The 57671-nt window shown below is 24.6% G+C and carries 53 protein-coding genes, 6 tRNA genes and 1 pseudogene (2 of these 60 cut by a window edge); 36 read left to right on the top strand and 24 right to left on the bottom strand.

The window, feature by feature from the left end; all coding sequences use genetic code 11:
* The 8 genes from ilvD to G4A98_02965 all read left to right on the top strand — a co-directional run.
* On the top strand, window positions 1-1166 hold the 3' portion of the coding sequence (gene ilvD, locus G4A98_03000; protein ID QIQ42148.1) for a dihydroxy-acid dehydratase. The gene continues 688 nt to the left of window position 1, outside the view; only the last 1166 of its 1854 coding nucleotides appear in the window; its start codon lies beyond the left edge, outside the window; the stop codon is at window positions 1164-1166.
* A 53-nt stretch (window positions 1167-1219) separates the two neighbouring features.
* Window positions 1220-2692, top strand: coding sequence for a ketol-acid reductoisomerase (gene ilvC / locus G4A98_02995; GenBank protein ID QIQ42147.1), 1473 nt, complete (start codon window positions 1220-1222; stop codon window positions 2690-2692).
* Between the two features lie 67 nt (window positions 2693-2759).
* On the top strand, window positions 2760-4787 hold the full coding sequence (gene rep / locus G4A98_02990; GenBank protein QIQ42146.1) for a DNA helicase Rep: 2028 nt from the start codon (window positions 2760-2762) through the stop codon (window positions 4785-4787).
* Window positions 4788-4911: 124 nt separating this feature from the next.
* Window positions 4912-5241, top strand: coding sequence for a thioredoxin TrxA (trxA, locus tag G4A98_02985; GenBank protein ID QIQ42145.1), 330 nt, complete (start codon window positions 4912-4914; stop codon window positions 5239-5241).
* Between the two features lie 127 nt (window positions 5242-5368).
* Window positions 5369-6628 carry a transcription termination factor Rho gene (gene rho / locus G4A98_02980; protein QIQ42144.1) on the top strand — a complete coding sequence of 420 codons (1260 nt, stop codon included), beginning with the start codon at window positions 5369-5371 and terminating at the stop codon, window positions 6626-6628.
* Between the two features lie 193 nt (window positions 6629-6821).
* A tRNA-Arg gene (locus G4A98_02975) sits at window positions 6822-6895 on the top strand.
* A 34-nt stretch (window positions 6896-6929) separates the two neighbouring features.
* Window positions 6930-7005: transfer RNA gene (locus G4A98_02970), tRNA-His, on the top strand.
* 36 nt (window positions 7006-7041) lie between these two features.
* Window positions 7042-7118: transfer RNA gene (locus G4A98_02965), tRNA-Pro, on the top strand.
* Window positions 7119-8197: 1079 nt separating this feature from the next.
* Here the strand turns inward: G4A98_02965 and G4A98_02960 are convergent.
* Together G4A98_02960 and cyaY are read right to left on the bottom strand one after the other, a co-directional pair.
* Complete coding sequence (locus G4A98_02960; GenBank protein ID QIQ42143.1) at window positions 8198-8365, bottom strand: hypothetical protein; 168 nt, start codon at window positions 8363-8365, stop codon at window positions 8198-8200.
* Window positions 8366-8558: 193 nt separating this feature from the next.
* Entirely contained in the window at window positions 8559-8909 is a 351-nt protein-coding gene (gene cyaY, locus G4A98_02955; protein QIQ42142.1) for an iron donor protein CyaY, read from the bottom strand.
* Between the two features lie 163 nt (window positions 8910-9072).
* Between cyaY and dapF the strand changes: the two genes are divergently transcribed.
* The 3 genes from dapF (at window position 9073) to G4A98_02940 (ending at window position 12817) form a co-directional block, all read left to right on the top strand.
* Window positions 9073-9927, top strand: coding sequence for a diaminopimelate epimerase (gene dapF / locus G4A98_02950; GenBank protein ID QIQ42141.1), 855 nt, complete (start codon window positions 9073-9075; stop codon window positions 9925-9927).
* Between the two features lie 32 nt (window positions 9928-9959).
* Window positions 9960-11177, top strand: a complete 1218-nt coding sequence (locus G4A98_02945) for an MFS transporter (GenBank protein ID QIQ42140.1) — start codon at window positions 9960-9962, stop codon at window positions 11175-11177.
* A gap of 167 nt (window positions 11178-11344) precedes the next feature.
* Window positions 11345-12817 (top strand): inorganic phosphate transporter, encoded by a 1473-nt coding sequence (locus tag G4A98_02940; protein ID QIQ42139.1) that lies wholly within the window; start codon window positions 11345-11347, stop codon window positions 12815-12817.
* 78 nt (window positions 12818-12895) lie between these two features.
* Here the strand turns inward: G4A98_02940 and G4A98_02935 are convergent, their stop codons facing one another.
* Window positions 12896-13636, bottom strand: a complete 741-nt coding sequence (locus G4A98_02935; protein QIQ42138.1) for a class I SAM-dependent methyltransferase — start codon at window positions 13634-13636, stop codon at window positions 12896-12898.
* A gap of 152 nt (window positions 13637-13788) precedes the next feature.
* Between G4A98_02935 and G4A98_02930 the strand changes: the two genes are divergently transcribed.
* Together G4A98_02930 and G4A98_02925 are read left to right on the top strand one after the other, a co-directional pair.
* Complete coding sequence (locus G4A98_02930; GenBank protein QIQ42137.1) at window positions 13789-14193, top strand: hypothetical protein; 405 nt, start codon at window positions 13789-13791, stop codon at window positions 14191-14193.
* Window positions 14151-15263: a hypothetical protein gene (locus G4A98_02925; GenBank protein QIQ42183.1), complete on the top strand. Its 1113-nt coding sequence runs from the start codon at window positions 14151-14153 to the stop codon at window positions 15261-15263. Before G4A98_02930 ends, G4A98_02925 begins: the two co-directional genes overlap by 43 nt.
* Window positions 15264-15331: 68 nt before the next feature.
* Here the strand turns inward: G4A98_02925 and coaD are convergent, their stop codons facing one another.
* Window positions 15332-15829 (bottom strand): pantetheine-phosphate adenylyltransferase, encoded by a 498-nt coding sequence (gene coaD, locus G4A98_02920; GenBank protein ID QIQ42136.1) that lies wholly within the window; start codon window positions 15827-15829, stop codon window positions 15332-15334.
* 71 nt (window positions 15830-15900) lie between these two features.
* Here coaD and epmA point away from each other — a divergent pair, with 71 nt between their 5' ends.
* Window positions 15901-16875, top strand: a complete 975-nt coding sequence (gene epmA / locus G4A98_02915) for an elongation factor P--(R)-beta-lysine ligase (GenBank protein ID QIQ42135.1) — start codon at window positions 15901-15903, stop codon at window positions 16873-16875.
* A gap of 19 nt (window positions 16876-16894) precedes the next feature.
* On the opposite strand, the gene G4A98_02910 is transcribed toward epmA, so the two are convergent.
* From G4A98_02910 to hslV, 4 genes are all read right to left on the bottom strand, one after another.
* Window positions 16895-17653 (bottom strand): ferredoxin--NADP(+) reductase, encoded by a 759-nt coding sequence (locus tag G4A98_02910; GenBank protein ID QIQ42134.1) that lies wholly within the window; start codon window positions 17651-17653, stop codon window positions 16895-16897.
* Between the two features lie 80 nt (window positions 17654-17733).
* Window positions 17734-18216 carry an Hsp20 family protein gene (locus G4A98_02905; protein QIQ42133.1) on the bottom strand — a complete coding sequence of 161 codons (483 nt, stop codon included), beginning with the start codon at window positions 18214-18216 and terminating at the stop codon, window positions 17734-17736.
* Between the two features lie 175 nt (window positions 18217-18391).
* On the bottom strand, window positions 18392-19723 hold the full coding sequence (hslU, locus tag G4A98_02900; protein ID QIQ42132.1) for an HslU--HslV peptidase ATPase subunit: 1332 nt from the start codon (window positions 19721-19723) through the stop codon (window positions 18392-18394).
* Between the two features lie 11 nt (window positions 19724-19734).
* Window positions 19735-20265: an ATP-dependent protease subunit HslV gene (gene hslV, locus G4A98_02895; GenBank protein ID QIQ42131.1), complete on the bottom strand. Its 531-nt coding sequence runs from the start codon at window positions 20263-20265 to the stop codon at window positions 19735-19737.
* Window positions 20266-20843: 578 nt separating this feature from the next.
* Here hslV and rpmE point away from each other — a divergent pair.
* A complete protein-coding gene (gene rpmE, locus G4A98_02890) occupies window positions 20844-21056 on the top strand; it encodes a 50S ribosomal protein L31 (protein QIQ42130.1) in 213 nt (70 codons plus the stop codon).
* 110 nt (window positions 21057-21166) lie between these two features.
* On the opposite strand, the gene G4A98_02885 is transcribed toward rpmE, so the two are convergent.
* The 3 genes from G4A98_02885 to orn form a co-directional block, all read right to left on the bottom strand.
* Window positions 21167-21859, bottom strand: coding sequence for an N-acetylmuramoyl-L-alanine amidase (locus tag G4A98_02885; GenBank protein QIQ42182.1), 693 nt, complete (start codon window positions 21857-21859; stop codon window positions 21167-21169).
* A gap of 333 nt (window positions 21860-22192) precedes the next feature.
* Window positions 22193-22268: transfer RNA gene (locus tag G4A98_02880), tRNA-Gly, on the bottom strand.
* 114 nt (window positions 22269-22382) lie between these two features.
* The gene (gene orn, locus G4A98_02875; protein QIQ42181.1) at window positions 22383-22931 is read right to left on the bottom strand and encodes an oligoribonuclease; all 549 of its coding nucleotides are present in this window, start codon (window positions 22929-22931) and stop codon (window positions 22383-22385) included.
* A 263-nt stretch (window positions 22932-23194) separates the two neighbouring features.
* Here orn and pgi point away from each other — a divergent pair, with 263 nt between their 5' ends.
* The 13 genes from pgi to dut all read left to right on the top strand — a co-directional run bounded on the left by pgi (window position 23195) and on the right by dut (window position 39513).
* A complete protein-coding gene (gene pgi, locus G4A98_02870; GenBank protein QIQ42129.1) occupies window positions 23195-24844 on the top strand; it encodes a glucose-6-phosphate isomerase in 1650 nt (549 codons plus the stop codon).
* A 179-nt stretch (window positions 24845-25023) separates the two neighbouring features.
* Complete coding sequence (locus G4A98_02865; protein ID QIQ42128.1) at window positions 25024-26934, top strand: PTS mannitol transporter subunit IICBA; 1911 nt, start codon at window positions 25024-25026, stop codon at window positions 26932-26934.
* 43 nt (window positions 26935-26977) lie between these two features.
* Window positions 26978-28135, top strand: coding sequence for a mannitol-1-phosphate 5-dehydrogenase (locus G4A98_02860; protein ID QIQ42127.1), 1158 nt, complete (start codon window positions 26978-26980; stop codon window positions 28133-28135).
* A gap of 103 nt (window positions 28136-28238) precedes the next feature.
* Window positions 28239-29987 (top strand): DNA mismatch repair endonuclease MutL, encoded by a 1749-nt coding sequence (gene mutL / locus G4A98_02855; GenBank protein ID QIQ42126.1) that lies wholly within the window; start codon window positions 28239-28241, stop codon window positions 29985-29987.
* A 37-nt stretch (window positions 29988-30024) separates the two neighbouring features.
* Window positions 30025-30936, top strand: coding sequence for a tRNA (adenosine(37)-N6)-dimethylallyltransferase MiaA (gene miaA, locus G4A98_02850; GenBank protein ID QIQ42125.1), 912 nt, complete (start codon window positions 30025-30027; stop codon window positions 30934-30936).
* A gap of 156 nt (window positions 30937-31092) precedes the next feature.
* On the top strand, window positions 31093-32313 hold the full coding sequence (gene hflK / locus G4A98_02845) for an FtsH protease activity modulator HflK (GenBank protein QIQ42124.1): 1221 nt from the start codon (window positions 31093-31095) through the stop codon (window positions 32311-32313).
* Between the two features lie 2 nt (window positions 32314-32315).
* Window positions 32316-33248 carry a protease modulator HflC gene (gene hflC, locus G4A98_02840; protein QIQ42123.1) on the top strand — a complete coding sequence of 311 codons (933 nt, stop codon included), beginning with the start codon at window positions 32316-32318 and terminating at the stop codon, window positions 33246-33248.
* A gap of 37 nt (window positions 33249-33285) precedes the next feature.
* Window positions 33286-34578 (top strand): adenylosuccinate synthase, encoded by a 1293-nt coding sequence (locus G4A98_02835; GenBank protein ID QIQ42122.1) that lies wholly within the window; start codon window positions 33286-33288, stop codon window positions 34576-34578.
* Window positions 34579-34704: 126 nt separating this feature from the next.
* Entirely contained in the window at window positions 34705-36903 is a 2199-nt protein-coding gene (gene rnr / locus G4A98_02830) for a ribonuclease R (protein QIQ42121.1), read from the top strand.
* A gap of 161 nt (window positions 36904-37064) precedes the next feature.
* Window positions 37065-37406 (top strand): 30S ribosomal protein S6, encoded by a 342-nt coding sequence (gene rpsF, locus G4A98_02825; GenBank protein ID QIQ42120.1) that lies wholly within the window; start codon window positions 37065-37067, stop codon window positions 37404-37406.
* Between the two features lie 115 nt (window positions 37407-37521).
* The gene (rpsR, locus tag G4A98_02820) at window positions 37522-37749 is read left to right on the top strand and encodes a 30S ribosomal protein S18 (protein ID QIQ42119.1); all 228 of its coding nucleotides are present in this window, start codon (window positions 37522-37524) and stop codon (window positions 37747-37749) included.
* Window positions 37750-37794: 45 nt separating this feature from the next.
* Window positions 37795-38247, top strand: a complete 453-nt coding sequence (rplI, locus tag G4A98_02815; GenBank protein QIQ42118.1) for a 50S ribosomal protein L9 — start codon at window positions 37795-37797, stop codon at window positions 38245-38247.
* 810 nt (window positions 38248-39057) lie between these two features.
* Window positions 39058-39513 (top strand): dUTP diphosphatase, encoded by a 456-nt coding sequence (gene dut, locus G4A98_02810; protein QIQ42117.1) that lies wholly within the window; start codon window positions 39058-39060, stop codon window positions 39511-39513.
* 10 nt (window positions 39514-39523) lie between these two features.
* On the opposite strand, the gene pyrE is transcribed toward dut, so the two are convergent.
* Both pyrE and G4A98_02800 read right to left on the bottom strand, forming a co-directional pair.
* A complete protein-coding gene (gene pyrE, locus G4A98_02805) occupies window positions 39524-40165 on the bottom strand; it encodes an orotate phosphoribosyltransferase (GenBank protein ID QIQ42116.1) in 642 nt (213 codons plus the stop codon).
* A 129-nt stretch (window positions 40166-40294) separates the two neighbouring features.
* A tRNA-Ile gene (locus G4A98_02800) sits at window positions 40295-40367 on the bottom strand.
* A 140-nt stretch (window positions 40368-40507) separates the two neighbouring features.
* Here G4A98_02800 and G4A98_02795 point away from each other — a divergent pair.
* A tRNA-Asn gene (locus G4A98_02795) sits at window positions 40508-40580 on the top strand.
* Between the two features lie 10 nt (window positions 40581-40590).
* On the opposite strand, the gene G4A98_02790 is transcribed toward G4A98_02795, so the two are convergent.
* Window positions 40591-40899: a DUF496 family protein gene (locus tag G4A98_02790; GenBank protein QIQ42115.1), complete on the bottom strand. Its 309-nt coding sequence runs from the start codon at window positions 40897-40899 to the stop codon at window positions 40591-40593.
* 101 nt (window positions 40900-41000) lie between these two features.
* Here G4A98_02790 and sbcB point away from each other — a divergent pair, with 101 nt between their 5' ends.
* A complete protein-coding gene (gene sbcB, locus G4A98_02785; protein ID QIQ42114.1) occupies window positions 41001-42443 on the top strand; it encodes an exodeoxyribonuclease I in 1443 nt (480 codons plus the stop codon).
* Here sbcB and murI read toward each other — a convergent pair.
* The 3 genes from murI to mutY form a co-directional block, all read right to left on the bottom strand.
* A complete protein-coding gene (gene murI / locus G4A98_02780; GenBank protein QIQ42113.1) occupies window positions 42430-43218 on the bottom strand; it encodes a glutamate racemase in 789 nt (262 codons plus the stop codon). The genes sbcB and murI overlap by 14 nt on opposite strands.
* Before the next feature lie 98 nt (window positions 43219-43316).
* Window positions 43317-43550: an oxidative damage protection protein gene (locus tag G4A98_02775; GenBank protein ID QIQ42112.1), complete on the bottom strand. Its 234-nt coding sequence runs from the start codon at window positions 43548-43550 to the stop codon at window positions 43317-43319.
* Complete coding sequence (gene mutY / locus G4A98_02770; protein QIQ42180.1) at window positions 43550-44623, bottom strand: A/G-specific adenine glycosylase; 1074 nt, start codon at window positions 44621-44623, stop codon at window positions 43550-43552. The genes G4A98_02775 and mutY overlap by 1 nt, the downstream gene beginning before the upstream one ends.
* Before the next feature lie 119 nt (window positions 44624-44742).
* Here mutY and trmB point away from each other — a divergent pair, with 119 nt between their 5' ends.
* On the top strand, window positions 44743-45462 hold the full coding sequence (gene trmB, locus G4A98_02765; GenBank protein ID QIQ42111.1) for a tRNA (guanosine(46)-N7)-methyltransferase TrmB: 720 nt from the start codon (window positions 44743-44745) through the stop codon (window positions 45460-45462).
* A gap of 10 nt (window positions 45463-45472) precedes the next feature.
* Here the strand turns inward: trmB and hemW are convergent, their stop codons facing one another.
* The 5 genes and pseudogenes from hemW to dnaB form a co-directional block, all read right to left on the bottom strand.
* Window positions 45473-46603 carry a radical SAM family heme chaperone HemW gene (gene hemW / locus G4A98_02760; protein QIQ42110.1) on the bottom strand — a complete coding sequence of 377 codons (1131 nt, stop codon included), beginning with the start codon at window positions 46601-46603 and terminating at the stop codon, window positions 45473-45475.
* Between the two features lie 44 nt (window positions 46604-46647).
* Window positions 46648-47276, bottom strand: a pseudogene (locus tag G4A98_02755) (YggS family pyridoxal phosphate-dependent enzyme).
* A 58-nt stretch (window positions 47277-47334) separates the two neighbouring features.
* Window positions 47335-47772, bottom strand: a complete 438-nt coding sequence (gene ruvX, locus G4A98_02750; protein ID QIQ42109.1) for a Holliday junction resolvase RuvX — start codon at window positions 47770-47772, stop codon at window positions 47335-47337.
* Between the two features lie 13 nt (window positions 47773-47785).
* Window positions 47786-48745, bottom strand: coding sequence for a glutathione synthase (gshB, locus tag G4A98_02745; GenBank protein ID QIQ42108.1), 960 nt, complete (start codon window positions 48743-48745; stop codon window positions 47786-47788).
* 281 nt (window positions 48746-49026) lie between these two features.
* A complete protein-coding gene (gene dnaB, locus G4A98_02740) occupies window positions 49027-50424 on the bottom strand; it encodes a replicative DNA helicase (GenBank protein ID QIQ42107.1) in 1398 nt (465 codons plus the stop codon).
* 615 nt (window positions 50425-51039) lie between these two features.
* Between dnaB and ssb the strand changes: the two genes are divergently transcribed.
* The gene (gene ssb, locus G4A98_02735) at window positions 51040-51555 is read left to right on the top strand and encodes a single-stranded DNA-binding protein (protein QIQ42106.1); all 516 of its coding nucleotides are present in this window, start codon (window positions 51040-51042) and stop codon (window positions 51553-51555) included.
* 169 nt (window positions 51556-51724) lie between these two features.
* Here ssb and G4A98_02730 read toward each other — a convergent pair whose 3' ends face one another.
* Window positions 51725-51946: a hypothetical protein gene (locus tag G4A98_02730; GenBank protein ID QIQ42105.1), complete on the bottom strand. Its 222-nt coding sequence runs from the start codon at window positions 51944-51946 to the stop codon at window positions 51725-51727.
* Between the two features lie 566 nt (window positions 51947-52512).
* Between G4A98_02730 and G4A98_02725 the strand changes: the two genes are divergently transcribed.
* Entirely contained in the window at window positions 52513-53091 is a 579-nt protein-coding gene (locus G4A98_02725; protein QIQ42104.1) for an NfuA family Fe-S biogenesis protein, read from the top strand.
* A gap of 30 nt (window positions 53092-53121) precedes the next feature.
* Here the strand turns inward: G4A98_02725 and ansA are convergent, their stop codons facing one another.
* Entirely contained in the window at window positions 53122-54147 is a 1026-nt protein-coding gene (gene ansA / locus G4A98_02720; GenBank protein QIQ42103.1) for an asparaginase, read from the bottom strand.
* A 294-nt stretch (window positions 54148-54441) separates the two neighbouring features.
* On the opposite strand from ansA, the gene G4A98_02715 reads away from it, so the two are divergent.
* The 3 genes in view from G4A98_02715 to deoD are tightly spaced (at most 48 nt apart) and all read left to right on the top strand, a layout consistent with a single transcriptional unit that may run on beyond the window.
* Window positions 54442-56034 carry a peptide chain release factor 3 gene (locus G4A98_02715; GenBank protein ID QIQ42102.1) on the top strand — a complete coding sequence of 531 codons (1593 nt, stop codon included), beginning with the start codon at window positions 54442-54444 and terminating at the stop codon, window positions 56032-56034.
* Between the two features lie 48 nt (window positions 56035-56082).
* Window positions 56083-57306 (top strand): phosphopentomutase, encoded by a 1224-nt coding sequence (locus tag G4A98_02710; GenBank protein ID QIQ42101.1) that lies wholly within the window; start codon window positions 56083-56085, stop codon window positions 57304-57306.
* 44 nt (window positions 57307-57350) lie between these two features.
* On the top strand, window positions 57351-57671 hold the beginning of the coding sequence (deoD, locus tag G4A98_02705; GenBank protein QIQ42100.1) for a purine-nucleoside phosphorylase. 384 nt of this gene lie beyond the right edge of the window; only the first 321 of its 705 coding nucleotides appear in the window; it begins with the start codon at window positions 57351-57353; the stop codon falls past the right edge of the window.

Genomic DNA, 57671 nt, shown 5'->3' with positions numbered 1-57671 from the left:
ATTTATTTATTAAATCAGCTCAAACTATTGTTAAAATCACTGAAGAATATTATAAAAAAAATAATATAACTATATTACCAAGAAGTATTGCTAATAAAGAATCTTTTGAAAACGCAATGATATTAGATATTGCAATGGGAGGATCGACGAATACTATTTTACATTTATTAGCGGCAGCTCAAGAAGCAAACGTTGATTTTAAAATGTCTAATATTAATACATTATCTAAAAAAATACCTCATATTTGTAAAGTTTCACCCAGCACTCCGCTATATCATGTAGAAGATGTCCATCGCGCAGGTGGTGTAATGGGTATTTTAGGGGAATTAAATCGTTCTAATTTATTACATAAAAACACAAGAAATATATTACAACTGAATTTAGAAGAAACATTAAATCAATATGACATTTTGTCAACAAACAACTCCGATGTAATTAATATGTTTCAAGCAGGTCCTGGTGGGACGCGTACAACAAAAGCATATTCTCAAAATTTTAGATGGGAAACATTAGATTACGATCGTAAAAAAGGTTGTATTCGTTCTTGTAAATATGCTTATAGTAAAGATGGAGGATTAGCTATTTTATATGGAAATTTAGCAAAAAATGGTTGTATAATAAAAACTGCTGGAATAGATAAAAAAAACTATATTTTTTCTGGAACTGCTAGGGTATATGACAGTCAAGAAGAAGCAGTCAATGCTATTCTAAATAAAAAAATAAATTCAGGTGATATTATTGTTATTCGTTATGAAGGTCCTAAAGGAGGACCAGGAATGCAAGAAATGTTATATCCAACTACATATTTAAAATCCATGAATTTAGATAAGGAATGTGCATTAATTACTGATGGTAGATTTTCAGGAGGTACATCAGGGATTTCTATAGGACACATTTCACCTGAAGCTGCAAACAAAGGTATAATCGCTTTAGTAAAAAATGGTGATATTATTGATATTAATATTCCTAAAAGAAATATTCATTTAAAAATCACAGAAAAAGAACTATCTGATCGTATTCTTTCCGAAGAATCAAAAGGCTCTTTAGCTTATAAACCCTACAATCGTACAAGATATATTTCTTCTGCTTTAAAAGCATATGCTTTTTTTTGTACTAGCGCTGATAAAGGAGCAGTGAGAGATTATAATAAAATACATAATATTTAAATCATAGAACTAAATTCAATAATAAATTTTTACAATATAGGAACTGTCATTATATGAATTATTTTAACACATTAAATTTTAGTCAAAAAATTAATCAAATAAATAAATGTCGTTTTATGAAAAAAAAGGAATTTAATAAAAAAAATGATATTTTGAAAGATAAAAAAATAGTGATTGTAGGCTGTGGTTCTCAAGGTTTAAACCAAGGATTGAATATGAGAGATGCAGGATTGAATATTTCCTATGCACTACAAAAAAATAGCATTTTAAAAAAAAATCAATCTTGGATTAATGCTGTTCAAAATAATTTTAAAGTAGATGATTACGAATCACTAATACCACATGCTGATTTAGTAATTAACTTAACTCCTGATAAACAACATAATAATGTCATAAATAAATTACAAAAATTAATGAAAAAAAATTCTTTTTTAGGATATTCACATGGTTTTAATATTGTAGAATTTGGAGAAAAAATAAGAAAAGATATTACTGTTATTATGGTTGCTCCAAAATGTCCTGGAACAGAAGTACGAGAAGAATATAAACGAGGATTTGGAGTACCTACATTAATTGCTGTTCATTATGAAAATGACTTTAATAAAATAGGATTAGAAATCGCAAAAGCGTGGGCTTTTTCTATCGGGGGACATCGTGCTGGTGTTCTTGAATCGTCATTTGTAGCTGAAGTAAAATCAGATTTAATGGGTGAACAAACAATTTTATGTGGAATGCTTCAAACTGCTTCACTTTTATGTTATGAAAAATTAATAACAGAAGAATATAATCCAGAATACTCTGCGAAATTAATACAATATGGATGGGAAACTATTACAGAATCTCTTAAACATGGTGGTATTACTTTGATGATGGATCGATTATCTAATTCGTCAAAAATAAGAGCTTATAAACTTTCTGAAAAAATTAAAAAAATACTATCACCATTATTTCAAAAACATATGAATGATATTATTTCAGGAAAGTTTTCTAACGAAATGATAAAGGATTGGGAAAACAACGATAAAAAATTATTAACTTGGCGAAACAATACAAAAAATACATCTTTTGAAAACGCTTCTTGTTATAATAAAAAAATACAAGAACAAGAATATTACGATCATGGAATATTAATGATTGCAATACTAAAAGCTGGAATTGAATTATCTTTTGAAAAAATGATTCAAACAGGTATTGCAGAAGAATCCGCTTATTATGAATCATTGCACGAATTACCATTAATTGCTAATACTATTGCAAGAAAAAAACTATATGAAATGAATAAAGTGATTTCAGATACTGCTGAATATGGTAGTTATCTTTTTTCTGAAGCTGCATATCCTATTTTACAAAAGTTTATATTAACTCTTAACAAAAGTGATCTTGGTTGTTCACTTCCTCACCAACCAATAGATAATATTGAATTGTATAAAATAAATGAAATGATACAGAATCATTCAATAGAAATTATTGGACGAAAATTAAGAAGTTACATGATAAAAATGAAAGCTATTACAGTTGCAAAATAAAAATTTATATAAAATTTTTTATTTGTAAATTCAACAATATAATTCATCAATTAAATATTAATATTCTATGTCTTTAAATCTTGCTCAAAAAAACGCTATCGAATTTATTAATGGTCCCTGTTTAATATTAGCAGGGGCTGGTTCTGGAAAAACAAAAGTTATTATTAAAAAAATTATTTATTTAATTATTAAGTGTCAATATAAACCTGATAATATTGCCGCATTAACTTTTACTAATAAAGCTGCTTATGAAATGAGAATTCGTTTATCAAAATATTTAAATATTTCAGAAATAAAAAGAATTACTCTTTCTACTTTTCATTCATTAGGATTAAACATTATCACAAAAGAAATTAATGCGTTAGAATTTAACAATAATTTTACTTTATTAGATGAAACAGACCAAGTAATTTTATTTAAGAAAATATGTAAAAAAGAAATAAAAAATAATATTCAATTATTAAAGAAATTAAGTTTTATGATTTCTTATTGGAAAAATAAGTTTCTTACTCCCTTACAAGTTCAATCATTAGCTAAATCTAGTGAAGAGAAAGATTTTGCATATATTTATCAAGAATATAATAATTATCTTTATCAAGCTAATATATTAGATTTTGATGATTTAATTTGTATCCCGACATTATTATTAAAAAATAATAAAAAAATAAAAACACGTTGGCAAAAAAAATTATCTTATCTGTTAGTAGATGAATATCAAGATACAAATAATAGTCAATACGAACTTATTAAAACGCTTACTAACAGTAATTCTAATTTTACATTAGTTGGAGATGATGACCAGTCTATTTATTCATGGAGAGGAGCAAACCCTCAAAATATTTTTTTGTTAAAAAAAGATTTTCCTAATTTAAAGATTATGAAAATGGAACATAATTATCGATCTTCAGGAAGAATATTAAAAGCTGCTAATACTCTTATTTCTAATAATATACATTATTTAGAAAAAAAATTATTTTCTAAACTCAAATATGGAAATCTTATAAAAGTTTTAATAGGTAAAAATGAAGAAAATGAAGCTGAAAAAATAGTTAAAAAGATTATTTCCGAACATATTCAAAAAAAAATAAAATATCAAGATTGTGCTATTTTATACCGTGGTAATTATCAATCTCGAATTCTTGAAAAAGCTCTAATAAAAGAGAATATACCATATAATATTTCTGAAAAATTATCATTTTTTTCTCGACCTGAAGTAAAAGATTTATTAAATTATCTTCGAATTATTATTAATCGAGATGATAATCATGCATTTATGAGAACTATCAATATTCCTTCTCGTAAAATAGGGAAAATAACATTAAAAAAATTAGAAGAATGGGCCAATAAAAACAATAAAAGTTTTTTTCAAGCTAGTAATGATATTGAAATAAAAAAATTTTTAAAAGAAAAAACTATAAATAGAATTAAAGAATTTACTAATAAAATAGAAAAATTTTCTGATTGGTCTTATGTACAACCATGTAATATTATAGATGATGTTATTTGTGATATTGAATATGAAAAATGGATAAAAAAAAATTTAAAAGACTCTAATAAAATTAAAAATAGCATAAATAATCTTCACACTTTATCAAATTGGTTTAAAAGTATGCTTAAAGGAAATGATTTTGAACAACCAATGACTCTATCACAAATTGTTACACGAATGACAATTCGTGATATTTCAGAAAACAATGTTAAAGCAGAACAACAAGATCAAGTGCAATTAATGACTTTACATGCTTCTAAAGGATTGGAATTTTCTTCAGTTTTTATAATTGGCATGTGTGAAGGAATTCTACCTAATCAGAAAAGCATTATTAATAATAATATAGAAGAAGAACGAAGATTAACTTATGTTGGGATAACTCGAGCAAAAAAACAATTATTTTTTACTTATTCTTATAAACGTATTCAATATGGACAAACATTAGATATGCTACCTAGTAGATTTTTATTTGAATTGCCTCAAGAAGATTTACAATGGGATAAAAGTATTTTTTTAGAAACATCGATTAGAAAAATAGAACACATTAAATTCAAAATACAAAATTTCAGAAAAACATTAAAAAAAAACAAAAATGATTTTAAATAAAATATTTTAAATTTAGTTTTAAAACATTCTTAAAAAATGATATAATATATATTATACATTTTTAAATTATAAAAATTTCAATTTTATTTATTTAAAATTTCTTACTCCGAGTAAATATATCAAAATGAATAAAATAGTTAAACTAACTGATCAGAACTTTGAAGAAAAAGTTTTATTAAACAAAAAAAGTTTTATTTTAGTTGATTTTTGGGCTCAATGGTGCAATCCTTGTAAAATTTTAGCGCCTATTTTAGAAGAAATATTACAAGAATATTCTGATAAAATGATTATTGGAAAATTAAATATTGAAGAAAATCCAAATACTGCTCCGATATATTCTATTAGAAGTATTCCGACACTATTATTATTTCATGATAGCAAAGTTCTTGCTACTAAAGTCGGAGCAATTTCTAAACTACAACTTAAAGAATTTTTAGATGAACATATTAACTAAGATTATAAAAATAGTTAATTAAACACATTGAAAATTTAATTCTATTTAAAATTTATTAGTAAATTTTAAAATTATGTCATAATTTTTATTTCGAGATATACCCCGATTTTACTAAGAACCCACCATTATGAACCTTACCGCACTTAAAAATACGCCAGTTTCTGAATTAATTACTCTTGGTGAAAAAATGGGGTTGGAAAATTTAGCGCGTATGCGTAAACAAGATATTATTTTTGCCATCCTTAAACAACATGCAAAAAGTGGAGAAGATATATTTGGAGACGGTGTTTTAGAAATATTACAAGATGGATTTGGTTTTCTGCGTTCTGCAGATAGTTCTTATTTAGCTGGTCCTGATGATATTTATGTTTCACCAAGTCAAATTCGTAGATTTAATTTACGTACAGGTGATACTATCGCTGGAAAAATACGACCTCCTAAAGAAGGTGAAAGATATTTTGCTTTACTTAAAGTTAATGAAGTAAATTATGATAAACCTGAAAACGCAAGAAGTAAAATATTATTTGAAAATTTAACACCATTGCATGCTAACTCTAGACTTCGAATGGAACGTGGTAACGGATCAACTGAAGATTTGACAGCAAGAGTATTAGATTTAGCATCACCTATCGGTCGGGGGCAACGAGGATTAATTGTAGCTCCTCCAAAAGCTGGGAAAACAATATTACTTCAAAATATAGCACAAAGTATTGCTTATAATCATCCAGATTGTGTTTTAATGGTATTATTAATTGATGAAAGACCAGAAGAAGTGACTGAGATGCAAAGATTAGTCAAGGGAGAAGTAGTTGCATCTACTTTCGATGAACCTGCATCAAGACATGTTCAAGTTGCTGAGATGGTTATTGAAAAAGCAAAAAGATTAGTTGAACATAAAAAAGATGTAATTATTTTACTTGATTCTATTACTCGTTTGGCTCGAGCTTATAATACAGTAGTACCAGCATCTGGAAAAGTGTTAACAGGAGGAGTTGATGCTAATGCTTTACATAGACCAAAACGGTTTTTTGGTGCTGCACGAAATGTAGAGGAAGGAGGCAGTTTAACAATTATTGCAACTGCATTAGTAGATACTGGTTCTAAAATGGATGAAGTAATTTACGAAGAGTTTAAAGGAACGGGAAACATGGAACTTCCATTATCTAGAAAAATTGCAGAAAAACGTGTTTTTCCAGCTATTGATTACAATCGATCAGGAACTAGAAAAGAAGAATTATTAACTTTGCCAGATGAACTTCAAAAAATGTGGATTCTCAGAAAAATTATTCACCCTATGAGTGAAATAGATGCAATGGAATTTTTACTTAATAAGCTTTCTATGACTAAAACAAATGACGAATTTTTTGATATGATGAAACGTTCGTAAATATTCAATTCTTTTAATTTTTTATATACTATATTAGTAATGTACAGTATAAACTGTATTAAAGGATATTTTATTTTAAAAAATAAAACGTGTACAATAAAATTATAAATAATATTTATTATATATGAATTTTAAAAAAAAAGCTGGACAATCAAGATTATTAATTTTAAAATCTAATTTGTTTCGTATTAACGCGCTCGTAGCTCAGTGGGATAGAGCGCTACCCTCCGAAGGTAGAGGTGTCAGGTTCAAATCCTGTCGAGCGCACGGTTGATTTTGATAAAAAATTTTTTTTAAAGTGGTGGCTATAGCTCAGTTGGTAGAGCTCTGGATTGTGATTCCAGTGGTCATGGGTTCAAATCCCATTAGCCACCCCAAAAATAATAGAAACATTAAAGTTTTTTTATTAAAAACGGCGAATAGCGCAGCTTGGTAGCGCAACTGGTTTGGGACCAGTAGGTCAGAGGTTCAAATCCTCTTTCGCCGACCAAAAAAATGAAAATCATACAATTTATTTTTCTACATATTGTAAGAAAATATTAATTACCAGATTAGTTTAAAATAATAACATTTTTCTTAATTCTAATTTTTTCTACTATTCGTGATAATCGTTTTCCAACAACAAGAATTTTATATTTAAGTAACTATTTCATCTGATTAATACCAAAAGTAATATTTTTTAATTAATATACAGTTTTACTATTTGTTGTTACTAAAGTATCTATTTCATATAAACCAAATTTTTTTATCTCTATTTTAGCATCCAAATTTTTAAAAACTATTTTTTAATATTTTATTAAAGAAATTTTTAAAACCTTCTTTTTTCTATTAATTTTCGTCTATTTTCTCCTTATAGAAAAACTACTCTATCATTTTTATTTTATCTTTATATAATAAGTAAGTTTTTTAAAAAAACAGAATGACTTTGATTTATATAATGTATAAATCTTTTCTGATAAATTTATTAAGCTAAAAATTAGATAAAAAAATACGCTAAAAAGATATACTAACTTATTGTTTCTATTTTTAATATTATTGTACTATTCAGTAAACTTACCAATTCTTTTAATCAAATTTTATTTTTTTAAAATAGCATAACTACTAATTAGAATTTGATATCCTGATGTCAATTTTCTACAAAAATCTTTTTCTGCGTTTATTTCAATAAAAATGTGTATATCATTTAGATGAGATAAAAAAAAAGTAGAACCTATTTATTATCTAATCTAAGTTGAATGCTAATAGTATCTTACTCAGAATAAGAAAGAAATAATTTTATAAGTGTAATTTGAGTAATACTATTTTCAAACTTAATCTATTTGACTCTTCAGAAACAAGAATAATTACATTGTATTGAACTTGATTTAATTTGGCCATCCTGATTGCTATATTATTTTTTAAAAGAGAAATAATTAAATTTACTCAATAAGTAATTAATTGACACTGTCTTCTTAAACTAGAGGTGTCAATGATAGCATTTTTAGGTAATTGATTTATCGATTAGCAATGATTTAGATGCTAGTGAATCTAAGTATTTCTTTTTTTACATAGATTGACCAAACATAATTTTTATGTAACATTTACTGAAAGATCTTTCATTAAATGAGTTGTAATATTTGTTTTATGCTCAAGTAGAACATTTTCTAATTTTTTGATAGACAATCCTTTTCCTTTAATTTTGGAAAGGGATTGATTTAATATATTATCTCTATAAGTAACAATAAGAACTGATTTCATATTTAAATCTGGTCATATTTTGTTTCCTGAAAAACTAGTAGACTTTTTTTACTCACAATTCTTAATGTTTTATTGTCTCTATCAAAATTTATATTAATGTAAATACATTTTTTATAATTTTGCAAATACATATTTTTCTTTAATAAAAATAAATTTTTTTATATTTATATATAATATTTTTACATTCAATATATTATTTTTTATAAAAAATTAAATTTTTATTTGATTGCATAGAACATGCTTTTTCAAATATATCCCAAAAATTTTTATTACTACGATTACAGATCCATTGATTTTTTTTGTAATTAAAATGATATCCATTCGTTGTTGTAGCTAACCAAATTTGTTTTAATAATTCTTGTTTATTAATTACAATTAAACTTTTATTCTCAAAAGTAATAGTTATAACATAATCTTGAATCTCATAATCAATATCAATTTCATCATTATATAAATTTAAATTATCTTCTATTTTTAAAAACAAATCATTTACTAATATATAAAAATTGTTATTCTCTGTTTTAGAAGTTATTTTTTTTTTCATAAAGAATCCTTAATTAAATTTTTAATTATAACAAATTATAAAGATAAAAATAATTACATTATATAATATATCTTCTTATATTTTGATTAAATCATAATATAATATTAATATTATGACGAAATAATGGCATATAAAATATTAAAAATCGTTATTAGAGGAAAAAATGGACTTATACTATAAGAATAAAAAAAAAATAAACTTTTCTAAGATGCATGGATTAGGTAATGATTTTATGGTTATTAATTGTATTAAAGAAAATTTTATTTTATCATCATTTATAATAAAACAATTATCCAATCGATATACCGGAATTGGTTTTGATCAATTATTACTTGTAGAAAAATCAAATAGTTCTTTGTTTGATTTTAATTACCGAATTTTTAATTCTAATGGAAATGAAGTCGAACAATGTGGAAACGGTGCGCGATGTTTTGGTCTTTTTTTATTGTTAAAAGGTTTAACTAATAAAAATAAAATTTCAGTAAGTACTAAAAAAAGACGTTTAATTATCGAATTTCTTTCTAAAGATATGATTAAAGTTAATATGGATCAACCTGATTTTGAATTTCATGATTTGTCTTTATTAAAAAACGTTTCTCATAAAAACTTTTCAACTAAACTTATTGAAGAAAATTTAATCTGTAGCTTAGTATCTATTGGCAATCCTCATTGCATTATTAAAGTGCAATGTATTAAATATGCTCCTGTAAATATTCTTGGTAAACAGATAGGGAACAATCCGATATTTTCACAAGGAATAAATGTAAGTTTTATAGAGATTGTAAATAAAAAGAATATCAAGTTAAGAGTCTATGAACGTGATGTAGGTGAAACAAAAGCTTGCGGAAGTGCTGCTTGTGCTGCAGTTGCAACGGGTATAGCACAAAAATTACTTTCTAATGTAGTGGAAGTTGAATTATTAGGTGGAAAACTAATTATAATGTGGAAAGGTTTTGGAACTTCTCTTTATATGATAGGACCTGCAAAACATGTTTATGATGGTTGTATATACATATAAAAACTATTTTTTACCAACAAAGAGGCTTTATTTTGATTTTATTAAAAGATAAACAAGAATTTGTAAAGAAACAGTATATAAAAAAAAATACAAAAAAATTTAATCAAGTTATTTTAGCTCTTTTTTCCGGTGGTGTTGCTACTTTTTCTATTTTATATTGCGTACAATCAATTTTACCAATATTTTCTAAACAATTTTATTTAACTCCCGCAGAAAGTAGTTTATCTCTTTCTGCAGCAACTATAACCATGGCTTTAGGTATGCTTTTTACTGGACCGTTATCTGATGTTATTGGTAGAAAATCAATCATGTCTGCTTCTTTATTTATAGCATCAATATTAACTGTTATATGTTCAATGATGACTAGCTGGACAAGTATTGTTTTGTTACGCTCATTAACTGGTCTAGCCCTTAGTGGTGTTGTTGCTGTTGCAATGACATATATTAGTGAAGAAATACATCCTAATTCTTTGTCTTTTTGTATGGGTTTATATATTAGTGGCAATACTATCGGTGGTTTTTCAGGTAGATTTTTAAGTAGTATTTTAGCAGAAAAATTTTCTTGGAATTTTGCTCTAATGATTATTGGTTTGTTTTCTTTTATATCATCTTGTTTTTTTTTATATTTTTTGCCCCCCTCAAAAAATTTTTCATCGATTTCTATTAATATTTATAAATTTTTAAATCGTTTTTATTCGCAATTAAAAAATCCAGCATTATTTATTCTCTTTGTTATAGGTTTTATATTAATGGGTAGTTTTGTTACCGTTTTTAATTATATTGGTTATCGTTTAATGTTAGAACCATTTTTTCTTTGTCAATCTAGTATAGGATTAATATCGATTATTTATTTAACTGGAGTATATAGTTCTCCTAAAGCTGGTATTTTAATTAATAAATATCATCGAAATAATATCCTTATTGCATCATTGGTATTAATGATAATAGGTGTTTTTATTACACAATATAATCAATTATTCATGATAATTTTAGGTTTAATAATATTTTCTGGTGGTTTTTTTGCATCTCATTCTACCGCTAGCAGTTGGGTTGGTTCATATACTAATATTGCTAAAATTCAAGCAACATCTTTATATTTATTTTTTTATTATTTAGGTTCTAGTGTATTTGGTACATTTGGTGGTTTTTTTTGGTTTCATATGAAATGGCCTGGAATTTCTATTTTGATTATAATAACATTATTTTTTGGTGTTTTTTTATCTTTTACATTAAAGAAAAAAAATTTTTAGCATAAAAATGCTAATGTATTTATAAAAATTATTATTTTTATAACCAATATATTTTCTTTATATTATATAAAATATTTTATAAAATAAAAATAATATTTTACTTTCCTCAGACATAGTTTCTCATAGATAACAAACTTAGTTCAATTCATCAAAATGGCTTAAAGATTATGCTATATTTACTTTCTTGTTCTGATTTGAATCATAGTGTATTGATTTTTTTAGCTTTATTTTTTGTATTATTTTATGAAGCTATTAATGGTTTTCATGATACAGCAAATGCAGTATCAACTGTAATATATACTAGAGCAATGTCTGCACATATTGCAGTTATGATTTCCGGTGTATTTAATTTTCTAGGTGTGTTGCTAGGAGGTTTAACTGTTGCTTATGCAATTGTGCATTTATTACCAAATGACTTATTGTTAAATGCTACTTCAAAAAATGCTCTTGCTATGGTTTTTTCAATGCTTTTAGCTGCTATAATTTGGAATTTATCTACATGGTATTTTTGTTTGCCTGCATCTAGTTCACATTCTTTAATTGGAGCAATTATTGGAATAGGTTTAACAAATGCAATAGTTACAAATTCATCTTTAGTAGATGCACTGAATCTTTCTAAAATGACTAGTGTTTTTTTATCTCTGATTTTTTCTCCTATTATTGGATTGATAGTAGCTGGTATCTTAATTTTTTTATTGCGATATTATTTAGATAACAATAAAAGATTTTATCGTATTCACATGACGCCATTAGAACGTGAAAAAATAGATAGTAAAAAAACACCACCATTTTTAATCAGAGTAGCATTAATTCTATCATCTATTGGAGTAAGTTATGCGCATGGTGCAAACGATGGACAAAAAGGTATTGGATTAATAATGCTTGTGCTGATAGGGATTGTACCTGCTTCTTTTTTAGTAAATTTAAATGCTAATAAATATGAAATAAACTATACAAGAAATACATTAAATAATTTAGAAACATACTATTTAGAAAATACTACTAATGTATCGAACGCGATCAAAAATAAAAATATAGTAAATAATTCCGTTGTAAACTCACAATTATATGACGCGATAAAAAATATTAAAAATGCTAAATTATTGTTAGAAAATGTATCTGATTATAATTTATTAAATATTAAAAAAAGATTTCAATTGCGACATTTTTTATTGTGTATTTCTGACTTAATCGATAAAACATTGAATTCTTCTAACATTAGTGCTCAAAATAAATATTTTTTAATCAAAAGCAAAAAAAATATACTTAAAACAATTGAATATGCACCGATGTGGATTATATTAATTGTTGCTTTATCTTTATCAATAGGGACAATGATAGGTTGGAAACGTATAGTTGTTACTATTGGTGAAAAAATAGGAAAAAAAAGAATGACATATGCACAAGCGATGTCAGCACAAATAACAGCTTTTTTTTCTATTGGAATAGCAAGTTATACAGGAATACCAGTTTCTACCACACATATTCTTTCATCCTCTGTGGCAGGTGCCATGTTAATTGATGGTGGTGGAATTCAAATTAAAACTATTAAAAATATTGCTTTAGCATGGATACTAACTTTGCCGGTTTCAATTTTATTATCTGGATTTTTATATTGGATCACATTACTTATAATTTAAAATATTAATGATCCATATCTTGGATAATACTATCAACGAATCAGGAGTACGTGTGAAATATATGTACTCCTGTTGTTTTTAAAAAGGTTTATATATATCAAAACGATGATTCTTTGTAGCAATAATAAAATCTGCTTTATCTTTAGATAAAGGATTTGCATAACAAGGACGTTTTACAACAATTCTATTTTTTGCTAATTTTCTAGAAGCATTTAATAATACTTCAGAATCATGATCATGTCCTATTAATTTTCTAAAAAATTGCATATCTTTCTTAGGTAAAGATTTTTTATCATGCAACGGATACATAGGATCCAAATAAATTACATCTGGTTTTAAAATAGGTATTTTTAACATATTCGAACTATCATTTATCATTAAATGTAATCTTTTCTTTAACCAATGACCTATTTTTTTATCTTTATATCCTCTTTGTAAACCGTCTTTTAATAAAGCAGCAGCTATTGGATGACGTTCTATCATCATTACTTGACATCCTAAAAAAGAAAATATAAAAGCATCACTACCTAAACCTGCAGTTGCATCTAGTATAAAAGGAAAATAAGAAGTTTTTATTCCTGCAACTTTATATAAAACTTCATTTTTTTTTCTAAAATGAAAACATCGATAATTATTTTTTTTTGAAGTAAAATCAACTTTTATAGATTTTTGCTTTATATTTTCACGATTGTACAACTCTAATGAATCATAATTTACTACTAAACCCATAGAACAATTTTCATCGTGCTCCAATTTAAGTGAATTGATTAATCTATATATTCTTTTATTATAAAATTTAAATTTTAAATATATTTTCATTTTTTCTATCTTTTTTCTTTTCTAAAATTAATAATTGACTTTTAAAAAAAACTAATTAAAATATGTATTAATAATTTTTTTATGTATTTTAAGTATTAAAAAAATATTTTTAAAATATATTAAAAAACAATTCATAAAAGGACAAAAATATTATGTCATCTAACTTTTTATTTAACTTAGATGTAGTAAATAAAAAATACCCAAGTAAAATAGATATCTATAAAGATGTTATAAAAACAGTGTCAAAAATAAAAGAAGATATCAATAAATTTAAAACAATTAATGCTCATAATCAAAATTCTAAACAATTAAATAATTTTGAAGATAGAACAAAATTAATAAATTTAGAAAATTCATATAATAATTCTTTAATTTTATTAAATATAATGAAAAAAAATATAGAAAAAAATATTCTTAAAAAATATAATAATACAGAAGAAGAAAGTCAAATAGAACAAAATATTATTAGAAAGAATAATGATAAAACAGCACAAAATACATTTATGAAAAAAAAATTTCTGAACAATTCCTATCAAATATTTTCGATAATAAAATAGAATTATCTAATAAAAAATTTTTAGATTTTGATATTTTAGAAATAGCCGAAAACATTCTAGAAACTATACAAAACACAATTATAACAACCTATGAAACTGTCAAAATAGAGACTAAAAATCTATTTAATGGAACAACATTTAAAAAATTTTTTTTTGTATCAGATAATGATAACAACCTAAAATCAAATGCACGTTCTGAACCTATTATTTCTTTATCTGAACGCATCGAACAATTACATAGAGTTATTGAATCTTCAAAAGTTTATATTAGATCTATTATCGAAAAAATTAGATACCAAGGTAAAATAAAAATTATTAATAAATTAAATAATAATCCACTGCATCCTGAGTATCAAAGTTCATTTCCTGATCTTCTTACTGCAACACCTAAACCTAAAAATGAAAATGATTTTTATCCTTTTAAAAGATTAGATGAAAATTTTGATTTAGAAGGAAGAAAAGATATATTAAAAACAGATGAAAGTTTTAGAAAAAGAATGGAAAAAAATATTCAAGAATCTTATTATCATGATTTTAATAATAATAATAATAATCTATGGACAGTTTCAGATCAATTAAATTCATTTCATAATATTAGATTTACAATTAAAAATTTTCAACAAAACTATGAATCTTTAAAATCATCGAATCATTTAAATAGAAATTTTATGAATGATTCTAATCCATTTCTTTTTATTATAAATGATAATTTAATTCCTATTAATACGCGAAATCAAATGTTACAAGATTTCAAAAAAATAATACCAAATATTGACTCTCAAAAATTAATTTCAACATATGCAAATCAAATGTTTTTGCGTCAATCTTATCTTCAATTAATTTCTGAACATCCAGAAATTAATCAATATCAAATAAAACATTCACGGAATCTCTACAAAATAGATTTTTTAAACGATGGTTCGATTAAATTAGTTGCTACTAATTTATCTGATTTAGATACAAATAATGATAATTATATTCAGAAATATAAATCTTTTGGCATACGTGCAACTGTAATTCTTCCTCCAGATAATTTTCCAATAATAAAATATTCACATTTTGTACAATAAATATTATATATTTTCATTAATAAAATAGTAGGGTACTATATACCCTGCTATTTTGAATAAAAATATTTCTATTTTATAGAGTTGCCATTCAGTTTTTTTAACAATGCAGAATGAACTTCCTGAGGAAGATATGGTTTTATATCGCCTTTATATTTAGCTATTTCTTTAACGAAAGATGACGATATAAAAGACACTTCTTTAGAAGACAGTAGAAATACACTATCTAAATCTGGATAAATTTGTTTGTTTATAGCAGCTAGTTTTATTTCATAATCAAAATCAAATATTGTTCTAACTCCTCTAATTAAAATGTTAGCTCTCTCTTTTTTTGCTAAATTAGCAAGCAAATCATTAAATCCAAGTATTTTTTTTACATTTTTTAAATGAAGCGTAACTATCTGAGTTAACTCTATTCGTTCTTTTAAATTAAAGATCGGTTTTTTTTTTAAATTATTAGAAATTGCAATAGTTATATTATCAAATATTTTTGTTGCACGTGTTATAATATCTAAATGTCCGTATGTAATCGGATCAAAAGTACCTGGATATATTACAGTTTTATTCATATTTTTTATTTTTTTATTCTGTTTATAAGTAATTTTTTTAAAATTCAATACATTTTTTAAAGAACATTAAAATGAAAAAAATAATTTGGAAACCTAGTGCTTCTATTAATAATTTAATGAAAAGATCAAAAATTATTTCTAATATTCGTCTATTTTTTTCTAAAAAAAATATTCTTGAAGTAGAAACACCAATATTATCTCGTTCAACAGTTACAGATGTAAATTTAGTATCATTTGAAACTAATTATTCTGGATTGAGTAATGTAGATACATTAAAATTATGGTTAACAACTAGTCCAGAATATCACATGAAACGTTTATTAGCATCAGAAAGTGGACCTATATATCAAATTTGTCATAGTTTTAGAAATGAAGAATCAGGTCGATATCATAATCCAGAATTTACTATGTTAGAATGGTATCAACCTTTGTGTTCCATGAAGAAGTTTATCAAAGAAATAGATATATTTCTTCAAACTATATTAAAATGCAATAAATCTGATAGAATTTCTTATCAAGATCTATTCATAGAGTTTTTAGGAATAGATCCTTTATGTACTAATTTATTAGAATTACATCAAATCTCTAAACAATTAAAATTAGAACATTTAACATATCGTGAAAATAATTTAAATAAATTAATACAATTATTGTTTACGTTAGAAATAGAACCTAATATAGGAAAAGATAAACCTGTATTTGTTTATTATTTCCCTGCAGAACAAGCAGCTCTTGCTGCTATTAATACAAAAGATTCTCGTATATCAGAAAGATTTGAAATTTTTTTTAAGGGAATAGAACTAGGAAATGGTTTTTATGAACTTATAGATCCAAATGAACAAAAAAAACGTTTTATTAAAGATAATCAAGAACGTTTTTCTATGAATCTTCCAATGCAAAAAATAGATAATTTATTTCTAGATGCTTTGTATTATGGTTTACCTCCTTGTGCAGGAGTTGCAATAGGTTTAGATCGATTAGTTATGTTGATTTTAAATAAAAAAAGCATTAATGAAGTAATTTCTTTTCCACTAGATCGTTGTTAAAATGATAGAAAAAAATACTTTACCAGTAATTTTCCATTGTAATATTACCTTTTTTCCGACGCAAATGTTTTTCCATGTTCCTATTATTTTTTAAAAATAAAAATGTATCTTTTACCATAAAAGGATTTCCGCATAACATGACGTGTGAAGTTTGTGGATTAATTGAGAGCCCGATATGTTCTTCTAATATTTTGTGTTTTAATAAAAATGGTATTCTTCCAGTTAAGGAATGTTTATTCTTATCTCTGCTAGTAACAGTTTGAATTATTAATTTTCCATTATATTTTTTATGTAGTTCTTTCATTAGAGGTAAATAAGTTAATTCATATTGATATCGTACTGCATGTATTAAAACAATATGATTGAATCTGTCAATGTTTTTAGCTTCTTTTAAAATTGAACAATAAGGACCTATTCCAGTTCCTGTAGCAAACATCCATAATACTTTACAGTCTGGTATTTCATTTATAATAAAAAAACCACATGATTTTTTTTTAATATAAATTATATCACCACTTTTAAGATTGTATAGCAGATTGCTCAATTGTCCATTTATTACACGAACAATATAAATTTCTAAATTTTTTTCACTAGGCGCATTAACATATGAGTATGCTCTTTGAATTTTATTCTCATTTGAAGTATTACTTTTATGTACAGCTAACTTAGTAAACTGTCCTGCATAAAAAGGTTCTATAGCAGCATGTAAAATAAGACTGAATAAATTTTTAGTCCATTTTTTTACCATTAAAACATCTGCATTAATCCATGGATTCATTATTTGTTCTCAATAATTTTTAGTTTAATCACTGTACTTATTTTATAAGCACAGTAATTTTTATTATTTTTTTTACAGTTTTATTTTGTATTAAGTTTTTTAGTATGATCTGGAATATTAATCAAAATTTTCTTAGGCTTTTCTTCTTCTGGAATATTACATTCAAAATCTAATTTTAGTAAACCTAAAGATAATTCTGCTTTTTTTACCTTGATTTTATGATCTAAATTAAAATTTAAAGAAAAATTATTAAATGCTATACCTCTATGCAACCATTTACTACATTCTTGATTATCATCTTTTCTTGTATCTTCTTTTTTTCCTTGAATAGATAATTGATTGTTATGTACAGATATGTCTAATTCTTCTTCCTTATATCCAGGAATACTCAATGTTAATTGGTATTGGATTTCATTTATTTGACACAGATTATATGTTGGTGTATCAGATATTGGTTTTTCTCCAGTTAAAGTACTAAACATTTTATCGATTTGATTGAATCTATTTGAAAAAATATTATGATCATTGAAATTTGGAATAAATGAAAGAGAGCGATAAGACATAGAAAACTCCTCTTAAATATTTATTTATAAAAAATCAATAAATTTCTTATTTTATAGTAAGGTCTTATTTTATTTTTTCAATAGTAATTTTAAAATTAATTTAAATTTATTTTGTATAATATAAAAAATATTTATTTATTTGATAAAAACAATATATAAATATTCTAAATAAAAATTATAAAATAAAACGGCTAAGATCTTCGTTAGATATTAATTGATCTAAATGTTCTCCTACGTAATTTGAATTAATTTCAACTGTATTTCCTTTATTGTCACTAGCATTAAATGATATATCTTCCATTAATTTTTCTAATACAGTATGTAATCGGCGAGCTCCAATATTTTCCATAGATTCATTAACTTTCCAAGCAGCTTCTGCAATATTTCGTATTCCTTCTTTTGTAAAATTAATACAAACACCTTCTGTTTCCATAAGTGCTTTATATTGTGCAGTAATAGATGCTTTAGGTTCAGTTAAAATTTTTTCAAAATCATCAATAGTTAATGCTTGTAGTTCTACTTTAATCGGAAGACGTCCTTGTAGTTCGGGAATTAAATCAGAAGGTGTAGATGTTTGAAATGCTCCTGATGCAATGAATAAAATATGATCTGTCTTAACCATTCCATGTTTAGTAGATACAGTACATCCTTCAACTAATGGAAGTAAATCTCTTTGCACACCTTCTCGAGAGATATCTGGACCAGAAGAATCACCTCGTTTACATATTTTATCAATTTCATCAATAAAAACTATGCCGTTTTGTTCAACTGCATTAATAGCTTCTTTTTTAATCTCTTCTTGATTGATTAATTTAGCTGCTTCTTCTTCTGTTAATAATTTAATAGCATCTTTAATTTTAAGACGCCTATTATTTTTTTTATGTCCTCCTAGATTTTGAAATAAAGATTGTAATTGGCTAGTTAACTCTTCCATTCCTGGAGGTGCCATTATTTCAACCCCCATGGTAGTTGCTAATACATTTATTTCTATTTCTTTTTCGTCTAAAATACCTTCTCGTAATTTTTTTCGAAATATTTGAATTGTTTTTAAAAGACTTTCATTTTTTTCATTTTCTGTCCAATTTTTTTTAGGTCTGGGAACAAGAACATCTAAAATTTTTTCTTCTACTATTTCTTCTACTCGAATTTTATTTTTTGCAATGTTTTTAATTCGAATTATTTTCATTGCAGCATCAGTCAAATCACGAATAATTGAATCTACTTCTTTTCCAACATATCCTACTTCAGTAAATTTAGTAGCTTCTACTTTAATAAAAGGAGAATTTGCTAATTTAGCCAAGCGTCTTGCAATTTCTGTTTTTCCTACTCCTGTAGGACCAATCATTAAAATATTTTTAGGTGTTATTTCATGACGTAACTCATTATTTAACTGCATACGACGCCAACGATTTCTTAATGCAATAGATACAGCTCTTTTTGCTTTTTCTTGACCAATAATAAATTTATCAAGTTCAGAAACAATTTGAGGAGGAGTCATTTCGGACATAGAGATAATCCTTATTTTTCTGAAAATAGTTCTTTCATGGTAAAAGTATGATTTGTATATATACAAATATTAGCAGCAATATTTAATGATTTTTTTACAATTTGATTTGCATCTAAATCGGTGTTATCTATTAGTGCTCGAGCAGAAGATTGAGCATAAGAACCGCCCGATCCTATAGCTATTAAGTCATCTTCAGGTTGTATTACATCTCCATTTCCTGTAATTATCAATGAATTTTCTTTATCAGCAACTGCTAATAAAGCTTCAAGCTTTCGTAACATTCTATCAGATCGCCAATCTTTTGCTAATTCAATAGCGGCACGTTGTAATTGTCCTTGATACATAGCTAGTTTTTTTTCAAACATTTCGAATAGAGTAAACGCGTCTGCAGTTCCTCCTGCAAAACCAGCAATTACTTTTTCATGATATAAAGACCTGATTTTTTTTACGTTGCTTTTCATAATTGTATTGCCTAAAGTTGCTTGTCCATCACCTCCAATTACTACTTTATTTTTTAATCTTACGCTCAATATTGTGGTCACAAGAAAAGCCTCTTCAAAATAAGATTTGTATTTCTTATATATTTTTTTATTGATATAAGAATATTTTATATAAGATGTAATTAACTATTTTTTAAATAGCAATAATTTCTATTTATATTATTTTTTAAAATATTTTTCTAGAATATTTTTTAAATAATTTGTTTCATTATATGAAAGCTTAATAATTGATTCTTATAAATTTTAACAGAATATGCATTTTATAGATTTTCTAGTTTGTGAATGTATTTCCATTTTTCTTTTGGTTTAGGAGGTAATGCATCATTATTCTTTTTACTTTGTATAAAATTTTGACTTTTTGTTTCGGAAAATTTCTTAAAATTCATATTCAAAAAAATAAAAAAAAATAATATAGATATTAAAGTTAAATATATAAATAAAGTTGATTTTTTATTTTTGTTATTTTTTTTATTAAAATACATAAAATTAATTTTTTTTTTATCATACATATATTTTTTACGTCGTTTCTTATAAATAAAAATTGATAATTTTTTAGTATTAATATATTAATACTCGTATAATAAATATAGATATTTAAAATTAATTTAGGAATGTTTTATATGAAAAAAAAAATTCATCCTTGCTATTCTAAGATAACGGCTACTTGTTCTTGTGGGAACATAATTGACATTTTTTCTACTATTAATTATGATATAAATTTAGATATATGTGCAAAATGTCATCCATTCTATACAGGAAAACAAAGAGTTATTGATACCGGAGGCCGTGTTGAAAGATTTAAAAAACGTTTTAAATTTACTAAAAAGGAATAATAATAAAATTATTTTTTCTTTTTCGTAATTAATTTTTTTAGGATTTAAGCATCTTAAGTTGTATATTTAGATGCTTAATAAAAAAATAGTATTTTGAATGTGTTGATTATTTAAAATTTAGATGAATTGTTAAAATAATTCTTAATGGCTAAATAAACAGAATTAGCAATTTTATTTTGGTGATCAGTAGTTCTTAATTTTTTTTCTTCTGAAAAATTTGTAATAAAACCAGTTTCTATTAGTATAGAAGGTGTGTTAATAGCACTTAATATACTCAAACTAGCATAATTTGGATATGTTTTATTTAATTTTGTATTTTTTTTAAGTTGTTCCAATATTTTTCCAGATAAGTCTAACTCTATTTTTTGAAAATTATTATATTGTAAATCTAGAATAGTTTTTTTTAAAAAAAGATCATTTTGATTTTGTTTAAATATATTTTCAATTGTTTTAGAAAAAAGAATTGTTGTGTTTTTTTTTAAGTAGTCACTAATTTCACGATTCATTCTAGTCTTTGAAATCATCCAAATAGATGCTCCTGATACATATTGTTTTTTAGAAGAATCAGCGTGAATAGATAATAGTAAATCTACGTGATTTTTTTGGAGAAATTCTTTTCTTTTATTTAATGAAAGAAAATAATCATTATTACGAGTTAGAATTGCATGAAACAGGCTATCATTATTTAGCAATTTTGCAAGTCGAAGTGCTATTTCAATGTTTACTTTTTTTTCTTGTAATCCTCGAATTCCAATTGCTCCGGGATCACGTCCACCGTGTCCTGCATCTATTGCGACTATTATTTTTTTTAATGTGTTGATATTATTTTGTCTATATAACTGCTTTTTAAAAAAATAGTTTATTTCTTTGTTTTTTACTGAATTTACTTTTTTAAAAAAAAATTTTGTATTTTTTTGAATTGTTTTTCTTAAAGAAAATATTATCTTTACTATCAAACTGAATAAATTTAGTTTCAGCTTTAATTAATTTAATTTGAAATGTAATAAAAAAAATAAAAAAAATTATCCATTTGTACGAAAAAATCATAATTCTCCTTAATTTTATATTTTACTATAAAAACGATATTTTTGAACTTTACATAAATATTTTTTAATATTTTAGTTATATAATAATTTTGGAGCGGAAAACGAGACTTGAACTCGTGACCCCAACCTTGGCAAGGTTGTGCTCTACCAGCTGAGCTATTTCCGCAATTATTTCTGTATAATATATATTATATAAAATTTTCTATATTTTATTGATTCTAAATATATTTTATATTTATAAAATATATTTTTCAAGCTTTCTTTTCTAAATAATTATTTTTTATTTAAATTTTAAAAAATTTTTTTTATAAAAATCTAGTTCTCTTATAGATTCGCGAATATCTTCTAATGCTCTATGATTATTATTTTTTTTAAATTTATTGAATATTGATGGATTCCAACGGAAAGCTAATTCTTTAAGAGTGCTAACATCTATATATCTATAATGAAAATACCTTTCTAATGTTGGCATATATTGAAATAAAAACCTTCGATCTTGAGCAATACTATTTCCGCAAATTGGCGATGCTTGAATAGGTACCCATTTTTTTAAAAAAAGTATGGTTTCGAATTCTGCTTTTTTTTCGTCATATAAACTCTTTTCAACGCGTTCTATTAAACCGTTCTTTTTGTGAATTGTTGTATTCCAGTTATCCATTAGTAAAATTTGTTCTTTTTTTTGATGTATAGGAATCACTGGTCCTTCTGAAATTATATTTAAGTTGACATCTGTAATTAATGTAGCGATTTCAATAATACGATGTATTTTAGGATCCAGTCCAGTCATTTCTAAATCTATCCAAATGAGATTTTTTTTATTAATTTTTATATTTTTTATAATCATTAAATACTCTATCTTTAATATAAAATATAATTCTTAGCAAGATGAGAATAAAACTATTTAATTATTAATTTGTATTTTTGTTATATTTTTTTTATTTAATTTTTTTATTATATATGTTAATTATATATAAAAATTCTTTAATTAGAAATATATTATTTAGAATAGTTTACAAACTTTTTTTTATTTAAAAATAAAACATTTAAATAACTTTAAATTATTAGACTTTTTAATAAGAGATAAATTTTTTAATGAAAAATATTAATTTTAGTAATACTAGATCTTATCAAGATTTAAAAAATCATTTTAAAACAATAAAAAACATTCATTTAAGAGAATTTTTTTCATCTGATTTAAACCGATTCAAAAAATTTTCAATTTTATTCGAAAACGAAATGTTAATCGATTTTTCAAAAAATCGTATGAATCGTAATACTTTAATGTATCTACTAAATTTGGCTAAAGAAACTGACGTAAAATCTGCAATAAAATTAATGTTCTCTGGTGCTAAAATAAATCAAACAGAAGATCGTCCTGTATTACATATAGCACTACGTAATAGAACTAATCGTCCTATCATAGTAAATGATTGTAATGTCATGTTAGAAATTAATTTTTTACTTAAAAAAATGGAAAACTTTTCGTTAATGATTATTAATGGAGAATGGAAAGGTTACACAGGGAAATCTATTTCTGATGTTGTAAATATTGGCATTGGTGGATCTGATTTGGGACCATACATGGTTAGTGAAGCATTACGTCCATATAAAAATCATTTAAATATTCATTATGTTTCAAATATAGATGGTACTCATGTAACTGAAGTTTTAAAAAAAGTAAATCCGGAAACAACTATCTTTTTAATTGCTTCTAAAACGTTTACTACAGATGAAACTATAACTAATGCATGTAGTGTAAAAAAATGGTTTTTAAATTCCTCAAAAGATAAACGTGCTTTAGAAAAACACTTTTTTGCTTTATCAGCGAATATACAAAATGCTTTAAATTTTGGAATTCACATTAATAATATTTTTAAATTTTGGGATTGGGTAGGTGGACGTTTTTCATTATGGTCTTCAGTTGGATTATCTATAATATTATCTATTGGATTTCATAATTTTGAGAAATTTTTAGATGGTGCTCATGCTATGGATAATCACTTTTATAATTCTGATTATAATAAAAATATTCCAATATTATTAGCTTTGATCAGCATTTGGTACGCTAATTTTTTTGATTCTAAAACAGAGGCAATACTTCCATATGATCAATACATGCATCGTTTTTCTGCATATTTTCAACAATCTAATATGGAATCCAATGGTAAATCAATCAATAGAAATGGTGAAAAAGTCAATTATCAAACAGGTCCTATTATTTGGGGTGAACCTGGTACTAATGGTCAACATGCATTTTATCAATTGATACATCAAGGGACTCAATTAATTCCTTGTGATTTTATTGTTCCAGTTTTTTCACATAATAATTTAAACGATCATCATATAAAATTAGTATCTAATTTTTTGGCTCAAACACGAGCATTAGCTTTTGGTAAATCTAGCAGTTCTATTTTACATGATTTAATTTTATCTAAAAAAAATAAAAATGATATAAATAAAATTTTGCCTTTTAAAATATGTGAAGGAAATCAACCTAGCAATTCAATTTTAATTCGGAAAATTAATCCTTATAATTTAGGAGCATTAATTTCTTTATATGAACATAAAATTTTTGTTCAGGGTTATATATTAAATATTTTTAGTTTTGATCAATGGGGCGTTGAAATAGGAAAAGAATTATCTCAAAATATCTATAATCATTTAAGTAAAAATACTAAACATGAGTGTTATGATTCTTCAACTGAAGGTCTTATCGATTTTTATAAATCTTTTATGATTTAATAATATGATTTTTTAAAAAATATTATATTTGAAAAATACATTAAATTTTTTTTAAATATTATGTATGTATAAATTGAATATTTGACTTTAAAACATTAAATGAATCATTTAATTATTAATATTTTACTTTAAAATTATTTTATAAAATTTTATTCTTTAAAAGAATGTGAGTGGTTATTATGTTGACATTAATTAAATTAAAAACACAAAATTTTGGTCAATTTTTAAGTAATATGATAATGCCTAATATAAGTATTTTTATTACATGGGGAATGATGACTGCTTTATTCATGCCTCTAGGATGGCAACCCAATAAAATTTTAGAGCCATTAATATCATCTATAATTTTTTATCTTTTACCTATTTTAATTGGATATACTGGAGGTAGTTTAATTGCTAATTCTAGAGGAGGATTAGTTGGAAGTATAACTACTATAGGAGTTATCACTAGTACTAACATACCAATGTTATTAGGTGGAATGATTGCAGGACCTTTAGGTGGATGGGCTATAAAATATTTCGATAAAAAAATAGAAAATAAAATAAAATATGGTTTTGAAATGTTAGTGAATAATTTTTCTATTGCTATATTTGGAATTATATTAGCAGTCATTTCATTTTTTACGATTGGACCATTTATTGAATGGATTTCTCTTTCTTTAGGAGAGTTGATAAAGATTCTTGTATCTTATAATTTATTGCCGCTTACTTCTATAATTATAGAACCTGCTAAAATATTTTTTTTAAATAATGTTATTAATCATGGCATTTTTTCTCCTCTAGGCATTCAAGATACACTGGATAAACACAGTTCTATATTTTTTTTAATTGAATCTAATCCAGGTCCAGGACTAGGTGTATTAATAGCATGGTTTTTTTTTGGAAAAGGTGAACTATCTAAATCCTCTGGAGCTGCATCAGTAATTGAATTTTTAGGGGGAGTTCATGAGATTTATTTTCCTTATGTTTTAATTAAACCAAAATTAATAATTTCTCTTATTTTAGGTGGTATGAGCGGTATTTTTATGCTTGTTTTATTACATGGTGGTTTAATTTCTGCAGCATCGCCAGGTTCGATTTTATCTATTTTAGCAATGACTCCTAAAGGTTGTTATTTCTCCAATATTATTTCTGTTTTTTGTTCTTTTATAATTTCTTTTATTAGTGCTTCTATATTATTAAAATATAATTTTTATACCATTAAAAATAAACAAAACACTATAAAAGAATGTAATAATTATTTGAATTCAAATCTATTACAAGATAGTTCTAATGTTTTTGAATTTAGTAAAGTTAAAACGATTATTGTCGCTTGTGATGCAGGTATGGGATCTAGTGCAATGGGTGCAAGTATTCTGCGTAAAAAAATAAAAAATGCTAATTTAACTCATATTTCTGTTTTAAATATGGCAATTAATGTATTGCCTAAGAATGCAGATTTAGTAATTACACATCAAAGTTTAACACATCGAGCGCAAGAATATGCACCATATGCTCAGCATATATCTTTAAAAAACTTTCTTAATAGTAATTTTTATGATAATTTAGTACAAAAGTTAGTAAAGAATATAATTTGTTTAGAAAAAGATATTAATCTAGATCAAAATTTTAACACTGTAAATATAAATAAAAAACAAAAATTACATAATTTATTTCAGCTAAGCGAAAAAAATATTGTTCTTAATCAGCATGCAAATAATAAAGAAGAAGCAATCAATATTGTTGGTCAGAATTTAGTAAAACAAGGTTATGTCAAGTCTGATTATATTAATTCAATGTTAGAACGTGAAAAAATAGCCTCTACTTGGTTAGGAGAATCAATAGCACTACCACATGGAACTATTGAATCAAAAGATTCTATATTAAGAACTGGAATTATTTTTTGTCAGTTTCCAAAAGGAGTTCATTTTGGAGAAGATGTTAATGATATTGCTTATCTTGTAATTGGAATTGCAGCTAAAAATGATGAGCATATTATGGTAGTCAGTAATATTACCAATGCATTAGATAATAAAGATACAATTAAAATACTATCTAATACTACTAATGTACGGGAAGCTTTATCACTTTTAACTCCTGAAAAAATTTAACTTGTTATTAATTTTAATATAAAATTTTATTGGACTTATTTGCATGAAAGCACTACATTTTGGAGCTGGAAATATTGGGCGTGGTTTTATTGGAAAAACACTATCAGAATCCGGTTTTAATGTTGTTTTTTCTGATGTTAATCAAGATATAGTCGATGCCATTAATTATAAAAAAGAATATTTTGTTAAAATAACAGGTATTAATCAAAACAAAATTATTCATGTTAAAAAAGTAAGTGCTATAAATTTTAATGATCCAGATATTATAAGAATAATTGCTTCCGTTGATTTAATTACAACTGCGGCAGGTCCTAGTGCACTAAATAAAATCGCTTTGATTATTACATGTGGAATAATATTAAAAATTAAAAATAAATCTATAAGACCACTTAATATTATTGCTTGTGAAAATAAAATTCAAGCTTCTTCTTTTTTAAAAAAAGAAGTTCTTAAAAAATTACCTATAAAATATCATGATTATTTAAATGAATACATTGGTTTTATAGATTGTAGTATTGATACAATTATACCTTTGATAAATAACAAAGATTGCTTATTTTTAATGGCTGAAGATTTTAAAGAATGGATTGTTGATATTACTCAATTTAAAGGAACAGTACCAAAAATAGTTGATATGAAAATGAGTAATAATTTAAATTCGTTTATAGAAAGAAAACTATTTACATTGAATACTGGACATGCTATAGCAGCTTATTTAGGTTTAATTAAGAAATATAAAACCATTCAAGAAGCTATTTCGGATAAACAAATTCGCATTATTGTAAGATGTGCCATGGAGGAAAGTGGATCAGTATTAATAAAACGTTATAATTTTAATAAAAATGATCATTTATCTTATATCAATAAAATTTTCTTGCGTTTTGAAAATCCTTCTTTATCAGATAAACTAGAGCGAATAGCAAGAAATCCATTACAAAAATTAGGAAAAGAAGAACGATTGATAAAACCCCTTTTAGGAGCAATAAAATATAAATTACCTTACTTTAATTTGGCGAAAGGTATTGCAGCAGCATTTCATTATCAAAATCCAAATGATCTAGAATCAATGCAAATTTCATCTTTAATTAAAACAAAAGGTTTAAAAGATACGTTAATAGAGATTTGTAACTTACCTATAAATAGTAAAGAAGTACATTTTATTATGTCAGAATATAATTCGATTATAAAAAACATTAAATAAATTACAACTGTTGATAAAAAATTTTCTTTTTTCTTAAAAATTTAAGATAATATCATTTTATTTTTTGAAATAGTATTTTAAATGAATATTAGAGAATAAGGTAATGCCCATTCGTATATTACCATCTGATTTATCAAGTCAAATTTCTGCTGGAGAAGTTATTGATCGACCCGCTTCAGTTGTTAAAGAAATTATAGAAAATAGTATAGATGCTGGTTCGAAAAACATTAATATTTTAGTTGAAAAAAGCGGATTTCAATCTATCATTTTAAGAGATGATGGGTGCGGTATTCATAAAGAAGAGTTGTCACTTGCAGTATGTCATCATGCTACTAGTAAAATTAATTCACTATCAGATTTAGATGTACTTACTACTTTTGGATTTCGAGGAGAAGCTCTGGCTAGTATTAGAGCTGTTTCAAGACTAACCTTAATGTCTTGTAAACAATTTCATGATGTTGCTTGGAAAATATACTTAGAAGGGTTTTCTAGTAACGATATTAGCTTGCAACCAATAGCACATCCTCAAGGTACTACGATTATCGTAGACAATTTATTTTATAATATGCCGGTTCGACTTAAATTTCTAAAAAATCAAAAATTAGAATTTTTCAAGATTTGTGAAGTAGTAAAAAAAATAGCTTTATCTTATTTTGATATAAATTTTTCTCTTACACATAATAAAAAATTAATTATAAAATATAAGTCTATTAGTAATGGAAATAATCACATTAATAGATTAAAAGATATATTAAACACAGTTGATATAAATCAAGTACTAGAAATAAAAGAAAAAAAATATAATATGATTCTTTTTGGTTGGCTATTAAATTCATGTAATTTTAAAGAATCTAAAAATATTCAATATTGTTATGTTAATAATCGGTATGTGTATAATAACGTTTTTATTAATGCTGTTCGTTCTGCTTGTTATGCAGTATCAGGAAAAAAAAATATATCGTTTATTTTATATTTAAAAATATCATCTGATAATATTGATATCAATATTCATCCCACTAAAAATGAAATTAAATTTCATAAACCTAATATAGTGTATAGTTTTATTTATGAAACTATTTTATTTAATTTAAAGAAAGTTCAAAAAAAATGTTTATTGTATAGTTATTTGTATAAAAAAAAAAATAATGTTTACCAAATAAAAGAGTCTTATTTAGGTTATTTAAATTTTATTTTTTTAACATTTATCCCTTTCTTTTTTTTAAAAAAATATATTTCAAAGAATGTACATATAACCAAAAATAATGATCTCATTGTAAATCCTTATTTAGAAAAATATGAATGTTCTATTGGAAAATTATTAATAATTATACGTAAATGTTATGGTTTGATTTGTAAACGTAATAATTTTTCATTAGTCTCTTTTCCGATAGCTAAAGGGATAGTTAGAAAACAAAAATTGAAAAATTATATTGAAAAAAAAAATATATCTAAATATTTTTCAAGTAATATTAAAATAAATATTACATCTCAAGAATATTTAATTTTATTTAGTATGAAAGAAATGTTATTAAAAATTGGATTTTGTTTAATTTTTAAAAAAAATTATGTTATTTTATCTTCTATTCCTATTTTTCTAAAAAAACGGAATGTTCATTTGATTATATCAGATTTTTTCGCATTTTTATTTCTTAAAAAACAAGTATTTATTTCAGAAATAGTAAATTGGTTTTATGTTAATGTTTTTATAGAAAAAAAAAATTGGACTCTTATTAATGGAATTTCAGTACTATTAGAAATAGAATATTATTGTCCTTGTTTATTAAAAAATCCTCCACCAAAATTATTACAAAAAATAAATATCAATGAAGCATTATGTATTTTAAAAATATGAATTCTTATAAAAAAAAAAACCTATTGTTATTTTTTTAATGGGTCCTACAGCATGTGGAAAGAGTCAACTTGCTATTTATCTTAGAAAATATTTGCCTATAGAATTAGTTAATGTAGATTCTGCATTAATTTATCGTGGAATGGATATTGGAACAGATAAACCAAGTCCTTCTGATTTATCTATTCATCCTCATCGTTTATTAAATATTAAAGATCCAATTGAAAATTACTCAGCTGCGGAATTTCAAAGAGATGTTTTAAAAGAAATTGATGATATTATTAAATTAGGTAGAATACCTTTTCTTGTTGGTGGGACAATGTTTTATTATAATGTATTACTTAATGGATTATCTGTTTTACCACCATCTAATATAAAAATTCGTGAATTTTTATTGGAAAAGAGTCATGAAAAAAGTTTTTTACATAAACAATTAGAATTAATAGATCCCATCTCTGCTAGTCGAATTCACAAAAATGATTTTCAAAGATTGCTAAGAGCTTTAGAAGTTTTTTATCTTTCTGGGAAAAGTTTAACAGAACTAAAAAAACACAATAATTATAAATTTCCATATAATATTCTTCAGTTTGCAATTATACCTCCAAACAAGGAATGGTTGAATGGTAAAATTGAATTACGTGTAAAAAAAATGTTAATTTTAGGTTTACAAAAAGAAGTAGAAATTCTTTTTTCAAGAGGAGATTTACATATAAATTTACCATCAATTCGATGCATAGGATATCGTCAAATGTGGGAATATCTTGAATATAAAAATAGTTATGAAGAAATGTATAATAAAATAATATATGCTACGAGAAAACATGCTAAACATCAATTAACATGGTTAAAAAAATGGAAAAATATTAATAAAATATTATATAATTCTATTCCTGATATTTTAGTTGAAAAAATATTAAATGTTTTGCAAAAATATAATAAATTATCTATATGAATTTAATAATGGTTATAATAAAAAATTTATTCTTAGAGAATACAAGATGTATCATGTGAATAATATCCTCTTTAGAACTTATCATTAAAAAAATATAACTGCTTAAATTATTTTTTAAAATTTATTTTAGCAAAAAAACAATAAATGAGGCATAAGATGGTTTGGAATAAACCAAATGATAATAAACCTAAAGCTGATCCATGGGAGAATAAGAATAGTAATAACAAAAACTGTTCAGATAATAAACATGAAAAAAAAAATATGATATTAGATATAAAAACTTTTTTATATAGTCTGAAAAATATTATTATTAAAAAAAATAATTCTTCAAGCTCATCAAAAAAAATCACTCATTCTTTTTCAATCATAATACTTATAAGTTTTTTTATTTGGTGTGTTAGTGGTTTTTATACTATCAAAGAAGCTGAACGTGGTGTAGTTACTAGTTTTGGTAAATTTAGTCATTTAGTTCAACCAGGATTGAATTGGAGGCCAGTTTTTTTCAATGAAGTTAAAGCTGTAAATGTTGAAACAGTACGTGAATTAGCAACTTCAGGTGTAATGTTGACTTCAGATGAAAATGTAGTGCGTGTCGAAATGAATGTACAGTATAAAATCACGAATCCTGCTAACTACCTTTTTTCTGTATGTTATCCTGACGATAGTTTACGTCAAGCAACAGATAGTGCATTAAGAGGTGTTATTGGACACTCCACTATGGATCGAGTTCTTACAGAAGGACGAACTTTAGTTAGAAGTGATACTCAAAAAGAAATTGAAGAAACCATTAAACCATATGATATGGGAATTACAATATTAGATGTTAATTTTCAAACAGCTAGACCTCCTGAAGAAGTAAAAGCTGCTTTTGATGATGCAATTGCAGCTCGTGAAAATCGTGAACAATATGTACGTGAAGCCGAAGCTTATTCAAATGAAGTACAACCTAAAGCTAATGGTAAAGCACAAAGAATTTTAGAAGAGGCTCGAGCATATTCTTCACATATAATTTTAGAAGCTCAAGGAGAGGTTGCTCGTTTTTCTAAAATTTTACCTCAATATAGAATAGCTAAACAAATAACTTTAAAACGTCTTTATATAGAATCTATGGAAAGATTATTGAGTAAAAATAAAAAAATATTTCTTGATAAGAAAAGCAATTCGGTATTTTTTTTATCTTTAGATAATTTTTTTTCTAATATAGAATCACTTGATAAAAATCTTAAAAATAATATTAAGTTTAATAAAAATAATTCTTCCCTTAAGAAAAAAGAAAAAAATATTCATTATTTTTCCTCATTGTCTCCTAACAATATTTTAGAACAACGTCGTATTGATTCTATTCGTAGTGATCTTAAAAAGATAGAGAGAAAATGAAAATGAACAAAGTTTTTATTTTTTTATCAAGTATTTTATTTCTTTTATTATCTTCGTCTTTTTTCATTGTTAAAGAAGGAGAATGTGGTATTGTTTTACAATTTGGTAAAGTTCTACGTAATAATGAACAAAAAACAGTAGTGTATAATCCTGGATTGCATTTTAAATTACCATTTTTAGAAACGGTTAAAATGTTAGATAGACGAATTCATACTATGGATAATCAAGCAGATCGTTTTGTCACGAAAGAAAAAAAAGATCTGATTGTTGATTCTTATATAAAATGGCGTATTAATGATTTTAGTCGTTATTATCTTGCAACTGGAGGAGGAGATATTTTTCAAGCTGAAGTATTATTAAAAAGAAAATTTAGTGATCGATTACGTTCTGAAATAGGTTGTTTGAATGTTAAAGAAATTGTCACTGATTCCCGAGGAAGATTAACGACTGATGTTTTAAATTCATTAAATAAAGGAAGTATTAATTCAGAAAAAACTTCTTTAATTAATGTTAACAGCATGAATGCATTAGGAATTCATGTAGTAGATGTACGTATTAAACAAATTAATCTACCTCTTGAAGTTTCTGATGCTATATATAATAGAATGAGAGCCGAAAGAGAAGCCGTGGCTAGAAGTCAACGTTCTCAGGGACAGGAAAAAGCTGAAAAATTACGCGCAACAGCAGATTACAAGGCATCTATAATATTGTCAGAAGCACAAAAAGAAGCTTTAATAATTAAAGGTCAAGGAGAAGCTGAAGTAACAAAGTTATTTGCAGAAAATTTTAGTCAAGAACCAGATTTTTATTTTTTTATTCGTGGTTTACGTGCATATGAGAATAGTTTTGAAAATAATGGGAATATTATATTAATTAATTCAGATAGTGGATTTTTTCGATATATCAATAAAATGATTAAAATTAAAAATCAATAATTGCAAATATAACGGTTAAAATAGGCATTATAAAGAAATGAATAAAAATATTGTAATATTAGGGACACAATGGGGTGATGAAGGAAAAGGAAAGATAGTAGATTGTTTAACTGCAGATAGTTCATATGTGGTAAGATATCAAGGAGGACATAACGCAGGTCATACCTTAGTTGTTAATGGAACAAAGATTATCCTTCATTTGATTCCATCAGGATTATTACATGAGAATGTTATTGGAATTATTGGTAATGGTGTAGTAGTATCTCCTTTAGAATTAATAAAAGAAATAAAGATGTTAAAAGCACATGATATTATGATTAATAAACGTTTATTTATTTCTAGTTCGTGTCCTTTAATTTTACAATATCATATTGAACTGGATATAGCTCGTGAAAAAAAATTAGGAATTAGTGCACTAGGAACTACAGGAAGAGGTATTGGACCAGCATATGAAGATAAAATCGCACGACGAGCTTTGCGTATTGGAGATTTAAAAAATGAAAAAACTTTGTCTATACGTTTAGAAAAAATAGTGAGTTATTATAATCATCAATTAGTATCTTTTTACAAACATAAACCTATTGATTACAAAATTATTTTAAGAGATTTACTACCAACAATAGATGTCATTTATGATATGATAAAAGATACCACTAGTATTTTACACCAAGCTATTAAAGATAAGAAAAAAATAGTGTTTGAAGGAGCACAAGGTAGTTTTTTAGATATTGATCACGGTACATATCCTTATGTAACTTCTTCTAATAGTACTATTGGTGGTGTTATTACAGGAACAGGAGTAGGTCCTAAAAATTTAGATTATATATTAGGTGTAACAAAAGCATATTCTACACGAGTTGGTTATGGTCCTTTTCCTACTGAATTATTTGACGATATAGATAAACATTTTTCAAATAAAGGTCATGAATTTGGTTCGACAACTGGCAGAAAAAGACGAACTGGTTGGTTAGATGCAGTATCTTTATCGCGATCAGTAGATATTAATTCTTTATCTGGTTTATGTATAACAAAGTTAGATGTATTAGATGGATTAAATGAAATAAAAATTTGTATAGCATATAAAAATATTAAGACCTTAGAAATTGTATCATTTCCTGATATAGACGAATGGGAAAATATAATTCCAGTGTATGAAATTCACCCTGGATGGACTAAAAAAACTTTAGGTGTAAAAAAATTAGAACACTTGCCTTATCAAGCACGTAATTATATAAATCGCATAGAAGAAATAACACAGACTCCTATTGATATTATTTCTACTGGTCCTGATCGTGCTGATATTATTTTAGTTAAAGATATTTTTTTATGAAAAAATAAATTTTTTAACATTAAAAATTGAGTATTTATTCTTTACTATAGTTGCAATGTTGACAAATAAAATAAAAAACAAATAGATTAAAATTTATTATAAAATAATATACATGGAGAAGTAAATATGGTAGTAGATCCCTACCAAAAAAGAGAAGCTAATAAATATAAAAACCCCATTCCAAGTCGAGAATATATCTCATCATGGCTTAGCAAGTGCGAAGACTTAATAAGTCAAAAATATTTAGAAAAAAAATTTGGCATTAATAATCAAGAAGAAAAAAAAGCATTGCGTCGAAGATTAAGAGCAATGGAACGAGATGGTCAAGTTATATATACTAGAAATCGTTGTTATATTGCTCCTGAAAGTATAAAGGTAGTTAAAGGAAAAGTAATAGGACATAGAGATGGATATGGTTTTCTTAGAGTAGAAACATTAAAAGATGATCTTTGGCTTTCATCAGAACAAATGAAGTCTTGTATTCATGGTGATATCATTCTTGCTCATATTATTAATGCTAATGGAAAAAGAAGGAGTTCAGCAAGATTTTTAAAATTATTACAGCCTAATAATATATTAATTGTTGGTCGATACTATATTAATAGTAAAAAAATTAGATTTGTTATTCCAGATGATGTTCGCTTTAGTTTTAAAATTTTTATTTTTTCAGATACTAGAGACGATATTTCTATAGGATCTATTGTAGTAGTAAAATTAAAACAACATCCTATAAGAAATAATAAAATACAAGGATTCATAGTAGAAATACTTGGAAAAGAAATGGGTACTAATTTAGCTGTAGAAATTGCACTTCGTACACACTCAATTCCTTTTTCTTGGTCAAAAGAAATTACAAAACAATTATGTAATATTAGTAACAAAGTAACTCAATGTGATTTTAAAAATCGTATTGATTTAAGACATCTTCCCTTTTTTACCATTGATGATGAAGATGCTCGTGATTTTGATGATGCTATTTTTTGTCAAAGAAAAGAAGAATTAGAAGAAGGATGGCATTTATGGGTAGCTGTTTCGGATGTCAGTTTTTATATTCAACCTAATACTCCCTTAGATAAAGAAGCGTTAGAAAGAGGAACATCTATATATTTCCCTTCATCAGTTATCCCTATGTTACCAGAAAAAATTTCTACTGATTTATGTTCTTTAAATCCTTATGTAGAACGTTTATGTTTAATATGTGAAATGAGTTTATCAAATACAGGGGAGCTAATTAGTTATAAACACTATGAAGCTGTTATATGTTCTCATGGACGATTTACATATGATGAAATTTTTAAAATTTGGAATGGTGATATTTTTTTACGTTCTAAATATAAAAAATTTTTAAAGGAAATAGAAAACTTATCGTATTTGCAAAAAATATTCAATCAAAATAATATTGCTAAAAAAGGAATTTATTTTGAAAGTATAGAACCTAAATTTATTTTAGATTCCAATTCTCGCATTGAGAATATTTATCAAAATGTTCGCAATGATGCACATAAATTTATTGAATCATGTATGATCTTAGCAAATATAGCTTCAGCTTATTTTGTTGAAAAATATAAACATCCTGTCTTGTTTCGCAATCATGATCGTCCAAAAAAAGACAATATTGTTAGTTTTCGTTTATTTTTAAATGAATTAGGACTTACATTATTAGGAGGAGATGTTCCAGAATCTGCTCATTATTCTACTTTATTAAAGAATGCTTCTAATCGTCCTGAATATGAAATGATTCAAACTATATTATTACGTTCTATGAAACAAGCTGTATATTCTCCAGATAATCGCGGTCATTTTGGTTTATCTTTATCTAGTTATGTTCACTTTACTTCACCTATCAGACGTTATCCTGATCTTATATTACATCGAGTTATTAAACATTTATTATCAAAACATAAGAATATATCTGTTAATAATTATAATTTTTGTAATTCTAGTTTATATAGCATAAGTGAAATGAAAAAAATTGGAGCACATTGTTCTCTAACTGAAAGACGTGCAGACGAAGCTAGTAGAGATGTATTTGATTGGTTAAAATGCGATTTTATGTATAAAAAAATTGGTTATATATTAAATGGTGTTATTTCTAATGTAACTTCATTTGGTTTTTTTGTTCGATTAAATCAGTTTTTTATTGACGGATTAGTTCATATAGCTTCTTTAAATGATGATTATTATTATTTTGATTCTCTAGGCATGAAATTAATTGGTAAATCTAGTAAAAATATTTATTGTCTTGGTGATGCTTTACAAGTTAAAGTAATTTCAGTGAATTTACATGAAAGAAAAATAGAATTATCTTTGTATAAATCTTATTAATTTTTGTTTTTAAAAATATGAAATAATATTGATTTTTTTAAAAAATTAAAATAGTATTATAAAACAACTATTTATAATTTTTAAAAAAGTTCCTTGCTTCCCTAAAAAATATTTATAACAAAATTTGTAAGGAAGCTAAAAAACCAAAAGGAGCATTTTGAATGCGTCACTATGAAATAATATTTATGGTTCATCCTGATCAAAGTGAAACAGTACCATTGCTACTTGCAAAATATAAAAAAATTATTAATGATGATAACGGTGTTATACATCGTTTAGAAGATTGGGGTAGACGTCAGTTATCGTATTCAATAAATAAACTACAAAAAGCACATTATATTTTGATGAACATAGAAGTTTTTCCAAAAACTATAACTCTTTTAGAAACAGAATTTCGTTTTAATAACATAATCCTTCGAAATATGATTATATCTATGAAAAAAGCTGTAGTTGATTTATCACCTATTTTAAAACTAAAAGATGATAAAAAAGAAAAAAAATAACTGGATATATTAAACTATTTTAAAAAAAATAATCATATTTAAATTTAAGTATATATTACAAATAAATCACGTAATAATTTTTATTATTTCAAATGATTTATTGGAGAACAAATAAATGGCGCGTTACTTTCGTCGTAGAAAATTTTGTCGTTTTACTGCAGAAGGTGTTCAAGAGATAGATTATAAAGATACTGCAACCTTAAAAAGTTATATCACAGAAAGTGGTAAGATTGTTCCAAGTCGCATCACAGGTACCAGAGCAAAATATCAAAGACAATTATCGAGAGCTATTAAACGAGCACGTTATCTTGCTTTATTACCATATACTGATCAACATCGTTAAAGTAATTTACTTATTTTTGTTACAAAAAAAAGAGAATAACAAACTATGGAAGTGATTTTGCTAGCTAAAATTCATAAATTAGGCGATTTAGGTGCAATTATAAATGTTAAATCTGGTTATGCAAGAAATTTTTTAATTCCTAAAGGGAAAGCTATTTTAGCTAACAAAAAAAATATTGAGTCTTTTGAAGCTCAACGTATTGCATTAGAAAAAGAAAATATTAATAAACTTCTTATAGCACAGACAAGAGCCGACAAGTTAAAAAAAATAAGTTCTATAACAATTTTATCTAAAGTTGGAAAAGAAGGAAAAATATTTGGTTCCGTAGGTGTGAGGAATATCATTAAAGAGATGACATTATTAGGTATAAAAATTAATAAAAAAGAAATTCGATTACCTAATGGTGTGCTACGTCAAGTTGGTGAACACATAGTAATTTTTCAACCACATAAAAAAGTCTCTATTAATTTTATAGTTAATATAATTTCAAAAAACTAATTTTTTATAATACTATTAAGTATATAACATACAATATTAGATCAAATTTATCAATTAGCACATTGTGTTGCTAGTTGTATTATTAAGTTGTATTGTTCCAAAAAATTTATAAATATTTCTTATAAATCAGATAAAACTACTGCAACTAATGTTAATTATGCAAAAAATCATATAATTAAAACAGTATGTTTATCCATTTACTTCTGAAATTTTCATAATTTCTGAAGAGTAATTATATATTTTTGACATTTTTGTGATTAGACGAATGATTAGTTAGTCAATCTACTAGATAGAACTAAAAAGTTTTTAAAAAATGATGAGTTTTACAGTAAATATTAGTTTGATTGAGAATAAAATTTCTATATTTAGAGTGCTATAGGTTTCTTTTGTAATGTTTTATATTTTTTATATAACAAAAATATTTAGTAAAAAAAACAGTTAGATTTAAAAAAAGAAAATAGTATTTTGTTTGTCTATCAAAAATATTATTAGTTACTAGTCGCTTGCATATTGAAAATGAGTTAAGAAAAGATTTAATAAAAATAACAAGTTTAGTTCTTTACTAAAATTATCCTTAATATCTGAAGAAACCTCTTAAATACGTCTATAATTTTTTGATACTCATATACAGAATAATTTTACTAATCATGCTATTGTTTCTGCTGTTAGCAACAAAAAAAAATAGAAGGGGGGTGAGAATTTGAATTACTTATTATCTTTTTGTTTATCTTTTTTTAATTTTGGTTTTTATATATTTGTATTATTACTTTTAATTTAACATTTATCTTTTAAAAAATATATAATTTGATTATGAATAATATTGAAATAAAGATTTTAGATTCACGTGCAAAAAAAAATTTTTCTTTACCTGCATATGCAACTTCAGGATCTTCCGGTTTAGATTTAAGAGCTTGTTTAGAAGAAACAATTAAATTACAGTCTCAGAAAACTATTTTAGTTCCAACAGGAATAGCAATATATATTGCAGATCCTAATATTACAGCATTAATTTTACCTAGATCTGGATTAGGTCATAAAAAAGGTATTGTATTAGGTAATTTAGTTGGTTTGATTGATTCTGATTATCAAGGTGAATTAATGATATCTCTCTGGAATCGTAGCAATAAAGATTTTTATGTTAATCCAGATGATAGAATAGCGCAAATAGTTTTTGTTCCAGTTATTAGACCATGTTTCTCTATAGTACAAGAATTTAATCAAACTTCACGTGCAGGAGGAGGTTTTGGTCATTCTGGTATAATATAATAAAAAAATTTTATATTCCATATTTTTCGCGGTATTTTATTAACTCGGGTATATGTTTTTTTAATGTTTTATCTTCTAATAAATAAGATATTAAATCTTCAATGGTAATGATGGAGATAATTTTATAACTTTTTTTATTTTTGAGATGTTGAATGGTACATAAATTTCTTTTTCCTTTTTCTTTACGATCTAAAAGTACAAATACGGAGGAAATTTCCGCTTTTTTTTCTTCGATGATTTTAATAGAATCATGTATTGCTGTACCAGATGTCACGACATCATCTAAAATAATAATTCTTTTTTTATATATTTTTTCTCCAATTAAATCTCCTTTTTCTCCATATTTTTTGAGTTCTTTTCGATTAAAAGCATATGGTATATTTAAATTGTAGTGATTTTTTAATGCTATAGAAGTAGATACGGCTATAGGAATACCTTTATATGCTGGACCAAACAAAATATCGAATTCTATCTTTGAATCTACTATAGAGTGAGCATAAAATAAACCAATTTTAATAATATCTGTTCCTGTAGATAACAAGCCAGAATTAAAAAAATAAGGACTAGTGCGTCCTGATTTTAATTTAAAATTTCCAAACTGTAACGCTTTTTTTTTAAAGGAGAAATCGATAAATTCTTTTTTCCAGTCCATAAAAATTACATCCTAATTAATTGTAAAAATTTAAATAGAATTTTACATATTAATGACTTTAATTAATATTAAAAATTAGCATGATTTTATTTTTATTAGATAGCATATAGAAAAAGTTAATTTTACTGATGGCCCTTGCTGGATTTGAACCAGCGACCAAGCGATTATGAGTCGCTTGCTCTTACCACTGAGCTAAAGGGCCATATTTTTTTACTCTCTTACTATAAATCAATTTTTTCTAATAATCTAGAATTCTTTTAAAAATTTTATATTTTTTTTTAAAATATTTTTTTTATATATATATTTGACACATGTAAAAAATTTTGATATATATATTTATATTCCTCTGTAGTTCAGTTGGTAGAACGGCGGACTGTTAATCCGTATGTCACTGGTTCGAATCCAGTCGGAGGAGAAAAGTCCTTCTAATTAATAATTAATTTTAATTCTTTTGATAAATTTCTTTTTTCTTTTGATAGTTCTGCATTTTTAACAATGTAATCGTCTACTCGATCTTCATAATCATTTTTCATCATAAAAATGATTTTTTTAATTTCTTCATATTTCATATCTGATGTAATATACTGGCTAAGATTATCTAAAAGCAATATTCTTTTTTTATTGTCTCTTATTTTTTTTTCAAGATCACTTATTTCTCTTTTAATTTTATTTTTTCTTCTAAATTTATGCACAAATTCTAATACATTTTTAAATGATTTTTTTGTATCTGACATATTCAGAATCCTTTTTTATATTTATATTTACGTTTTATTAATTAAACCAATTTTTTTGGAGTTTAATATTTTATTTAATTATTTTATTAAAATTAAAAATAATGCCATTTAAAAAAAAAACACCTACTTTTTTATTTTATGATTATGAGACTTTTGGTATACATCCATCTTTAGATAAACCGGCTCAATTCGCATGTATTAGAACAGATATAAATTTAAATATAATAGATAAACCGCAGTATTTTTACTGTTTTCCATCAGATGATTATTTACCTGATCCTAATTCTGTGTTAATTACGCATATTACTCCTCAATATACAGAAAAATATGGAAGTAATGAATATTATTTTTCTAAAAAAATACATGAGATTTTAATAAAACCTAATACTTGTATTATTGGTTATAATAATATTCATTTTGATGATGAAATTACAAGAAACATATTTTATAGAAACTTTTTTGATCCTTATGAATGGAGTTGGAAAAATGGAAATTCTCGTTGGGATTTATTAAATTTATTACGAGTATGTTATGCGTTGAGACCTATCGGTATAAAATGGCCTAAAAATAAATTAGGATTACCAAGTTTTAAGTTATCAGATTTAACAACAATAAATAATATTGTACATTCAAACGCACATGATGCTATCTCAGACGTATATGCAACGATTGAAATAGCAAAACTTATCAAAAAAAACCAACCTAGACTTTTTGATTTTTTTTTAAACATAAGAAAAAAAAATGCATTGTATAAATTGATTGATTTAAAAAAATTTAAACCAATAATTTATGTTTCTAGTTGTTTTGGTGCTCTTCGTCATAATATGAGTTTTGTACTGCCTATAATATGGGATCAAAATAATACTAATATCGTAATTGCTATTGATTTATTTAAAAATGTAAAAGAATTAATACGTATTTGTAAAAAAATATATTTTGATGATTTTTTTATTAAAAATTTATTTAATTTAGGCGTGGTATTGTTATATTTGAATCGTTGTCCTATGTTAGCACCAGTTCAAACAGTACGACAAGAAGATTATAATCGCTTAAATTTTGATAAGTCTTTATTGAAAAATAATATTAATTTAATAAAAAACAATAATTTTTTCATTAAAAATATTAAAATTATTTTCTCTAAAGAAAAAAAAAATATTAAATCCTGTAATGTTGATTTAGAAATATATAACTCTTTTTTTGACTTACATGATAAAAAAATAATAAGAAGTATTAGAAATACTAAACCAGTTCTTTTAAAAAAAATTAATTTTAATTTTCATGATGCTCGTTTAAATGATTTGCTTTTTCGCTATCGTGCTCGTAATTTTTTTGATACATTAGATAATAATGAAAAAAAAATATGGTTAAAACATTGTTTAAATATTTTTAATCCAGTCTCTTTAAAAGAATATCAAAACCAAATTCAATACTTATTAAAAAAATATGCTAATAATTTTGAAAAAGTACAATTGTTAAAAGAATTATTAATTTATGCTTTTCAAAAATATCAAAAATTATTTTTTGAGGATGTTAATGCAAATTAATATATTGTATTACTGTGAAATTATATTTATTCAAAAAAAATAATAATTGTTTTAAATTATCATTGTGTTTTGAATATAAAAAAATATTTTTTTTTATGTTTTGTTTTATTTTAGATTGATTAAAATAAATTTTAATTTGATGTATGATTGTGTTTATTGAGTCAATGAAATAAATTGATGATGTTTTATATAGAATTTTTTTGATATCTTTTTCCAATAATGAAAAGTGGGTACATCCTAAAATAATAGTATCAGGATGTATTGGAAGATTTATCCATGATTTAAAAATATTTTTTAATTGTTTTTGTGAAACTGGAATTCCTCGAATTTTCTTTTCAGCTATTGAGGCTAATTTGTTTGTACCTATTATTTTGATATCATTAGAAGAAAAATTTTTTTGTATTGTTTGTTTAGTATAATAAGAATTAATAGTTGCTTTAGTAGCTACTAAACCAATAATTTTATTTTTAGTTATTTTTTCAGCATATTTTATAGCAGGAAATATTCCGATAATAGGAAAATTAAATTTATTTTTTAAAATAGATAAAGCTACAGTACTTACTGTATTACAAGCAATTACAACTATAGTAATAGGATAAATTTTTTTTATTGTGTTAATTATGCTTATACTTCTCTGAATAATAAAAAGTTCTGTTTTGTTGCCATATGGAAATGATTCATTATCTAATATATAAATATAATGAATTTTTGGTAAAAGTTTTTTTATAGTTTTTAATACAGATAATCCACCGACGCCGGAATCAAATATAAGCACTGTGCGAATTTTTTTATAAAGTCAATAATATTATTATATTTTTAGCAAAAATATTTTAACGTTTTAAACGTTGCGTAAATTGTATAAGTAATACAATTTTATTTTTTAAATAAAAATATCTTCATGTATTTTTCAATTGTTTTGCGATCTTTAAGGTTTAACATATTGAGATTTTTTTCATTAATTAAAATAGTTTGTTTTTCTAGCCATTTTTTCCATGCTTGCTTTGAGATGTGTTTATATATTTTTTGACCTAGTTCACCTGGATAAGATTGAAAATCTTGACCTTCAGATTTCTTTTTTAAAAATGTACAAAAAATAATACGACTCATTATTTTAATCTTCCTTTTTCTAAAAATATATCTTTTTTTAAAGATTTAAGTATTTTTTCTACTGGTTGAGGTAGTCCTATGTGTTGAGGGTTATGTAAATTGTACCAAATTTTGATATTATTTTCTTTTAAATATTTTGCCATTTTAGGTAATGAAAGTAAAATTGGATAAATATGTAGAGTAAAATGACTAAATTTGTGAGAAAATGATATCATATTTTGAGATCTATTTATATCTATTTTTTTTTCTTTTAACCATGTTAAAGCTATTTTTTTATTATTAAATCTTGGAAAACAAAACAAATTTTTCCAAATCTTTTCTTCTGTATTTTTTTCAAGCCAAATATTGTTTTTATATTTAATTATAATAAACCAAGATGTTTTTTTAGGATGTATTTTTTTTATATTTTTTAAGGGATATTTTTCCCATTGTTTCTCTATTTGAGCAATACATTTCTCATTTAATGGACAAACTTTACATTTTGGTTTTGTAGATATACAAATTGATGAACCTATATCCATCATACCTTGATTAAATTTATTGGTATTATGTATTGGTGTAATTGATTCAATTATATTCCATAATTTATTTTCTATTTTTTTATCTTTTAAAAATCCTATTATTCCATAATAACGAATTAAAATTCTTTTTACATTTCCATCTAAAATAGGATAAAAAAAATTTAATGATAAAGATAAAATAGCTCCTGCTGTAGATCTTCCTATTCCAGGCAATGTGATAATATCTGAGAATTGATTAGGAAATATTCCTTTATATTTTTTTTCAATTATTTTTGCTGATTTATAAATGTTTTGAGCTCTATTATAATAACCAAGACCACTCCATAAATGTAAAACATCATCTAATGTACTATTACTTAAAGATTTTATATTGGGAAAATTTGATATAAACTTTTCAAAATAAGGAATGACAGATTGTACTTTAGTTTGTTGCAACATTATTTCAGATATCCAAACTGTATATAATGTTTTATTTTTATGCCATGGTAAATTTTTTCTGCCATTTTTATGATACCAGTTTAAAACTAATTGTGAAAAAAAATATTTTGTCATCATAATAAAAACCATTTTTTATAAAAAATTGTAGATGTGTTTTGTAAAAAATATTAATATAATAATATTATTCAGATAAAATATTTTAACTAATTTAATATAGAAATATTAAATAAGACATGAAAAATAATATTCTAACTCCTCAATATAATTATAATGGCACTTTTTTACGTCAAATTCGCAGTTTTGTATGCAGAAAAGGTCGTATTACTACATCTCAATTAAGTGCAATTCAAAAATATTGGTCTTGGATTGGTGTAGATTTTCAATCAAGAGCATTAAATTTAATGTCTATTTTTAATCGTTATGCTCCAATTGTATTAGAAATTGGTTTTGGTTCAGGTGAATCTTTAGTTAAAACTGCAATGAATTTTCCTGAGAAAAATTTTTTAGGAATAGAAGTATATAAATCAGGGATAGGATCTTGTTTACATGCTGCCTATGTTTATCAAATTAAAAATTTAAGAATTATTTATTATGATGCAATCGAAGTAATGCATAATATGATTATAGATCATACTTTATCGACTATACAAATTTTTTTTCCAGATCCTTGGCATAAAAAACGTCATCATAAAAGAAGACTTTTGCAAAATAGTTTCTTAAAGATAATTGCAAAGAAATTAATAATAGATGGTATATTACATATTGCTACTGATTCAGAAGCATATGCTTTTTACATATTAGATCAAATAAAAGATATTAAAAACTATAAAAATTTATCTAAAACAAATAATTTTATTAAACGTCCTATCTCTCGTATAGTAACGAAATTTGAACGAAAAGGATATATTCAAGGTAATAAAATTTTTGATTTAATGTTTCAATTAATCAAATAATGTTTTAAGTTTATTTTAAAAATATTTCTAATAGTAAATTTAAAAAATTTTTCCCTTTTTTTGTTGTATTCCAGTAATCTAACTTATTGATTAAAAATCCTTTTTTTATTGCTATTTGAATATTTTTTTCTATAACACTTTCATTTAGATTAGTTTTTTCTCGAAAATGTTTTTTAAAAACTGGTTGATAGAGTCTAAATACGTTCATAAAATATTCAAATATTTTATCTTCGTCAGATACTATATGTATAGAGTTTAGATAATTTCCATTTAAAAAATCATTGATGCTTTTATTTTTAGTAGTTCGAATAATTTTTCCATTTTTTTGTGTAATTTTTCCATGAGCACCGCAACCTATTCCTATATAATCTCCAAAATTCCAATAATTAAGATTGTGTTGGCACTGATAATTAATTTTTGAATATGAAGATATTTCATATTTTTTATATCCTGATTTTTTTAATAATTTATTACCTTCAATTAGCATATTGAATATTGTATCTTCATCAGGTAGTTTTATTTTTTTTGCATAAAATACGGTATTAGGTTCTATGGTGAGTTGGTACCATGATATGTGAGATGGATTGTATTTAATAGCAAACCGTAAATCTGATAATGCATCTTCTAGTAATTGACCAGGCAAACCATACATTAAATCTAGATTTAAGTTATCACTGATTTTTTTTGATTCTATAACTGCATTTATTACTTCTTTTGCATCATATGTACGTTCTATTTTTTTTAGAAAGTTTGAATTAAATGTTTGTACACCGAGAGAAAAACGATTAATACCAGAATTTTTATAATGAATAAAACGTTGATACTCTATCGTTTTAGGATTTGCTTCTATACTAATTTCTGCATTTTTAGAAATAATGTTTCTTTTTTTTATTCCGTAGAGTAATGTCTTTATAGAATTGTTTTTTAATAAACTAGGTGTACCTCCACCAATAAAAATAGTATTGATTTCTCTATTGTTAATTAGATATAAATCCTTTTCAAAATCTTTTAATAAATTTTCAATATATTTTTTTTCAGGAATAACTTCTTGACTAACATATGAATAAAAATCACAATATCCACATTTTTTTAAGCACCAAGGAATATGAATGTATAAGCTAATAGGGGGTAGTGTAAACATGATAATAATTTTATCTTTTTAGATTAAATTTAAAGAATAAGTTTTTATCTATTAAAAGTATTGCGTCCAATCCTTACCATATTGCTTGTGGCAAGTAGCGATTCTTTTTATATCAAAATTTGTACCTAATGATAAGGTATCTACCGATAGATATTTTCTTTTTAATTGATTGAATATATTTTTTATTTTTTCGTATTCAATATTATTTTTAATAATATTTACTTCTTTAGAAGGTATCGCCATAATTCCTCTTAAATTTAAATTAGGCATTAAAGCAATCACTTTTTCTAGTGCTTGATATTTATGTGTATCAATACTATTTTCTTTTAGTTCTCTAAAATGATTAACTTGTATTAATACATTCATTGATGGAAAATTTTTTGGTCTAAATTTATTTAATAAAATAGCAATTTTTTTTGATCAACTGTTTGACACCAAGAAAAATTCTGAGCAATCTTTTTATCTTTATTAGACTGTTTTTTACCAATAAAATGTCAGATAATATTTTTATATTTTTTCATTTTTTTATTTTTAAAATACTTTCTTGTAGATAGTTTTCTCTAAAATTGTTAATTCCTGATGATATTGCTTGTTCAATAATATCAGTATTTTGATTTTTACTAATTGCAATTATTTTTATTTTTTTTAAAGAAAGATTATTTTCTTTTACAATATCTTCTATTTTTTTTTATAAGTTTGTAATTAAAATAGATATTGTTCATATCGCACTCTTATGAATTTTTTAAATTACTAAATTGTGAAAAATATTGATTCAGCCAACTTTCTAATATAATTGTGGCAGCGTAAGAATGAATTTTGTCTTGTTTTAATGCTTTAAAACCATCTTTTTTAAAGATTATTGATTTAGCTTCTACAGTAGTTAGACGTTCATCATGCATTTTTACAATAATATTAAATTTATATTTTAATAAATTAGCAAATTTTTCTGATTGATTTGTGATATCTTGTTTTGTGCCATTTATATTTAATGGAAGACCTACAATAATATATTTAGGTTGCCAATATTGTATTATTTTTTTTACGACACTCCAATTTGGATGTCCGTTTTGAGCATTTAAAACATTTAAAGGTCTTCCTTTTTTAGTTATATTTTCTCCTACAGCTACTCCAATTTTTTTTATTCCAAAGTCAAATGCAATTACTATCATTTCATAATCTCTATTATAATATTTTTTTTTCAATATAATCCAATAACATTCCAGTAATAGAAATATTTTTTTGTGATTCAACTTCACAGATACACGTTGGACTTGTCACATTTATTTCTGTTAGTTTATCACCTATTACATCTAATCCAACAAAAATTAAACCTTTTTTTTTCAAAATAGGAGATAAATAATTTGCTATTTTCCAGTCTGTTTTACTTAATTCCTGTATTTTTCCTTTTCCTCCTGCAGCTAAATTAGCTCTTGTTTCCCCAATTGGTGGTATTCTAGCTATACACCAAGGTACAGGTTGACCATTGACAATTAAAATTCTTTTATCACCAAGTTTAATTTCTGGTAAATAATTTTGAACCATACAATATTTTTTTTCATAATTTGTCATTGTTTCAACAATAACTGAAAAATTAGGATCATTTTTTTTAATTCGAAAGATTCTAGCACCCCCCATTTCATCTAATGGTTTTATTATAATATCTTGATTTTTTTTCCAAAACTGATGTATTTCAAAAATATTTCTTGTAACTAAAGTATCAGTAGTTAAATGAGGAAACCATGATATAAACATTTTTTCATTACAATCTCGTAAACTTTTAGGTTTGTTAATGATTAAAACACCTGTTTCTTCTGCACGTTCTAGAATATATGTTGCATAAATAAATTCAGTGTTGAATGGAGGATCTTTTCGCATAAAAATAACGTCTAATTCGCTTAAAGAGATATTTTGTTCTTTAGTAAATTGATACCAATTGTCTTTATTGTTTTTTAATTTTATTAAACGAGTTCTTGCATATGAATGTCCTTTTCTTACATAAAGATCATTCATTTCCATATAGTGGATAATATGATTTCTTTTTTGAGCTTCTAGCAAAATAGCAAAACTTGAATCTTTTTTAATATTGATTAATTTAATGGAATCCATTAACATTCCAATTTTTAAATTTGTTTTTTTATACATATATTTTATCTTATTAATTGAACAATTTTTTATAAGTAGATATTTTTTTTTAGCTAAATAAAATTAGGCAAATATTTATATGTTTACATCTAAAATAATATTATTTTAATTATTTTCATAAAATTTTATTTTTATAAAATTTAATGTTTTTTAATATTTAAATAATTTATTTAAAAAAGAATTAATTGTTGTATTATTAAATAATTAAAAAAATATTTTTTGATAATTATAATTTATATTTTATTTTTAAATTATTTAAAAACGTCCAAGAACATTAATGTTTAATCGTATTTATAGCCAGAATAATTATCGAATCTAGACCAATGTCCATTAAAAGTTAAACAAATTGTTCCAATTGGTCCATTTCTTTGCTTTCCAATTATAATTTCTGCTACTCCTTTAAGATCACTATTTTCATTGTAAATTTCGTCACGGTATATAAACATTATTAAATCTGCATCTTGTTCTAAAGATCCTGATTCACGTAAATCTGAATTTACTGGTCTTTTATCGGATCTTTGTTCTAAAGATCTATTAAGTTGTGATAATGCTATTACTGGAACTTGTAACTCTTTTGCTAATGCTTTTAATGTTCTAGATATTTCTGCAATTTCAAGAGTACGATTTTCAGAAAGAGAAGGAACTCTCATTAATTGAAGATAATCAACCATAATTAAAGTTAATCCATTATTTTCACGGTAAATACGCCGTGCTCGTGAACGGACTTCACTAGGTGTTAATGCTGAAGAATCATCAATGTAAATATTCTTTTTTTTAAGAAGGATATTAATAGTTCCAGATATACGTGCCCAATCTTCATCATTTAATTGTCCAGTACGAATTCTTGCTTGATTAACTCTAGATAAAGATGCTAGCATGCGCATCATAATTTGTTCTCCAGGCATTTCTAAACTAAATATTAATACAGGTTTATCATAAAGCATAGCAGCATTTTCACATAGATTCATTGCAAATGTTGTTTTTCCCATGGAAGGCCTGGCTGCAATAATAATAAGTTCAGAACGTTGTAATCCTGATGTTTTTTTATTTAAGTCTTGATATCCTGTATTAATTCCTGTTACACCATCGTGAGGTGATAAAAATAATTTTTCAATACTAGCAACAGTTTCATCAAGAATTTGTTCTACATTTTTTGGTCCTGAGTCTTTTTTGAAGCGTTTTTCTGCAATCTTAAATACGCTAGATTCTGCATAATCTAATAATTCTTCGCTTTTTCTACCTTGTGTGTCGTATCCAGCATTAGCTATTTTATTCGCTACTAATATCATTTCTCTTACTATTGCACGTTCTCGAACTATATCAGCATAAGCAGTGATATTTGCTGTACTAGGAGTATTTTTTGAAAGTTCAGCTAAATAGGAAAATCTACCGACGCTTTCTAATTTTCCCTTTTGTTCTAAAGACTCAGATAGAGTGATCAAATCTATTGGATATCCTAGATCAAGAAGTTTTTGCATTTCTTGAAATATCAATCGATGAGGTTTGCTAAAAAAATCATCAGCAACTACATGTTCTGAAACACTATCCCATTGTTCATTATCTAACATTAAACCACCTAATACTGATTGTTCTGCTTCTAAAGAATGTGGTGGAATTTTTAATCTATTGATTTGATTTAAATATAATTTATTTTTAGCCATATTTATTGCATATACCATTATTTAGTGAATCTGTATGAAATTATATCGTAATATTGCAATAATATACTATCTATGGGCTAATCTATTTGTGTCATTTTTTAAATATTTTTTATCTTTTTTGTCTATATTACAAAACTAAAAAATTATAAAATATATGTGATATATACTCGTGATATTCTTTATAAGAATATTGATTTTTTATGACATGATTGATCTTTTTATTAAAAATATTATATTTGTATTTTTGAATTATTTTAGAAAGGTATGTAGTATTTAAAATAATACAAATTATATTTAATAATATTAATTATTTTTTCAAACTTAACAAAATAAATATTTTAATAAAAATTCATAGATAATTTTTTCTTACCGTAAAAGATAGAATATATGATTATTTTTTATAAAATGAATGTTAATTTTAAATTAATAATATGAAGAATTATAACATTTTTTCTAAACTAATAATAAAAGATAACAAGCAGTTAACGTTTAATATATTTTAAAAGTTTTAAAAAATAATATAGCATTTTTATAGATTTGATTATACTAAATAAAATACTTAAAAAATTAAATTTAAATTTATACATGTGAGTATATTTTTTTAAATAAAATTTAAAAAATGGAGTTTTTATTATGGCAAGTAGAGGTGTAAATAAAGTTATTCTTATTGGACACTTGGGTCAAGATCCTGAGGTTCGTTATATGCCAAATGGCAATGCAGTAGTAAATATGACATTAGCTACTTCAGAAAATTGGAAAGATAAAAACACCGGAGAAAATAAAGAAAAAACGGAGTGGCATAGAATAGTTTTATTTGGAAAATTAGCAGAAATTGCTGGCGAATATCTTCGAAAGGGTTCTCAGGTATATATTGAAGGATCGTTACAAACTAGAAAATGGCAAGATCAAAATGGATTAGAACGTTATACGACAGAAATTATTGTAAATATTGGTGGTACAATGCAAATGTTAGGTAATCGTAGTTCTAACTTACAAACAATGCCAATACATGATAGTAACAATACTGTAACGAAAATAAAAAAAATAGATAAAGTAGATTTGAATCCTAATATAGAAACACATAAGTCTAATAAAGATTTAATTCATTCTTCTTCAGAAATAGATTTTGATGACGAAATTCCTTTTTAATAAAATATTCTAAATATTAAATAAACAAACGCCCCAATTTTTTTGGGGCAATGCATTTTTGTAGTTTAAAATAATTTTTTATAATTTAATAAGATAGAAAAAAATTAGTTTGATATGAAATAAATGAAGTATGAGTAGCTTTTTTATAATAATTTAAATTAGTTTTGTGTTATTTCTTATTAAGAATATTTATTATTTTTTTAGGAACTAAGTGATCTAATACACGATATATTCTTAAGAGAGGAATTTTAATATAAGTAATATCTAAATGTAAACTCATTAAAAAAATTATTTCTAAACTATATTCTAACAATTGTACACTTTTCTCAGGTTGAAAAAATAATATATTTTTTAATGTTGTCTTATCTCGAAGAGATTTTATGGAATTCATATTTTAAGAATGTAAAAATTTATCTATTTTTGATAATATTTTTTTGTAAGATTAGTAGAAAAATGACATGCTATATCTTTTTTTATTCCTTCCTAGTCATATTTATTCTATAAAACATGGCGAAGAAGTTATGCTAATTATAGAAAAATTATATTCAGGATAAAACAAAACGAAATAATTATCGCTCAATCCATCAATAGAACATCCTATCAAAATAGAATGTTGATATATTATAATGTAATATTATAATTATTTTTATCTATTTTTATAGGAGATAAATTTTTATTTTTCTAGATCCGGGTAATTCAATTAAATAAAATTTAAAAAAATCAGTTTTTGAATGATAAAAAACTATATTTTCGAATTTATTTTTGATCTATTTAGTACAATAATATTGATTTTTTCTTTTTCTATCATAGTCCAATAAATTTTTTTTGTCTTCTTTTTTTATAATTAAATGTGTATTTTTTAAAAAAATATTTTTTAAAAGTTAAATATTATTGTATTTATTTCATTAAATTAGTGATATTATTTATCAAATAAAAATTTGTCTTTAAATAACTCTCATGATTAATATTTCTAAAAACGCACAAAAACATTTTATATCTCTTTTGTTAAATGAGCCCACCGGTACTCAAATACGTATTTTTATTGTTAATCCAGGCACGCCTAGTGCAGAATGTGGTGTTGCTTTTTGTCCAGAAAATGAGATAGAAGAATCAGATATTCAATTAAAATATGATAAATTTTTCGTTTATGTCAATAAAGATATTCTTTCTTATTTAAAAAATTCAGAAATTGATCTTATTTTTGATAAACTTGGTTCACAACTAACATTAAAAGCACCATATGCAAAGCATAATTTTTCTAAAAAAAATATTTTTTCATTAGAGGAAAAAATAAAATATTTTTTAAGATTAGAAATTAATCCTCAATTATCAATGCATGGAGGACAAGTAGACTTAATTAGAATAGAAAAAGGCGGCATTGCTATAATACGATTTAGTGGAGGTTGTAATGGATGTTCAATGATTGGTTTAACTTTAAAAGAGACAGTTGAAAAAAAAATATTATTTTCTTTTCCTGAAATACAAAAAGTATGCGATGAAACGAATCATTTACATGGACAGCATTCATTTTATTAGCTTGACATGATAACATACATGTTAGTTTTATTAATATTGTTTAATAGGAGTCAATTCGCCACGTAGATTATTTTGCATTTGAAAACAAATGTTTTCTTTTGAGATATTTTGACTTAGTAAAAAATGTAATTTAGTTAAAGCTGATTCTATTGTTAAATCATAACCACTAATAACTCCAACTTTTATAAGCGAACTACCTGTTGCATATCCATTCATGTCTACTCTTCCAGATGCACATTGTGTTACATTTACAATAATAATATTTTTTTTATATACAGCAAGATATAATTCTTTTAAAAACCCTTTGCTTTGAGGCGCATTTCCTATGCCGTATGTGCATAAAATTAATGCTTTTATCGGATATAGTAAAAAATTTTGAATAACTTTTCTAGAAATTCCTGGATAAATAGTAATTATACTAATTGGTTGAGGTGTTACTTGATAGACTTTTAGCTGTTTTTTATTTTTTTTTAATTTTGTTTTATAAAAACAACGAATGTTTACTCCGACTTCTAGCAATGGTTTTAAATTAGGAGACGAAAAAGCATCAAAACTATCAGCATGTGATTTAGTAGCTCTATTTCCTCTATATAGTCTATGATGAAAAAATAAAGTTACTTCATTAATTGGATAATTTGCTGCCATTAAAAGCGAGTTTAATAGGTTTTGACGACCATCAGAACGTATTTCTGACAAGGGAATTTGAGATCCTGTTATAATGACAGGCTTTTCTAAGTTTTCTAATATAAATGACAAGGCAGAAGCGGTATATGCCATTGTATCAGTTCCGTGGAGAATAATAAAACCATCGTATTGATGATAATTTTTTTCTATATCATCAGCAATAATTTGCCATTCTATTGGTGTCATATTAGAAGAATCAATTAATGGTTCATATTCTTTTATAATAAAATTAGGCATTTCCTGACTGTAGAATTCAGGCATATTTAAGAGTTGTTTTTGAAGATATCCAGAAACAGGAATATATCCATATTGTGATTTTTGCATACCGATTGTTCCACCTGTATATGCAATATACATAAATTTTTTCTTCATTTTGCAACTCTTTTGTATTATTTATTTACAATAATTATATTGAAATTATATTCAAACATTATGAAATTTATACTTTTCTAAAAAATATAATATAAAATTTCAGATTGTGTAAATATTATTGATATAATAAATTATATGATTTTACTATTTTTTTATAATAAATCAAGGTAAGTCTAATATCCGATTTTTAAAATAAATTTTTTAATAATTATTTTATTAGATAGATAAAGTTTTTTTATGTATTATATTTTTTATATGAGTACTTAATATTACGTATTATAAATGAGTGTATATATGTTGAATTCAAATCATGAACAGGAATTGAGTAAAAGAAGAACTTTTGCAATTATTTCTCATCCTGATGCTGGAAAAACTACTATTACTGAAAAAATATTATTATTTGGGAAAGTAATTCGTATTTCTGGTGCAATAAAAGGTCGGGGAAATGGAAAGTATGCTAAATCAGATTGGATGAATATTGAAAAAGAACGTGGAATTTCTGTAACAACTTCAGTTATGCAATTCACATATAAAAACATTTTAATAAATTTATTAGATACTCCTGGTCATCAAGATTTTTCAGAAGATACATATCGTATTCTTACCGCTGTAGATTGTTGTTTAGTTGTAATTGATGCTGCGAAAGGTATAGAAGAGCGAACTAAAAAATTAATAGATGTTACACGTATTCATAATACTCCTATTATCACTTTTGTTAATAAGTTAGATCGTGATAGTCTAGAACCAATAGAAATTCTAGATGAAATTGAAAAAGATTTAAAATTAAGTTGCATTCCTATTAATTGGCCTATTAGTTGCGGAAAAAATTTTAAAGGAGTCTATCATATTCATGATAAAATAATGTATTTGTATAAAAATAAATTATTTAAAAGAAATTTTTTAAAGATACATAGTTTTTTTGATTTTTCTAATAGTTTACTAAATGAATACATTGGAACAGATTTATCTATACATGTTCGTCAAGAGCTAGAATTAATTATTAATATATATGCAAAATTTAATAAAGAAAAATTTTTAAAAGGTATGATAACGCCGGTTTTTTTTGGTAGTGCACTTGGAAATTTCGGTATTGATCATGTGTTAGATAGTTTAATAAGATGGGCTCCTTCTCCGTTGTATCGCCAAAGTAATAAACGTAAAGTATATCCTCAGGAAAAAAAATTTACAGGTTTTATATTTAAAATTCAAGCTAATATGGATTTAAAACACCGTGATAGAATAGCATTCATGAGAATTGTTTCAGGCAAATACACAAAAGGAATGAAATTAAAACATGTACGAGTAAAAAAAAATATAACTATTTCTGATGCTTTCACTTTTTTAGCTGGTGATAGAATATCAATAAATAAAGCCTATCCTGGTGATGTTATAGGCCTACATAATCATGGAACAATTAAAATTGGAGATACTTTTACAGAAGGAGAAGACATTAAGTTTATTGGAATACCAAGTTTTGCACCAGAAATTTTTCGTCTTATTTACTTAAACAATCCTCTTAAACAAAAACAATTAAAAAAAGGTTTAGTACAATTATCTGAAGAAGGAACTGTGCAAGTATTTCGTCCTATTCTTAATAATAATCTAATTTTAGGTGCAATTGGAATATTACAGTTTGATGTTGTTATTGAACGTTTAAGAATAGAATATAATATAGATGCAATATACAAAAAGATTAATATTGTTCTTGCACGTTGGATTAGATCTGAAAATTATCATAAGATTGATCACTTTAAAAAAAATAATAGTCTTTATTTAGCATATGATACTTCTGATAGTTTAATATATTTAGCACCAAGCATTGCCAATTTAAATATAGTCATAACTCAGAATCCTGATATTTTTTTTGATAAAATACGAGAACAGTAATTTCTTAAAAAATTAATTATTTTTTGATAAATTTTTGGAATTTTAATTATGAAACGAGTTTTTTTAATTGTTTTAGATTCGTTTGGAATAGGCTCTAGTTCTGATGCGGATAAATTTAATGATATTGGTGCAGATACATTTGGACATATAGTAGAAAAGTGTTTTTTAGGTGAAGCGAATATAGGAAGAAAAGGTTCTTTATTCATTCCTAATTTAGTGAAATTAGGAATAATAAATGCATATAAAGAATCTACAGGAAACTATCCTTTAGGATTCGATCAAAATTTACATACTATTGCTAGTTATGCTTTCGCGAGCGAGATTTCTTCTGGTAAAGATACTACTTCAGGGCACTGGGAAATTGCAGGGGTCCCAGTTTTAAGTGACTGGTATTATTTTAAAGAAAAGCAGCATAGCTTCAATCATAATTTATTAGAAAAAATTATAAATATATCAAAATTAACAGGTTTTATTGGAAATTGTCATGCATCAGGAACTGATATTATCCATAATTTAGGCGAAGAACATATTAAAACAAGAAAACCTATTATATATACTTCATCAGATTCTGTTTTTCAGATAGCATGTCATGAAACATTTTTTGGTTTGAAAAATCTTTATAAATTATGTAAAACTGTTCGTTTTATTTTAGATAAATACAAATACAAGGTTGCAAGAGTGATTGCAAGACCTTTTATTGGTAATAACAAATCTAATTTTCAACGAACAGGAAATAGACGTGATTTTTCCATTAAACCTTTTTCTACAACAGTTATTAAAAAATTAATAGATGAAAAAAATGGACAAGTGATTGCTATTGGTAAAGTTTCTGATATTTATGGTGGAGTAGGAATAAGTAAAGCAATTAAATCTATTGGGATTAATGAACTATGTAATACAACAATTAATGAGATGAAAGTAGCTGTTAATAATACTATTATATTTACCAATTTAGTAGATTTTGATTCGCTTTGGGGTCACCGTCGTGATGTTTCCGGGTATGCTAGAGGTTTAGAGTTTTTCGATTACAGACTACCTGAAATAATTGATTTAGTTCAAGAAAATGATTTATTAATTTTAACTGCAGATCATGGTTGTGATCCAACTTGGAAAGGAACAGATCATACTCGAGAAAATGTTCCTATATTAATTTATTCACCAGGAATTAAGAAAAATTATTTAGGTCACCGTAAAACTTTTTCTGATATTGGACAAACTATTGCCAAATATTTTTTATTGACTGATATGCCTTATGGTCGAAATATGCTTTAAAAATTTAAGGTCTATTTTTTATATGTAAAAAAAGGAAAAAATTAGTGTCTACTCCTCATATAAGTAGTAAAAAAAATGATTTTTCAGATGTCGTTCTTATGCCAGGAGATCCAATACGAGCAAAATATATTACTGAAAAATATTTAAATAATTATATTCAAATTAATAATACTCGCTTAATGTTAGCTTATACTGGATTTTACAAAAATCGAAAAGTTTCAATAATGAGTCATGGTATCGGTATACCATCGGCTTCTCTTTATACACGAGAATTAATTGTTGAATTTAATGTAAAAAAAATTATTCGTATAGGAACTTGTGGTGCTGTAAGAGATGACATAAAGTTACGTGATATAGTGATTAGT

The sequence above is a fragment of the Buchnera aphidicola (Microlophium carnosum) genome (genome assembly GCA_011752475.1).
In the GTDB taxonomy this organism is placed as follows: domain Bacteria; phylum Pseudomonadota; class Gammaproteobacteria; order Enterobacterales; family Enterobacteriaceae; genus Buchnera; species Buchnera aphidicola_BG.
This window is presented reverse-complemented; position numbering and strand designations above follow the sequence as displayed.

Coding starts and splice junctions, on each gene's coding strand:
- ilvC (QIQ42147.1), top strand. CDS start 1,220: ATGAATTATTTTAACACATTAAATTTTAGTCAAAAAATTAATCAAATA.
- rep (QIQ42146.1), top strand. CDS start 2,760: ATGTCTTTAAATCTTGCTCAAAAAAACGCTATCGAATTTATTAATGGT.
- trxA (QIQ42145.1), top strand. CDS start 4,912: ATGAATAAAATAGTTAAACTAACTGATCAGAACTTTGAAGAAAAAGTT.
- rho (QIQ42144.1), top strand. CDS start 5,369: ATGAACCTTACCGCACTTAAAAATACGCCAGTTTCTGAATTAATTACT.
- G4A98_02960 (QIQ42143.1), bottom strand. CDS start 8,365: ATGAAATCAGTTCTTATTGTTACTTATAGAGATAATATATTAAATCAA.
- cyaY (QIQ42142.1), bottom strand. CDS start 8,909: ATGAAAAAAAAAATAACTTCTAAAACAGAGAATAACAATTTTTATATA.
- dapF (QIQ42141.1), top strand. CDS start 9,073: ATGGACTTATACTATAAGAATAAAAAAAAAATAAACTTTTCTAAGATG.
- G4A98_02940 (QIQ42139.1), top strand. CDS start 11,345: ATGCTATATTTACTTTCTTGTTCTGATTTGAATCATAGTGTATTGATT.
- G4A98_02935 (QIQ42138.1), bottom strand. CDS start 13,636: ATGAAAATATATTTAAAATTTAAATTTTATAATAAAAGAATATATAGA.
- G4A98_02930 (QIQ42137.1), top strand. CDS start 13,789: ATGTCATCTAACTTTTTATTTAACTTAGATGTAGTAAATAAAAAATAC.
- coaD (QIQ42136.1), bottom strand. CDS start 15,829: ATGAATAAAACTGTAATATATCCAGGTACTTTTGATCCGATTACATAC.
- epmA (QIQ42135.1), top strand. CDS start 15,901: ATGAAAAAAATAATTTGGAAACCTAGTGCTTCTATTAATAATTTAATG.
- G4A98_02910 (QIQ42134.1), bottom strand. CDS start 17,653: ATGAATCCATGGATTAATGCAGATGTTTTAATGGTAAAAAAATGGACT.
- G4A98_02905 (QIQ42133.1), bottom strand. CDS start 18,216: ATGTCTTATCGCTCTCTTTCATTTATTCCAAATTTCAATGATCATAAT.
- hslU (QIQ42132.1), bottom strand. CDS start 19,723: ATGTCCGAAATGACTCCTCCTCAAATTGTTTCTGAACTTGATAAATTT.
- rpmE (QIQ42130.1), top strand. CDS start 20,844: ATGAAAAAAAAAATTCATCCTTGCTATTCTAAGATAACGGCTACTTGT.
- pgi (QIQ42129.1), top strand. CDS start 23,195: ATGAAAAATATTAATTTTAGTAATACTAGATCTTATCAAGATTTAAAA.
- G4A98_02865 (QIQ42128.1), top strand. CDS start 25,024: ATGTTGACATTAATTAAATTAAAAACACAAAATTTTGGTCAATTTTTA.
- G4A98_02860 (QIQ42127.1), top strand. CDS start 26,978: ATGAAAGCACTACATTTTGGAGCTGGAAATATTGGGCGTGGTTTTATT.
- mutL (QIQ42126.1), top strand. CDS start 28,239: ATGCCCATTCGTATATTACCATCTGATTTATCAAGTCAAATTTCTGCT.
- miaA (QIQ42125.1), top strand. CDS start 30,025: ATGGGTCCTACAGCATGTGGAAAGAGTCAACTTGCTATTTATCTTAGA.
- hflK (QIQ42124.1), top strand. CDS start 31,093: ATGGTTTGGAATAAACCAAATGATAATAAACCTAAAGCTGATCCATGG.
- hflC (QIQ42123.1), top strand. CDS start 32,316: ATGAACAAAGTTTTTATTTTTTTATCAAGTATTTTATTTCTTTTATTA.
- G4A98_02835 (QIQ42122.1), top strand. CDS start 33,286: ATGAATAAAAATATTGTAATATTAGGGACACAATGGGGTGATGAAGGA.
- rnr (QIQ42121.1), top strand. CDS start 34,705: ATGGTAGTAGATCCCTACCAAAAAAGAGAAGCTAATAAATATAAAAAC.
- rpsF (QIQ42120.1), top strand. CDS start 37,065: ATGCGTCACTATGAAATAATATTTATGGTTCATCCTGATCAAAGTGAA.
- rpsR (QIQ42119.1), top strand. CDS start 37,522: ATGGCGCGTTACTTTCGTCGTAGAAAATTTTGTCGTTTTACTGCAGAA.
- rplI (QIQ42118.1), top strand. CDS start 37,795: ATGGAAGTGATTTTGCTAGCTAAAATTCATAAATTAGGCGATTTAGGT.
- dut (QIQ42117.1), top strand. CDS start 39,058: ATGAATAATATTGAAATAAAGATTTTAGATTCACGTGCAAAAAAAAAT.
- pyrE (QIQ42116.1), bottom strand. CDS start 40,165: ATGGACTGGAAAAAAGAATTTATCGATTTCTCCTTTAAAAAAAAAGCG.
- G4A98_02790 (QIQ42115.1), bottom strand. CDS start 40,899: ATGTCAGATACAAAAAAATCATTTAAAAATGTATTAGAATTTGTGCAT.
- sbcB (QIQ42114.1), top strand. CDS start 41,001: ATGCCATTTAAAAAAAAAACACCTACTTTTTTATTTTATGATTATGAG.
- G4A98_02775 (QIQ42112.1), bottom strand. CDS start 43,550: ATGAGTCGTATTATTTTTTGTACATTTTTAAAAAAGAAATCTGAAGGT.
- mutY (QIQ42180.1), bottom strand. CDS start 44,623: ATGACAAAATATTTTTTTTCACAATTAGTTTTAAACTGGTATCATAAA.
- trmB (QIQ42111.1), top strand. CDS start 44,743: ATGAAAAATAATATTCTAACTCCTCAATATAATTATAATGGCACTTTT.
- hemW (QIQ42110.1), bottom strand. CDS start 46,603: ATGTTTACACTACCCCCTATTAGCTTATACATTCATATTCCTTGGTGC.
- ruvX (QIQ42109.1), bottom strand. CDS start 47,772: ATGATAGTAATTGCATTTGACTTTGGAATAAAAAAAATTGGAGTAGCT.
- gshB (QIQ42108.1), bottom strand. CDS start 48,745: ATGTATAAAAAAACAAATTTAAAAATTGGAATGTTAATGGATTCCATT.
- dnaB (QIQ42107.1), bottom strand. CDS start 50,424: ATGGTATATGCAATAAATATGGCTAAAAATAAATTATATTTAAATCAA.
- ssb (QIQ42106.1), top strand. CDS start 51,040: ATGGCAAGTAGAGGTGTAAATAAAGTTATTCTTATTGGACACTTGGGT.
- G4A98_02730 (QIQ42105.1), bottom strand. CDS start 51,946: ATGAATTCCATAAAATCTCTTCGAGATAAGACAACATTAAAAAATATA.
- G4A98_02725 (QIQ42104.1), top strand. CDS start 52,513: ATGATTAATATTTCTAAAAACGCACAAAAACATTTTATATCTCTTTTG.
- ansA (QIQ42103.1), bottom strand. CDS start 54,147: ATGAAGAAAAAATTTATGTATATTGCATATACAGGTGGAACAATCGGT.
- G4A98_02715 (QIQ42102.1), top strand. CDS start 54,442: ATGTTGAATTCAAATCATGAACAGGAATTGAGTAAAAGAAGAACTTTT.
- G4A98_02710 (QIQ42101.1), top strand. CDS start 56,083: ATGAAACGAGTTTTTTTAATTGTTTTAGATTCGTTTGGAATAGGCTCT.